Origin of the sequence: Nocardioides dubius (assembly GCF_039528155.1) — a bacterium.
Classification (GTDB): Bacteria; Actinomycetota; Actinomycetes; order Propionibacteriales; family Nocardioidaceae; genus Nocardioides; species Nocardioides dubius.
In genome coordinates this window covers 19,591-76,325 of sequence record NZ_BAAALG010000014.1, presented here as the reverse complement: position 1 = coordinate 76,325, position 56,735 = coordinate 19,591, and the positions used below count along the sequence as shown (strand labels likewise).

Below are 56,735 nucleotides of genomic sequence, written 5' to 3'. Positions count from 1 at the left end.
TCGAAGCGCGCGGTGGCCGAGGCGTGGCCGGCGCCGGCGATCTCACCGGTCTCGATCTCCAGGTTCGGGACCGAGTCGCACAGGGTGCCGTCGGTGAGGATCAGGTTGCGGTTCTCCTCGTACGTCTCGATGCCCTCGGCGACCTTGCGGATCAGCACGTTGCCGATCCAGACCGCGTGCGCACCGTCGCCCTGCAGCGCACCCTTGTAGACCACGTTGCTGGTGGTCCTGGGCGCGTTGTGGTCGACGAAGAGCCGGTGCTCGATGTGCTGGCCCTCGTCGGCGAAGTAGAGACCGAGCGCCTCGACGCCACCGCCGGGACCGGAGTACTCGGTGCTGGTGTCGGAGCGGACGACGTCGCCACCGAAGGTGACCGCCACGTGCTTGAGCTGGGCGTCACGGCCGATCCGAGCGTGCTGGCTGACCAGGTGCACCGCGTCGTCGTCCCAGTCCTGGACGGTGACGAAGGTGAGCTGGGCGCCGTCCTCGAGGACGAGCTCGATGTTCTCGGCCCAGACCGCGGAGCCTTTGTAGGCGACCACGACGGTGGCGTTGGAGAACTTGCCGGCGCGGATCAGCAGGTGGCCGGCACCGGCGGGCCCGACGCCCTGGCCGGTGATCGTGATGATCGAGGCACCCGCGACCACGGCCTCGTCGGCGATGGTCACCTCGTAGACGCTCGAGGCCGCCTCCCAGGCGCGGGCCGCGACCCGGTCGGTGGGCACGGCACCCGAGATGCCGCGGGCGGAGTCGGCCACCGGCACCGCGGTGCCGGTGACGCCCTCGGCCAGGGACACGTCGATGGTGAGGTCGGCACCGGAGAGCGGGGCGTCGTCGTGCAGGCCCCGCAGCCGCTTGAGCGGCGTGAAGCGCCAGATCTCCTCGCGCCCGGTGGGCACCGGGTGGTCGGCTACGTCGAAGGAGCCTTCCGGGTGCAGGTGGGACTCCACCTTGTCGACCTCGAGCGCGGTCGCGACGCTCTCGGCAGCGTTGTCAGTAACAGTCACTTCGTCTTCTCTGTCTTCTCTGTCTGTCCGGGCGGTGGCGATCAGCCGACCGCGCCTTCCATCTGCAGCTCGATCAGGCGGTTGAGCTCGAGGGCGTACTCCATCGGGAGCTCCTTGGCGATCGGCTCGACGAAGCCACGCACGATCATCGCCATCGCCTCGTCCTCCTCCATGCCTCGGCTCATCAGGTAGAAGAGCTGGTCGTCCGAGACCTTGGAGACCGAGGCCTCGTGACCCATCGAGACGTCGTCCTCGCGGATGTCGACGTACGGGTAGGTGTCGGAGCGGCTGATCTGGTCGACCAGCAGCGCGTCACAGAGGACGTTGGACTTCGAGCCGTGCGCGCCCTCGTTGACCTGGATCAGGCCGCGGTAGGAGGTGCGACCGCCACCGCGGGCGACCGACTTGCTCAGGATCGAGGAAGAGGTGTTCGGGGCGGCGTGCACCATCTTGGCGCCGGCGTCCTGGTGCTGGCCCTCGCCCGCGAACGCGATGGAGAGGGTCTCGCCCTTGGCGTGCTCGCCCATCAGGTAGACGGCCGGGTACTTCATGGTCACCTTGGAGCCGATGTTGCCGTCGACCCACTCCATGGTCGCGCCGGCCTCGCAGACGGCGCGCTTGGTGACCAGGTTGTACACGTTGTTCGACCAGTTCTGGATCGTCGTGTAGCGGCAGCGACCGCCCTTCTTCACGATGATCTCGACGACCGCGCTGTGCAGCGAGTCGGAGCTGTAGATCGGCGCGGTGCAGCCCTCGACGTAGTGCACGTAGGCGTCCTCGTCGACGATGATCAGGGTGCGCTCGAACTGACCCATGTTCTCGGTGTTGATCCGGAAGTAGGCCTGCAGCGGGATGTCCACGTGGACGCCCTTGGGCACGTAGATGAACGAGCCGCCGGACCAGACCGCGGTGTTCAGCGCGGAGAACTTGTTGTCACCGGTCGGGATGACGGTGCCGAAGTACTCCTGGAACAGCTCCGGCTGCTCCTTGAGCGCGGTGTCGGTGTCGAGGAAGAGCACGCCCTGCTGCTCGAGGTCCTCACGGATCGAGTGGTAGACGACCTCGGACTCGTACTGCGCCGCGACGCCGGCAACGAGGCGCTGCTTCTCCGCCTCCGGGATGCCGAGCTTGTCGTAGGTGTTCTTGATGTCCTCGGGAAGGTCTTCCCAGCTCTGCGCCTGCTTCTCGCTGGAGCGGACGAAGTACTTGATGTTGTCGAAGTCGATGCCGTCGAGGTCGGAGCCCCAGGTCGGCATCGGCTTGCGGCCGAAGAGCTTCAGGCCCTTGAGGCGCATGTCGAGCATCCACTGGGGTTCGCTCTTCTTCGCGGAGATGTCACGCACCACGGCTTCGTTGAGGCCACGCGTCGCGTCGGCACCGGCAACGTCAGCGTCGGCCCAGCCGAACTCGTAACGTCCGATGCCCTTGAGCTCGGGGTTCAGCTCTTCGATCGGGTTGACAGTCATGACTTCAACTCATCCGTTCTGCTTGTTGATGGTCTCGGGAAGTGCGGGGATGCTGGTGGTGCAGACGCCATCGCCGTGGGCGATGGTGGCCAGGCGTTGGACGTGCCGGCCGAGCACCCGGCCGATCGCCTCCGTCTCGGCCTCGCACAGCTGAGGGAACTCAGCCGCCACGTGCGAGACCGGGCAGTGCTGCTGGCAGAGCTGGTCGGCCATCGGCAGCTGCCGCACGCCGGCGGTGTAGCCACCGGCGGTGAGCACGTCGGCCAGCACCTGAGCCGGGCTCAGGTCGGGGCGCTTCGCGGCGAGCTCGGCGAAGCCGGTCTCCAGGAAGGCGACCCGGCGCCGGGCGAACGCGACGACGGCCTCCTCCCCCTGCGTCTCGGCGAGGAAGCGGAGCACGTCGGCGGCCAGCGTGTCGTACTGGTGCTCGAGGGTCTCGCGACCGGTCTCGGTGAGCGCGAAGACCCGGGCCGGCCGTCCGCGACGACGCGAGCCGTAGACCCGCTCCTCGCGGGACTCGACGACGCCCTCCTCCAGGAGGTGGTCGAGGTGACGGCGGACGGCGGCCGGGGTGAGCTCCAGCAGATCGGCCAGTGCAGCGGCCGTGGACGGGCCGCTCTCGAGGATGGCCTGCACGACCCGAGCACGGGTAGGAGCGTCCCCTTCCGGGGGCGCAACGCTCGCTCGGGCCATTTCCACAACATCAGTGTGACGTTATTGGTCGGCCGCCTTCAAGGAAGGGTGACCTAAGCCCGAGCGTGACCAGGAAGCCCGCTGTGGCGAACCTCACGCCCAGCGGACTAGTCCTGGGTGCGGCGCTTGAAGCTGCGCAGCGCCAAGGGCGCGACCACGGCGGTGATCCCGACCGTCCAGAGCACGGTCATCAGCACCGGATGCTGCAGCGGCCAGGCCGCGGAGTCGGGGGCAGGCGGCGTGTTCCCCCACAGCTCCCGCATCGCCTGGACCAGGGACGAGATCGGGTTCCACTCCGCGATCGTGCGCAACCAGCTCGGCATCGGCTCGGTCGGCGCGAAGGTGTTGGCCAGGAAGGTGATCGGGAACATCGTGGTGAACATGACCCCGTTCACCGCCTCCACCGAGCGCATCGCGGAGCCGACCCAGATCCCGATCCAGATCATCGCGAAGCCCCACAGCAGCACCAGCGCGTAGCCGAGCACCGCGTCGAGGACGCTGCCCCGGATCCGCCAGCCGATGAAGAGGCCGGTGATCGACATCACCACGATGCCGATGCTGGAGTGCAGCATGCTGGACAGGCTGCGCCCGACCAGGACCGACGCCGGCGGGATCGGCAGCGAGCGCATCCTGTCGACCACGCCCTTGTCGATGTCGGCGGTGAGCCCGACGGCGACGATGAACGAGGCGAAGGCGATGGTCTGGCCCATGATCCCGGGCAGCAGCCACTCGCGGTAGCCGGCCGGGGACGCGGCGTCGATCGAGGCACCGAAGACGTAGGCGAAGAGCAGCACGAACATCACCGGCTGGATGGTGACGTCCATCAGCATCTCCGGCATCCGCCGGATGTGGATCAGGTTTCGCCGCATGATCGTCAGGGAGGCACGGGCCAGCCCGGCGGGACGGATCTCCGGGCGGGCAAGGGTGGGGGCGCTCATGCGCTGATCTCCTCGTCTTCGGGGGCGGCCTGCTCGGCGCGGTGCCCGGTGAGGTGCAGGAAGACGTCATCGAGGCTCGGCCGCTTGAGGCCGAGGTCGTCGAGCTCGATGCCGGTGTCGTCGAAGGCGTTGGCCACCTTCGTCATGTCGCCCAGCCCGCTGGCCGGTGCGGTCAGCTGGCGGGCGGCGGTGTCCACGTGCGCCTCGCCGGTCACGCCACGCAGCAGGGCCTCGGCGCGGGGCAGGTCCTCGGCGTTGGAGACGGTGACCACCACCGCCGCGCGGCCGGAGGCGTCCTTGAGCTCGAGCGCCGTGCCCTCGGCGATCACCGAGCCCTTGTCGATCACCACGATCCGGTCGGCGAGCTGGTCGGCCTCCTCGAGGTACTGCGTGGTCAGCAGCAGCGTGGTGCCGTCGTCGACGAGCTCGCGCAGCACGTCCCACAGCTCGACCCGGCTGCGCGGGTCGAGACCGGTGGTCGGCTCGTCGAGGAAGAGCACCGGCGGGGTGGCGATCAGGCTGACCGCGAGGTCGAGCCGGCGCCGCATGCCGCCGGAGTACTGCTTGACCACCCGGTTGCCGGCGTCGGTCAGCGAGAAGCGCTCGAGGAGGTCGTCGCTGGCGCGCCGGATGTAGGAGCCCGGCAGCCCGTAGAGGGCGCCGATCAGGCGCAGGTTCTCCCGACCGGTGAGCAGCTCGTCCACGGTCGCCGCCTGGCCGGTGAGGCCCATGCTGCGGCGTACCCCGGCCGGGTCGGCGACGACGTCGTGCCCGGCCACGCGAGCGGTTCCCGACGTCGGCTTGGTGAGGGTGGTCATCATCCGGACGGTGGTGGTCTTGCCGGCACCGTTGGGGCCGAGCAGCCCCAGCACCGTGCCGGCCGGGACGGAGAAGCTGACGCCGTCCACGGCCACCGTGTCTCCGAATCGCTTGACCAGGTTGTCGGCGAGGATCGCGGGCTCGAGGCTCATGGCACCAACCTAGGACCAACCGCCGACAGCGGCGACTGATTTCCGGCGCCTCGCGGCGGTGCTGGTCGGGCTCGGTGGACGACGGCGGATCTCGGCATCTGGGTGACGCATTGCGTGCTCATAGCCGAATGGACCAGCCGGAGCCCGCCAACTCATCGATCCCCGATGCCCGGGCCTGGCGAGCGCTCCCTAGACTTGACCGGTGCCTGCGACCGATCCTGCCGTGCTCATCGACGGTCTGACGATGAAGTACGGCGACAAGATCGCCGTCGACGACCTCTCCCTGAGCGTCGAGCGCGGCACGATCACCGCGGTGCTCGGCCCCAACGGCGCTGGCAAGACCACCACGCTGGAGACCTGCGAGGGCTACCGGCGACCTCAGGGCGGGCGGGTCCGGGTGCTCGGCCTCGATCCCTACGCCGAGCGCAAGGACCTGCTGCCGAGGATCGGCGTGATGCTCCAGGACGGCGGCGCCTGGTCCGGGGTGCGCGCCGTCGAGATGCTGCGGCACATCGCCGCCCTGCATGCGAACCCGCTGCCGGTCGACCTGCTGGTCGAGCGGCTCGGCCTCGGCGAGTGCGGCCGGACCCCGTACCGGCGGCTCTCCGGCGGCCAGCAGCAGCGACTCGGACTGGCGATGGCGGTGGTCGGCCGTCCCGAGCTCTGCTTCGTCGACGAGCCCACCGCCGGCATGGACCCGGCCGCGCGGCGCAGCACCTGGGAGCTGCTCGAGGAGATGCGCGCCGACGGCGTCACGGTCGTGCTCACCACGCACTACATGGACGAGGCCGAGCGCCTCGCCGACCAGGTCCACATCATCGACCGCGGCTCGCTGATCGCCTCCGGGACGCCGTTCGAGCTGACCCGCTCCAGCGGTCACGCGACCATCCGCCTGGTGGTCACCGAGCCGTTCCCGCCGAGCGCTCCTGCGTCGTTGCAGCGGGCCCTGGGCGACCGGACCGAGGTCACCGAGATCAACAACCAGAGCCTGCTGATCACCGGCCCGGCCGATGCCGACACCTTGGCGAAGGTCTCCGCGTGGTGTCAGCAGCACAACGTGCTGCCGGAGTCGCTGACCCTGGGCCAGCGCACGTTGGAGGACGTCTTCTTGCAGATCACCGGACGGGAGCTGCGCGCATGAGCGGCACCTTCACCCCCGCCCCCGGGGCCGCGCCCTTCCACCGCCAGGTGCTCACCCAGGCCTCCATGGAGACCCGGCTGATCCTGCGCAACGGGGAGCACCTGCTGCTCGCGGTGGTGATCCCGATGATCGCGCTGATCGGCGGCACCCTGGCTGCCCGCCGCCTCGACCTGGACTTCGCCAACCGTCCGATCGACGTGCTGACCCCGGGCGTGCTGGCCCTGGCGGTGATGTCGACCTCCTTCACGTCGCTGGCCATCGCAACCGGCTTCGAGCGCCGCTACGGACTGCTCAAGCGACTGGGTGCCTCTCCCCTGCCCCGGACCGGGCTGCTGCTCGGCAAGGTGCTCGCCCTGCTGCTCGTGCAGGTCTTCCAGGTCGTGGTGATCGGCGTGGTCGGACTCGCACTCGGCTGGGACCCGGACCCCGGCGCGGCAGGAATCCTGTACGCCGTGCTGGCCGCGCTGCTGGGCACCTGCGCCTTCGCCGGCCTCGGGCTCACCATCGCCGGCACGCTCCGGGCCGAGGCGACGCTGGCGGGTGCCAACCTGATCTACCTGTTGCTGTTGGCCGGCGGCGCCGTCGTCATGCCACGCGACAGCTACGGGTCGGCGGAGCCGCTGCTGCAGGTGCTGCCCTCGGCAGCGCTCGGCGATGCGCTGCGCGCGGCCTTCCTCGACGGTTCACTGGACGGCGGCGCGCTCGTCGTCCTCGCCCTCTGGGCGGCGGGCGGTGCCTTGCTGGCCGGCCGGTTCTTCAAGTGGGAGTAGACAACGCCATGGATCTCAAGCAGCGCCTCGCCTCCTGGCTGTGGCCCCTCGCCGTCGCGAACCTGCTCGCGAACATCGGCATCGTGGTCACCGGCGCCGCGGTCCGGCTGACCGGATCCGGCCTCGGCTGCCCGACCTGGCCCAAGTGCACCGACGAGTCGTACACGACGCATCCCTCGATGGGCATCCACGGGGCGATCGAGTTCGGCAACCGGATGCTCACCTTCGTGCTGGCCGCGGTCGCGATCGCCTGCTTCTTCGCGGCCCTGTGGGCCAAGGACCGCATCTCCACCCGGTACTCGCTGATCGTCGCGCTCGGCATCCCGCTGCAGGCCGTGATCGGCGGGATCACCGTGCTCACCGACCTCAACCCGTGGGTGGTCTCACTGCACTTCCTGGCCTCGATGCTGATGGTGATGCTCTGCCTGGCGATGCTCGACCATCTGCGCAGCCCCACGCGTTCGGCAGCGCCGGCCCCGATGCGGCTCACCGCCCTGGCGATCATGGTGGTCGGCTGGGTGACGCTCTACCTGGGCACGATCGTCACCGGTGCCGGACCCCACGCCGGTGACGAGGAGGCCAAGCGCAACGGCATCGACCCCGCGCTGATCTCGCAGATCCACGCCGCGTCGGTGTACGTCCTGGTGGCCCTGACCGTGCTGCTGCTGGTGCTGGCCGCCCGCGCGAAGAACCGCTGGCTCACCGTGGTGACGGCGGCGCTGCTGGGCCTGGAGCTGCTGCAGGGCGTGATCGGCTGGAGCCAGTACGTGTTGGACCTTCCGGTGCTGCTGGTCGCCCTGCACATGCTGGGCGCCGGTCTGTTGGCGGCAGGGTTCGCCCGGATCTTCCTCGCTGTTCGCCCGCACACCGCGACGCACAGCCACCACGGCCGGCTGTTGGCCTGGACCAGCGGTCAGGACTCCCCCACCACCTGAGGCCCTCGTCAGGGGCCCTCCGCAGCGCTGTCAGCGCCCGGTGCGCCCTCGGTGGACCCGGCGTCCGCCTCGGCCGCGTCCGCGGCCTGCTCCGCCTCCGCGCCATCGCGGAGGTCGCTGTACGGATCGATCGCCCCGCACTTGACGCACAGCAGCTCGTCCGAGGTGCAGCCCAGGATCATCGCCAGACGGACCACATCGCGCAGCTGAGGCGTCCCGCGACCCATCTCGAGGTACCGGAGCCATTCCGGGCTGTGGCCCATCGTGATGGCCACCGCATGGCGCGACAGGCCCAACGCCTCGCGCCGTTGCTGAACGTGGTTCCCGAGTACCTGGTTCAGATTGAGCATGCGCCAAGGGTGCATGCTCGACCGCGCCACGTCAGGGTCCGACCGGAGACTGCCGCATCTTTTCTGCTGTTTTTGTCACCTGCGTGAGTACGTTCGACAACGAGCCCGTCGGTACTTGTCATCCCCAAAAGAGGGTAGGCGAACCTGAACGATGGTCAGGCCGTAGCCCGTCGAGGCCCTCCGGGACCGTGTTCGCGACCGGCCTTCGACTCGACCCATGGAAATGACGAAAGCCGGATCTTCGCAGATCCGGCTCTCGTTCTTGTGGGCGATACTGGGTTTGAACCAGTGACCTCTTCCGTGTCAGGGAAGCGCGCTACCGCTGCGCCAATCGCCCGTGCTATTTAGTTGTCGTGCTCTGGAGGGTTGTCCAGATTACTGCATTTTCTTGCTTCGAGGTGGGTACGGGATTTGAACCCGTGTACACGGATTTGCAGTCCGTTGCCTCGCCTCTCGGCCAACCCACCGTGGAGGCGTGTAACCTCTCAGAGCGGACGACGAGGCTCGAACTCGCGACCTCAACCTTGGCAAGGTTGCGCTCTACCAACTGAGCTACGTCCGCTTGTCTTCCGTTCGGGCTTTCGCCGTACCGGGCAACGACGAGAACATTAGCCGAACCGGTTCGACGTGCAAAATCGGGGGTCCATTCCGCGTGTTTCGACCGCGCTACGGTTCATCCATGCGCGCATGGATGAACGGGGATCTGCTGTCCGACCCGACCGCTGCGGCGATCACCATCGCCGACCACGGCTTCACCGTCGGCGATGGCGTCTTCGAGGCGATCAAGGTCGTCGACGGGCAGGCCTTCGCACTGACCCGCCACCTCGACCGACTCGCGCGAAGCGCAGCCGGCCTGGGCCTGCCACCGGTCGACCTCGCCGAGGTCCGCGCCGGGGTGGACGCCGTTCTGGCCGGCCAGCCGCTCCCCCTCGGCCGGATCCGGATCACCTACACCGGCGGCCCGGCGCCGATGGGCTCGGGCAGGGTCGACGCCGCGCCGACCCTCGTCGTCGCCGTCAGCGCGATGGCGCCGTATCCGCCGACCGCGGCGACCTGCCTGGTCCCGTGGCCCCGCAACGAGCGGGGCGCGCTGGCGGGCCTCAAGACGACCTCCTACGGCGAGAACGTCGTCGCCCTCGCGCGCGCCCAGCAGGCCGGCGCCTCCGAGGCGCTCTTCGCCAACCTCGCCGGCAACCTGTGCGAGGGAACCGGGTCGAACGTCTTCTACGTGCTCGACGGCGAGCTGCGCACGCCCACCCTGGCCAGCGGATGCCTGGCCGGGGTGACCCGCGCCCTGCTGGTGGAGTGGACCGGTGCGCGCGAGATCGACGAGCCGGCCGAGGTGCTGACGGAGGCCAGCGAGGTCTTCCTCGCCTCCACCACCCGCGACGTGCAGGGCGTGCACGCCCACGACGGCCGCCTGCTCACCGCGCCGGGCCCCCTCACCCAGGAGGCTGCGCGGGCGTTCGCGGTCCGCTCAGCGGCCGACATCGACCCCTGAGCGGACCACGTGCGACGTCAGGTGCGGGCGCTCATACCGCCAGCAGCTGATCGATCAGCTCGTCGACGTCGAGGTGCGCCGACTCCTCGCCGGCCGGGACCAGCCGCAGGGTCTGGTTGACGAAGGCGGTGATGCCGCGGCTCGGGGTCTCGACCAGCAGCTCGCCGTCCGGCGAGCGGAACTCGATGCGCACCATGGCGGCACCGGTGAAGCCGACCGCCGGCCAGACCTCGACATCGCCGTCGCCGACGGGACGGGTCAGGCCGCGGAGCAGAAGATCGCGGGCGAAGGTCCACACCACCTCGCCGTACTCGGTCTGGAACGACGCGGTGACGGCGAACGGGTCGGCAGCGCTGTAGCCCAGGTCGACATCGAGGGCAGCCGCCACGCCGACGTCGACACAGTGCATGGTCACCGACTGCCGAAACGTTGCGCCGGTTCCCTCGGTGCGCTTGAACATCCTCGTCCTCCCAGATCTGTGCTGCCGCTGTGGAAGGAACGCGTTACCCGTAAGGACATGACGCGAAATGCGAAGGAAATCTGCGTCACAGGGGGTCGATTACTCACCCAGCCCCCGCATGGGCTAATGTTCCCCACGACGCGGGCGATTGGCGCAGTGGTAGCGCGCTTCGTTCACACCGAAGAGGTCACTGGTTCGAACCCAGTATCGCCCACCCGCAGAGTTCGGCCCCGACTGCTCAGGCAGCCGGGGCCGTTCGCATTTCCCACCGCTCATGCCGAGAGCCGCGCCAGGAAGTCGGCGATCACCTCATCTAGGATCTGCGCCGAGCGCTGGGGACCGGGCTCGACCCGCACCAACGTCCCGTTCTCGGTGGCGCTCAGGTGCACCTGCAGGCTCTGCTCGACCCCGCTGGGGTGTGCGGCGATCACCCGGACATGGATCAGGCTCGACGTCGCCCGCACCAGCTGGAACCGGCGTGGACGGGCCGCCAGGACCGCCGCCAGCACTTCTCGGGGCGACGCCGGGTACTCACGCTCCACGCTGCTCTTCTCCTCGCTGCGACGCCCACCTCCGGGGCCCGCAGGAGCAACCGTAGGGAGCGGTCGCCGCCCCGGAGGGCAAAAGGGACGGGAGATGACCGTACGTCCCGCCAGAATGGCCCGTTCGGACCACCCGCGGGCTGGCCGAACGTCCTGTCAGTCCTCGTCGGCGAGCGTCTCGTTGTGCGTGCCGGGACGCGGTGCCCACGGCTTCTCGCGGGACGGACGGACCACGATCAGCCGGTCCCCACGCGCGAGCAGGGTGACGACCGGGTCGAAGTAGCGGTAGACCTTCTCGTCGCGCACGACGGCGATCACCTGGTCCGGCAGCGTCTGCGGCTGCTTGCCGACCTCGCTGACCAGCAGATCGCGCTCGGCGACCTCGAGACCGGCGCCGTAGGTCATCAGGTCCTCCATCACCGAGCCCAGGGTCGGCGACAGCGAGGAGAGCCCCAGCAGGCGGCCGACGGCCTCCGAGGAGGTGACCACCGAGTCGGCGCCGCTCTGGCGCAGCAGCGGGACGTTGTCGTGCTCGCGGACCGCGGCGACGATGTAGGCCTTGGCGTTGCGCTGACGCACGGTCAGCACCGCCATCATCGTGGTGGCGTCGTGGTCGGTGGTGACGATCACCTGACTGGCGTTGTCGACGCCGGCCCGGCGCAGGACCTCGCGCCGGGTGCCGTCGCCGCCGATCACGGCCAGGCCGTCCGAGCTGGCCTCCTCGCGCGCCGTCGGGCGCGGATCGACCACCACGAACGAGTCACGGTCGATTCCGTTGCGGACCAGGGTGTCGATGGCACTGCGCCCCTTGGTGCCGTAGCCGATCACCACGACGTGGTCGTTCATGCTTCTCCTCCACCGGGCGACCCGGAACATCTCGCGGCCCTGGTTGGCGAGAACCTCCAGGGTGGTGCCGATCAACAGGACCAGGAAGCCGATGCGGGCCGGCGTGATCACGAAGGCGTTGATCAGGCGGGCACGCTCGGAGACCGGCGTGATGTCGCCGTATCCGGTCGTGCTCAGGGTGACGGTCGTGTAGTACAGCGAGTCGACGAAGTCGACCTCGTTGGTGGGGTCTCCCCCGTCGCGGTACCCGTGCCGGTCGAACCAGACCAGCAGCACGGTGCCGACCAGGATCGACAGAGCGAACAGCAGACGCCGGCCGAGCTCCCACCACGGGGACCGCTTCCGGTCCGGGAGCACGACGTCGCCGAAGGCGCTCGAACCCTCCACGCGTGGCGGAGGTGGCAGATCGCTGTTACCCACGTGCCGCAGTCTGACACGTCCGGCGTCTAGGAGTCGTCGGCACGCTCGTGTGACGTGCCACGTTCACTGCTCCTCGCCGGCAGCACCCCCGAGAGCCGGCGGATCAGCTCCCGCCGCGCGCGGGCCGTGGCGTCCTGCGGGAAGACCTGGTCGACGGCGGCATTGACCGCGGCGCCGATCAACACCGCGATGGAGACCAGGTAGAGCCACAGCAGGACGGCGATCGGCGCGGCCAGCGGCCCGAAGACCGAGCGGGAGTCGGCCGCCGTCACGGTCAGGAACCACCGCAGCACGAACGACCCGGCGATCCAGCAGAACAAGGAGAAGGTGGCGCCGGGCAGGTTGTAGCGCCACAGCGTCCGCACCGGCACCGACAGGTGGTAGAGCGTTGCCAGGAAGCAGATGCAGGTCAGCAGGACCAGCGGCCAGTAGAGATCGCCGAGGAAGGCCAGCTCGTCGGGCACCCACCGGCGCACCAGGGTCGGGCCGATCAGGATCAGCGGCAGGGTGACCGCGCCGGAGACCAGACCCAGCACGTAGAGCAGGAAGGAGAGCGCCCGGGTCTTGACGATCCCCCGGTGCCCGCCCAGCCCGTGCATGATCGTGATCGTGTCGACGAAGACGTTGAGCGCTCGCGAGCCGGACCACAGCGCCAGGATGAAGCCGAGCGAGACCACGTCGAAGCGTCCGCCGGCGAGCACCGAGTCGATGGTCGGCTCGATCACCTTGTTGACCGCACTGTCGGTCATCACCCGATGCGCGATGTTGAGCACCGAGGTGCGCAGCTCGTCGACCTGCGCGTCCGCGAAGGTGGCGCCGAGGTAGCCGATCGAGCCGGCCAGGGCGAAGACCAGGGGCGGGATCGAGAGCAGCGCGAAGAAGGCTGCCTCCGCCGCCAGCCCCGAGACCCGGTACCGGATGCAGGAGCCGACGATGGTGACCACCAGGCGCCAAAGCAAACGGCCGGTCCGAGTGATCAGACCGGCCGGTTCGCTAGCGGACATGCGCTCCAAGCTAGGCGAGCTCGAGACCCGGGTACAGCGGGTGCTTGTCGAGCATCTCGGCCGAGGCCGCGCGGGTGTTGTCGGCGACGCCGTCACCCAGCTCGTAGGAGGCCTTGGACGGGCCGCCGGCCTTGGTGGTGCCGGGCTTGGTGTTGCTGAGCACGTTCACGACCAGCTCGGCGACCTTGTCGAACTCGTCGTGGCCGAAGCCGCGGGTGGTCAGCGCCGGGGTGCCGAAGCGGATCCCGGAGGTGTACCACGCGCCGTTCGGGTCCGACGGGATCGAGTTGCGGTTGGTGACCACGCCGGCGTCCAGCAGCGCGGACTCGGCCTGGCGACCGGTCAGCCCGAAGGAGGTGACGTCGAGCAGCACGATGTGGTTGTCGGTGCCGCCGGTGACCAGGCGGGCGTCGCGCTTGAGGAAGCCCTCGGCGAGCGACTGCGCGTTGTCGGCGACCTTCTGCGCGTAGCTCTGGAACGCGGGCTGACGGGCCTCGGCCAGGGCGACGGCCTTGGCGGCCATCACGTGGCTGAGCGGACCGCCGAGGACCATCGGGCAGCCGCGGTCGACGTCGGCGGCGAACTCCTTGGTGGCCAGCACCATGCCGCCGCGCGGCCCGCGCAGCGACTTGTGCGTGGTGGTGGTGACGATGTCGGCGTGCGGCACCGGGTTCTCGTCACCGGTGAAGACCTTGCCGGCGACCAGGCCCGCGAAGTGCGCCATGTCGACCATGAGCACGGCGCCGACCTCGTCGGCGATCTCGCGCATCTTGGCGAAGTTCACCCGGCGCGGGTAGGCGGAGTAGCCGGCGACCAGGACCAGCGGCTTGAACTCCTTCGCCTTCGCACGCACGGCGTCGTAGTCGAGCAGGCCGGTCTCGGGGTCGGTGCCGTACTGCTGCTGGTGGAACATCTTGCCGGAGATGTTCGGGCGGAAGCCGTGGGTGAGGTGACCGCCGGCGTCCAGGGACATGCCCAACAGGCGCTGGTTGCCGAGCTCGGCGCGCAGCGACTCCCAGTCGGCCTCGGTCAGCTCGCTGACGTTCTTGGCGCCGAGCTTCTCCAGCGCCGGCGACTCGACCCGGTTGGCCAGGATCGACCAGTAGGCGACCAGGTTCGCGTCGATGCCCGAGTGCGGCTGGACATAGGCGTACTCGGCACCGAACAGCTCGCGCGCGTGCTCGGCAGCCAACGACTCGACCGTGTCGACGTTCTGGCAGGCCGCGTAGAAGCGGTGACCGACGGTGCCCTCGGCGTACTTGTCGCTGAACCAGGTGCCCATGGTCATCAGCACGGCGGGCGAGGCGTAGTTCTCGCTCGCGATCAACTTCAGCGACGCGCGCTGGTCGGCCAGCTCTTGGCGGGTCGCCTCCGCGATCCGCGGCTCCACCGAGGCGATCACCTCGAGGGCCTGCGAATAGGCGGAACTGGTCAGGGAGGACAGGTCGCTCATGAGGGCAAGCCTAATGGCCCGCCAGGGCGCCCCGATCCACGACCGGAGTGTGACGCGCGCCTCCCTGTAAGGTCGCCCCGCGCGGGGACGGCGGACACTACTCGACAGTACATCTCACATCGTGGACTTGCGTCTCACGTCATGAGATTTCGTCTTGTCGGTGGGGTGTCCGCCACGTGAGACTGGGTCCGTGATCAGTGCTGCAACCCATGCCTACCTCGTGGTTCGACGCCACGTGGACTTCGGGCGTACCCGCAGCATGATGTGTTGGCCCCGCTGACCCACGCCCGTTCTTCGACTCCACAAGTCCTGGGCGCACGGTCGTAGGCCGACACCGCCGCAACGAAGCAGCGTAGGTCGCCCCGCGTCGCGCGTCTCCTGCTGAGAAGGATCCCGCATCACATGAATGACCAGGCTCCGGCACGCAAGGCTCGCCCCCGTCCCAAGCGCGGCGAAGGACAGTGGGCGCTGGGCTACCTCGAGCCCCTCAACAAGAACGAGCAGTCCAAGAAGGACGACAACCCGCTCAACGTGGAGGCCCGGATCCGCGGCATCTACTCCAAGCGCGGCTTCGACTCCATCGACCCGGCCGACCTGCGCGGCCGGTTCCGCTGGATGGGTCTGTACACCCAGCGCGCCGAGGGCTTCGACGGCGGCAAGACCGCGACCGTGCCCGAGGAGGAGCTGGACGCCCGCTACTTCATGATGCGGGTCCGCTCCGACGGCGTCGTGCTCGACCCGGCCGCGCTGCGCGCGCTGGGCAGCGTCTCGGTCGACTACGCCCGCGGCACCGCCGACATCACCGACCGCTGCAACATCCAGTACCACTGGATCGAGATCGAGGACGTGCCGGCGATCTGGGAGCGCCTCGGCGCCGCCGGGCTGACCACCCTCGAGGCGTGCGGCGACTCGCCCCGTCCCTTCCTCGGCTCGCCGGTCGCCGGCGTCGCCAAGGACGAGATCATCGACGGCACCGAGGCGCTGGCCGAGATCAAGCGCCGGTTCATCGGCAACCCGGACTTCTCGAACTTCCCGCGCAAGTTCAAGACCGCGCTGACCGGCCACCCCAGCCACGACGTGGCTCCCGAGGCCAACGACGTCTCCTTCGTCGGCACCGTCCACCCCGAGCACGGACCGGGCTTCGACCTGTGGGTCGGTGGCGGCCTGTCCACCAACCCGCACCTCGCGGTCAAGCTCGGCGTGTGGATCCCGCTCGACGAGGTGGCCGACGCCTGGGAGGGCGTCGCCTCGATCTTCCGCGACTACGGCTACCGCCGTCTGCGCTCGCGTGCCCGGCTCAAGTTCCTGGTCGCGGACTGGGGCGTGGAGAAGTTCCGCGAGGTCCTCGAGAAGGAGTACCTCAAGCGCGAGCTCGTCGACAACCCGTCCCCGCAGGCCCCGATCGCCCAGGGCGACCACATCGGCGTCCACGAGCAGAAGGACGGCAACTTCTACGTCGGCGCCGCGCCGGTCGTCGGCCGGATCAACGGTCAGACGCTGCTCGACCTCGCCGACGTCGTCGAGCGCCACGGTGCCGCTGGTGCCCGCCTGACCGCCTACCAGAAGCTGGTCGTGCTCGGCGTTCCGCCGCAGGCCGTCGACGCCTTCGTCGCCGACCTCTCCGCGATCGGGCTCGAGGCCAAGCCGTCGAACTGGCGCCGCAACACGATGGCCTGCACCGGCATCGAGTTCTGCAAGCTCGCCATCGTCGACACCAAGGAGCGCGCCCGTCAGCTGGTCAGCTCCCTCGAGCAGCGCTTCCCCGACCTGGACACCCCGATCACCGTCAACGTGAACGGCTGCCCGAACTCCTGCGCCCGCACCCAGGTGGCCGACATCGGCCTCAAGGGCCAGCTGGTGCTCGATGACGACGGCAACCAGGTCGAGGGCTTCCAGGTGCACCTGGGCGGCGCGCTCGGGCTGGAGGCCAGCTTCGGCCGCAAGCTGCGTGCCCACAAGGTCACCAGCGCCGGTCTCGACGACTACATCACCAATGTGGTGCACGCCTACCTCCTCGAGCGTGAGGAAGGCGAGCGCTTCGCGACCTGGGTCGCCCGCGCCGACGATGCAGTGCTGCGCGGCGAGTCCGACCCCCGTACCGAGCTGGCCGGGGTCTGAGCGATGAGTGAGCGCGCAGTGCCCTACCTGTGCCCCTTCTGCGGCAACGAGGATCTCCGTCCTCACGAGGCCGTGGACGCCGACGGCGAGGTCACCTCGCCGCGCGGCACCTGGGAGTGCCGGGCCTGCCTGCGCGCCTTCTCGCTCAAGATGCTCGGAATGCTCCGCCGACCGGAGACGCTGAAGAAGCCATGACCGCATCCACCACCGCAGCAGCTGCCGCCTACCGCGGCAGCCACACCGCCGACCGGTCTCCCGAGGAACTGCGCGAGATCGTGTCCCACATGGGAGCCGAGCTCGAGCTCGCCCCGGCCGAGCACATCATCGAGTGGGCCGTCGCCACCTTCGGCGAGCGGTTCTGCATCACCTCCTCGATGGGCGACGCCGTGCTGGCGCACCTCGCCTCCAAGGTGTCCCCCGGGATCGACGTCGTCTTCCTGGACACCGGCTACCACTTCGCCGAGACGATCGGCACCGCCGACGCCGTCAAGCACACGCTGCCGGTCAACCTGATCACGATCACCCCCACCCAGAGCGTGGCCGATCAGGACGCCGAGTACGGCCCCGAGCTGTACAAGCGCGATCCCGACCTGTGCTGCAAGCTGCGCAAGGTGCAGCCGCTGGCCACCAGCCTGGACGGCTATGACGCCTGGGCGACCGGCCTGCGTCGCGCCGAGACCCACAACCGGGTGATCGCGCCCGTCGTGGGCTGGGATGCCCGCAAGGGCAAGGTCAAGGTCTCCCCCATCGCTCGCTGGAGCGACGAGCAGGTCGAGAAGTACATCGAGGACAACGGCGTCCTGGTGAACCCTCTCGTCTACGACGGCTACCCGTCGATCGGTTGCTGGCCCTGCACCTCCCGGGTGGCCCCGGGCGACGACCCGCGCAGCGGGCGCTGGGCAGGCCAGAACAAGACCGAGTGCGGCATCCACATCTGATTGCACCCCACCTCGACAACGGCGTCGAACCCCATGAGTACTTGCGAAGGGAGGCCGTGGACATGACAGCTCCTGCCATGGTGTGTCTGGCTCACGGAAGCCGCGATCCACGATCGCTCGAGACGATCAACGCGCTGGTCGCCCAGGTCCGGGGCATGCGCCCGGACCTGCGGATCGAGACGGCGTTCCTCGACCATGCCAAGCCGAGCTTCGCGACCGCGGTCAAGAAGCTCGTGCGTGCCGGGTTCGAGGAGATCGTGGTGGTGCCGCTGCTGCTGACCGAGGCGTACCACGCCAAGGTCGACGTGCCGGCTGCCGTCGCCGAGCAGTCCGCCGTGCACGAGGGCGTCCAGATCCGGGCGACCAAGGTGCTCGGGTTGGAGACTGCCTTCCTCGAGGTGCTCGACGTGCGGCTGCGCGACGCGCTCAAGCAGGCCCGCGTCCGCGAGCTCGACGCCCTGGTGCTGGCAGCCGCCGGCTCCAGCGACCAGCTCGCCAACCGCTCGGTGGCACGGCTCGCCCGGCTCTGGGGCGCGCACCACAAGCTGCCGGTCAAGGCCGCCTTCGCCTCCACCGCTCCCCCGGCCACCGGTGAGGCCGTGCGTGCCTTCCGCGGTGAGGGACGCCGTCACATCGCCGTCGCCTCGCTGTTCCTGGCACCGGGCTTCCTGCCCGACCGGGCCGCCGAGCTGGCGATCGAGGCCGGCGCGGTCGCCGTCTCCGAGCCGCTGGGCGCGCACCCCGAGCTAGCCCGCGTGATCCTGGCCCGCTACGCCGTCGGGGCTGTGGAACTGGTCCCCGTCTAGCCGTCACTTCGGGATAGTCCCTGACGTTTTCGTGGTTTTCGACGCTGAAAACCACGAAAACGTCAGGGACTATCTCCACTTGGCTGTGGATAGCGGAGGGGGACGGCGTCAGCGGACGAGGCGGTCCATCAGGCGCTCGAGCTCGGCGGCGGGGTCGGTGGTGAGGCCGCTGTGCACGGGGCTCGGCTGGAGGACGGTGCTGCGGGGTGCCTTCACGAAGCCGAAGCGGGTGCCCATCGGCTGCTGGCCGGCGGTGCCGACGCTCGCGTCGCCGGCACAGACCCTCTCGATGAAGCTGAGACCGTCGCAGATCGAGCGCGGGTCGACGTCGGGCGCGAATGCCGCGATCCGTGGCTCGTCGCAGTGCCAGGCGAAGCCGAGGAAGTCGGCGCGCTGGCTGTAGAGCGCGACACCGACGTTGACGAACTCCTCCCGCTCCACTCGGGGCACACAGCGGATCACCACGTACTGGTAGGCGAGCTCGCTCATGCCGCACCGCCGGGCAGCCACTGCCGGGTGCCGAGGCGGGCGAGCAGGAACTCGACATAGGAGGCTCGCAGGAAGAGCGGGTTGTCCGCGCCCGGAACCGGCTCCAGCCACTCGTCCGGCACGAGCTCGAGGATGTCCTCGAAGACATCGCGGCTCAACAGCTTGCTGATCTCCGCATCGGCGTCGGCGAGCCCTGCCACGTGATCGCGCAGCACGTGGTCGCTGACGTCCCAGGGCTGGTTGGCGAAGCGGTTCGGATCGGTCACCCCACCGGCCCAGCCGTGGTGGAAGTAGAGGCTCGCCCCGTGGTCGATCACCCAGAGGTTGCGGTGCCACAGCAGCAGGTTGGGGTTGCGCCAGGAGCGGTCCACATTGGCGCAGAAGGCGTCCAGCCAGAGGACCTTGGCGGCGTCGGTGTCGTCCTCGGGGAGCTCGCCGTCGAAGCCGAACGAGCCCGGCAGGAAGTCGACGCCCAGGTTGAGCCCGAGGCTCGCGGTGAGGAGGTCCTGGACCTCCTCGTCCGCCTCGTAGCGGGCGATGTCGGCAGTCAGCTCGAGCGCGACCAGGCGCGGCGTCCGCAGGCCGATGGCGCGAGCGAGCTCGCCCACGATCACCTCCGCGACCAGGACCTTGAGGCCCTGACCCGCTCCGCGGAACTTGCACACGTAGGTGCCCAGATCATCGGCCTCGACGATGCCGGGCAGCGACCCTCCTTCGCGCAACGGGGTGACGTACCGGGTGACCAGTGCGCGTGGGATCACGAGATGGGGTCCTCCTCCAGCAGCCGACGGCGCTGCTCAACGGGATCGAAGTCGGCCGGCGGCCATTCGAGTTCGAACGATTCCAGCGCCTCGAGAAGCAGCTGGGCTACGGCAAGGTTACGCAGCCACTTGCGGTCGCTCGGCACGACGTACCAGGGAGCGGTCGCGGTGCTGGTCCGTTCCAGCGCCACCTGGTACGCGCTGCGGTACTCGGCCCACAGCGCACGCTCGTCGATGTCAGCGGGATTGAACTTCCAATGCTTGGCCGGATCGTCGAGACGAGCGAGCAGGCGCTCCTTCTGGGTCTCTGCCGAGATGTGCAGCATGCACTTGACGATCCGCACCCCGGACGCCGCCAGCTCACCCTCGAAGTCGGCGATCGCGGCGTACCTGCGCTCGATCTCCTCGGCGTCGGCCAGGCCGCGCACCCGCCCGATCAGCACGTCCTCGTAGTGCGAGCGGTCGAAGACGCCCAGGTAGCCGGGCTCCGGGACCGCCTTGCGCACCCGCCAGAGGAAGTCGTGCTCCAACTCCTCCGCGGTGGGCGCCTTGAAGGAGGTGATCCGCACACCCTGCGGGTTGACCAGACCCACCGCCTTCTCGATGACGCCACCCTTGCCGGAGGTGTCCATGCCCTGCAGGACCAGCAGCACCCGGGGCGCGGCGGCATCGCCGCGGTGTGCGAAGAGCCGCTCCTGGGCGTCCGCCAGCCGCACGCCGAGCCCGGCGAGCGCCTCCTCCGCGGAGCCCTTGTCGCCGTCGTAGCCGAGGCTGTCGCGTGGGTCGAGCCGATTGAGGTCCACCGCGCCGGGAGCCAGGCGCAAGGACGAGAGCAACTCCGAAGGGAACGGCATGGCTCCATGCTAGGCGGCGACCCCCATCCTGCCGCTAGGATCGGCCGACCCTTCAGCGCTCTGCCCCGCACCATGAAAGGCCACCATGCGTCTGCTGTCTGCTCTCGTCGTGCTTCTGGCGCTCCTCGCCGGTTGTTCGGAGGACGAGGAGCCGAGCGCTCCGGTCGCCGCGCCGTCGAAGACGCCGGAGATCACGGTCGAGGAGAGCAGGCCCGCAGGACCGGCGGTGTGCCGCACCGCGACGATGCGCACCGCGCGCGCCAGCGGGGACGTCTTCGCAACCTGCGTGACTGCGGCACTCGCCAAGCACCGCACGGTCCGGCTCGAGGGCGAGCAGACCGCGGGCGAGAAGGTGATCGGCGCGGTCGCCGGCACGCTCCGGTTCGCGCCCACCCATGCCGTGGACATGACGATCTTCAACGGTGCCGCGACCCTGTTGATGATCGGCGACCGTGCCTGGATGAAGGACGACAAGGGGTGGGTCGTCGCCGGCGAGTCGAGCACCCGGGCCCAGACCGCACAGACCCAGGCCACTCTGTGGCGGGCCTCGAGCACCCTCAAGGCACTGCGGGAGTTCTACAGCACGACCAGCTGGCGGCCGAGCGGAAAGGTGGAGGACGTCAACGGCATCCGGTTGCGCGAGTACGTCGGCGCTCCGCACGGCCCGGGCTCGGCCGGCGTCCCGACCGAGATCTGGCTCAGCCGGGCCAACCTGCCGGTGCGGATGGTCAGCCACGCCCAGTCCGACGACGGCGACACGACGAACACGGTGACCCTCACCGACTTCGGCCAGGAGTTCGAGTACGTCAAGCCCCGGATCCGGCGCGACCGCAAGCGGTAGGGCTACCGGGCCTGAGGCAGGCTCAGCGAGCAGCCGACGACGGTCGAGCCGTCGGGGTCGTCGAACCAGGTGCCCTCGACGAAGCCGGCCTTGGCGAGCATCCGCAACGAGGCCCGGTTGCGGTGGTCCGGCGCCGCGAAGGCGGAGGGCGCCTGCGGGAAGCGCCGCCGGCACTCGGCGACCCACGCCCACAGCGCCATCACGCCGAAGCCGCGCCCCGTCCACTCGGCCTGGCCGATCGCATAGTCGAGGCCGATCGCGTCCGGCTCCGGCGTGAGCAGCGCGTACTCCGGATAGGCGGCGAGCGGGTAGTCCTGCAGGAAGCCGATCGACCGGCCGTTGACCTCGATGATCGACAAGGTGGTGGGCGTGCCGCCCTCGATCTCCGGCAGGTACTGGGCGTGCACCCGCTCAGCCGTCGGCTCGCCGTCCGCGTGCCACCAACGGGCGACATGCGGTTGCTGACGCCAACGGACCAGATCGCCGAGGTCTCCGGTGGTGGCCCGGCGCAGCTGGACCCGCCAGTCGGGGCAGACCGCGAACCGGCGATCCGGGCCGGAGAGATCGACCGGTTGCAACAAGGGCGCCTGGTCACCTGCCAGGCGGGCGGCGGCGGCAGCCCAGGACTCCCCCGGCAGGCAGTCCGTGCGCAGCTCGCCGTCCGGTCCGGCCACCAGCACCGTGGTCATAGGTCGTCCGGGACCTCGAGGTCGAGCGCGGCGAGCTCGCTGCGGACCACTGAGAACGCCACCCCCGGCGGATAGCCCTTGCGGGCGAGCATCCCCGCCAGGCGCCGGGTGGCGACCTGCGGCTCCAGCCCTCGCATGCTGCGCAGCTTGCGCTGCACCAGCTGTCGGGCCGCTGCCTCCTCATCGGCGGGATCGATCTCGTCGAGCGCCTCCTTGGCGACCTCGTCGGCGACTCCCTTGCGGCGCAGCTCCTGTTGCAGAGCGCGCCGCGCCAGCCCCTTCCCAGGCTGGCGGGAGCCGACCCACAGTCGCGCGAAGGCGGCGTCGTCGACGAGCCCGACCTCCTCGAAGCGGTCGAGCAGCCGGGCGGCAAGCTCATCGGGCACGCCGCGCTTGGCCAGCTTGTCGGCGAGCTCCTTGCGCGAGCGCGCCTGACCCGTCAGCTGGTCGAGCAGGATCTTGCGCGCGACCGCCTCCTGGTCGGCCTCCGGCTGCTGCGCCAGATCCGGCGGGGGCGGCTTGGGCTGCCGTTGGCGCGGCCGCTTGGCACCGCCGCCGCGCCGCGAACGCGGCCGCTCGGACGAGTCAGCCGGCTCGGCCCGATCGGCCCCCCGATCGGCCCGCGGCGCTACCGCGCCCTGTCCACCGGTCCAGGCGGCGACGCCCAACGAGACGTCGCCGACCCAGCTCGGAGGGGGCCCGGCCTGATCCTTCTCCGGCCATGCCGAAGTGGCCATCGGATCAGAAGTCGACGTTCGTCGGCTCAGCCGGCTCATCGACGCTCGGCACCACGCCGAGCTTCTCGAGGATCCGCTTCTCCAGCTCGTTCGCGAGGTCGGGGTTGTCACGCAGGAAGTTCCGCGCGTTCTCCTTGCCCTGGCCGAGCTGGTCACCCTCGTAGGTGTACCAAGCGCCGGCCTTGCGGACCAGGCCTGCCTCCACGCCGACGTCGATCAGGCCGCCCTCGCGGCTGATCCCCTTGCCGTACATGATGTCGAACTCGGCCTGCTTGAAGGGCGGGGCGACCTTGTTCTTGACGACCTTGACCCTGGTCCGGTTGCCGACCATGTCGGTGCCGTCCTTGAGGGTCTCGATCCGGCGCACGTCGAGCCGCACCGAGGAGTAGAACTTGAGCGCCCGACCACCGGTGGTGGTCTCCGGGGAGCCGAACATCACGCCGATCTTCTCGCGCAGCTGGTTGATGAAGATCGCGGTGGTGTTGGAGTTGTTGAGCGCACCCGTCATCTTGCGCAGCGCCTGGCTCATCAGGCGGGCCTGCAGACCGACGTGGCTGTCACCCATCTCGCCCTCGATCTCGGCCCGCGGCACCAGCGCGGCCACCGAGTCGATGACGATCAGCGAGAGCGCACCGGAGCGGACCAGCATGTCCGCGATCTCCAGCGCCTGCTCACCGGAGTCGGGCTGGGAGACCAGCAGCGCATCGGTGTCGACGCCGAGCGCCTTGGCGTACTCCGGGTCGAGGGCGTGCTCGGCGTCGATGAAGGCGACGATGCCGCCGGCACGCTGGGCGCTGGCCACCGCGTGCAGCGCGACCGTCGTCTTGCCGGAGGACTCCGGACCGTAGATCTCCACCACGCGGCCGCGGGGCAGACCGCCCAGGCCCAGGGCGACGTCGAGGGCGATCGACCCGGTGGGGATCACCTCGAGCGGTGCCCGGCTCTCATCGCCCAGGCGCATGATCGAGCCCTTGCCGAACTGCTTCTCGATACCGGCGAGCGCTACGTCCAGCGCCTTCTCACGCGGGTCTCCAGCCATCGTCTGCTTCCTCTTCTCTCGTCGTTGTCCAGGCACATCTGCGACGGTAGAGCCCACCTCCGACACTCCCTGATCAGGAGTGCCCCACCTGTGGAGAGAGGTGAGCTGCGTCGTGCCTGTGAGAACACCTTAACCGAACAGATGTTCGATGCGCCTCAAGAAGTCGCGGCGTGTCGGCGGCGCGCGCCGGCGGCATAGGCCGCACACCCGGCGACCCCGAGCGCGAGCAACGCCGCGAAGACGTTGAGCCAGCCGTAGCCGCCGGCCCCGACCAGGACGCCGGCCAGCGCGCCGGCCGCCGCAGCCGTCACGCCCATCAGCAGATCAGCCGCGCCCTGGACGTCGGGGCGCGCCCGCAGCGGGGTCAGCTCGGTGAGCAGGGTGGCAGCGGCCACGGTCGCCATCGACCAGCCCACCCCCAGCATGAAGAGGCCGAAGAAGATCTGCCACGACGTTCCCTCGGGCGAGAGGCCGGCGAAGAGCATCGAGCAGATCAGCACCACCGCGCCCGCGCCGAGCAACGGCGCCCGGCCGAACCGGTCGGCGGCCCAGCCCATGATCGGCGAGAACGCATACATGCCGAGCACGTGCAGGCTCACCACCAGTCCGATCACCCGGAGCTCGGCACCTCCGTGCTGCATGTGCAGCGGCGTCATGATCATCACCGCCACCATGGCCGCATGGGCCAGTGCCATGCCGAGCGCCGCCGCTCCCACCTCCGGCCGGTCGCGGACAGCGTCGAGGGCCGTGCGCCACGACGTCCCGCGCACCGTCGAGGCCGGCTCGTCGGCCAGCTCCCGGGCCAGCAGCAACGGGTCCGGGCGCAGGGTGGCCCACATCAGCACGGCTGCGGCGATCATCGCCAGGCTGCCCAGTGCGAACGGTCCGGCCAGCTCCGGCACCCGCAGGGCGCGGGCCAGATCCTGGGACGGGCCGGTCAGGTTGGGACCGGCCACCGCACCGATCGTCGTCGCCCAGACCACCACCGAGAGCGCCCGGGCCCGGGTGGCGTCGTCGGCCAGATCCGTTGCTGCGTAACGGGCCCCGGAGTTCGCGGCCGATGTCGCGCCCAGCAGCACCGCCCCGCCCAGCAGCAGCGCCATCGAGTCCACCTTGGCAGCCAGCACGCACAACGCGCCTCCTGCCGAGCCGACCAGATAGCCGACCAGCAGTCCGATCCGCCGTCCCCGCATCGCCATCAGCCGGGCCAGCAGCCAGGAGGCCACCGCTGCTCCGAGCACCTGGGCGGTCTGGGCGAGGCCCGCCTGGCTCTCGGAGCCGGAGATCTCCTCGGCCAGCAGGGAGGCGGTGGCGATCCCGATGGTGATGCCGACCGCACCGACCGCCTGCGTCGATGCCAGCGAGCGCACCGCGCGTCGCTGGGCCTGCTCCCGGATCACTTGTCCCGTAGCGGCAGGCCGAGGTTCTCCCAGACCGCCTCCCAGACGACCTTGGGCGCGGTCCCGGCGTCGAGCGCCTCCAACGCGGTCCGCGAGCCGAGCTCGGTCAGCGTGTGCTGCTCGGCCCAGGTCCGGGCGTAGCCGTGGCCGAGCGCGGCATCCATCCGGCTCCAGAACTCGGTGTGCCTCATCCCCGGACGTCCCACAGGTGGTGCACGACGTCGTGCAGGTGGTAACGGCCGAGCGAGGCCACGGTGAACGCGCTGCCGTTCGAGCGCAGGCCACGACGCTCCCACTGCGCATCGCCGACCGCGGCGTAGCGTCCGGCCACCTCGCCGGCCGCCTCGATCAGCGCGAGCTCGACCTCGATCGGGTCCTGCTCGCCATAGCGCTCCGCGATCGCGGTCTCGTCCTGGTCCCAGTTGGCGAAGGTCGGCGTCTCCTGCTCGACCATCAACCGCACGCGCTCGTTGAAGATCCGGTGCACGTCGCGAATATGGGCGCCGTACTCCAGCGGCGACCAGACGTCGGCCGACGGGCGCTCGGCGACGTCGTCACGGCGCAGCACCTCACTCCACCGCTCAGTGGTGCTGCGCAGCAGCTCCGGGAGCTGGTCGGCCGGCACCCGGTCGGCTTCGAATCCGCAGTCGGCGCATGGCTGCTGGAGCACCCAGGTCCAGTCTTTGGTGTCTGGTTCGATCGGCACTGACTCATCCTGTCATCCGGCCCGGAGCCCCCTCAACGCAGTTCACGGCCAGGCCCCGCCGATCTCCGGCCATCCGCGGCTAGGCTGCCTGGCATGTCCGCCACGTTGCTGTTGCGCGAGGTCCGCCTGGTGCCGCTCGCCGCCCAGGACGTCGCGCCTGGGCACCCGATCGACGTGCTGGTGCGCGACGGCCGGGTCAGCGACGTCGCGCCGTCCGGGTCGGGACTCGACGCCGACGCCTCCGACGCCGAGACGGAGATCGTGGAGGCCGAGGGCCGCTGGCTGATCCCCGGGCTGTGGGACCAGCACGTGCACCTGGGTCAGTGGGCCGCGGCCCGGCAGCGGGTCGACGTCGCGGCCGTCGACTCGCCGGAGCAGCTGCTCGCCCTGGTGGCACGCCAGGTCGGCGCGCAGCCGGGGCGGCCGTTCGTCACCTGGGGGCACCGTGCCGGTGCCTGGCGTGCGCTCACCGTCGCCGAGCTCGACGCGGTCAGCGGCAGCACCCCGGTCGGCCTGATCGCCGGCGACGGGCATCAGGCCTGGTTGAACTCCTCGGCCCTGGCTGCGGTCGGCCTCGCCGCGCGCGACGACGTGGTCCGCGAGGCGGAGTGGTTCGACTCCTTCGAGCGCTTCCAGCAGGCGATGCGCGCCAGCGCCACCCCTGCCGACCTGACGGCGGCACAGCGGGAGGCAGCCGCCCGCGGCGTCGTCGGTGTGGTCGACTTCGAGTTCGCCGGCGGGCCGCTCTCCTGGCCGGCCTGGCACGAGAGCGGGGCGACCCTGCTCCGCGTGCGGGCCAGCACCTACGCCGACGGGCTGGACGCGGTGATCGCCGCAGGCCTGGGCACCGGGGACCCGATCGCCGGCACCGGTGGCCTGGTCAGCATGGGGCCGTTGAAGGTGATCGGCGACGGCTCGCTCAACACCCGCACGGCGTGGTGCCACCACTCCTATGCCGGACAGCCGCACCTCGGCGGCGCCACCCACGGTGCGCCGAACCTCAGCGCCGACGATCTCCAGTCCCTGTTGGGCCGAGCCCACGCGCACCGTCTGCATGCCGCGGTGCACGCGATCGGCGACCAGGCACTGAGCGCGACACTCGATGCCTTCGCCGTCACCGGATGCCAGGGCAGCATCGAGCACGTGCAGTTGGCGCGGGCCGCGGACCTGGCCCGGATGGCCGCGCTGGGGATCGCGGCGAGCGTGCAGCCCGCGCACCTGCTCGACGACCGTGATCTCACCGAGTCCCTGTGGCCGGAGCGTGGCGCGGACTGCTTCGCCTTCGCCAGCATGGATCGGCTCGGCCTGGAGCTGCGCTTCGGCTCGGACGCCCCGGTCGCGCCGCTCGACCCCTGGCTCGCGATCGCCGCTGCCGTGCACCGCAGCGCGGATGCCCGCGAGCCCTGGCACGGCGAGCAGGCGCTGACCGTGCGCCGCTCGCTGGCCGCCTCCACCAACGGCTGGGGCATGGTCGCCCCCGGACACCCCGGCGACCTCACCCTGCTCGACGCCGACCCGCTCGCCGTCGAGGCGACCGCCGCCGCAGGCGGCACCCGGGAGGCGGCACGCACGCTCCGCAACACCGTCGTCGCCGGCACCTGGGTGGCAGGCAGGGCCTGTCACCACGACAACGGCCTCGTCGTCTGCTGAACGGTGTCGCGTCGTCGGCTGGCAGGTCCCGCCGTCCACGACCGGGCGGGAGCGACGTCCGCGCTGGTCTAGACTCTGGGGCCATGTCGGCTCGTCCTCGCGTGTTCATCCACATCGGCCTGCAGAAGACGGGAACGTCCTACTTGCAGGCCCTCCTCTGGGACCAGCAGGAGCGGCTCGCGGCCGACGGCGTCGCGCTGGTGCCCGGCGATCGCGACGACAACGACCAGTTGATGCTGTGGATCTCGCAGCGCTACCTGGCCGGTCGTGACCCGGAGTCCGTGGAGACCTCGTTGCAGCGCTTCCGCGACGAGATGGAGGCGACCACGGCGGACCAGATCATCTACAGCAACGAGTCGCTGGCCGACTCCCCCGACGTGCAGATCGCCGCGCTCATGGAGGCGTGCGGGGACCGGGAGCTGCACGTCGTGATCACGGCTCGCGACCTCGGCCGGCTGATCCCGTCGGCATGGCAGCAGCTGATCAAGTCCGGCAGCGTCACGACCTACGAGAGCTTCCTGACCGAGCTGAGCAACGTCCCCGAGAACCCGGCCGGCACCCGTTGGTCGAACCGGCACCTGCCGCACCTGGTCCACCGGTGGGGCAGGTTCGTCGGCAACGAGAACGTGCACCTGGTGACCGTGCCACCGTCGGGCTCGGCGCCCGAGGTGCTGCTGGAGCGGTTCTGCAAGGCCATCGACATCGACCCGGCTCCGTTGCGTGCGCTCGAGGCACCGGTCGCGAACCCGGGTCTGGGCAACGTCTCCACCGAGGTCCTGCGCCAGGTGAACGCCGCGCTGCCGACCGAGCTCCGCAAGACCCGGCGCACCTATGGCTCGGTGGTCAAGCGGTACTTCGCCAACGAGGTGCTGGCCGGCTTCGGCGAGCAGGGCGGTCCCCGGCTGAAGATCCCGACCGCGCACGAGGGCTGGGTCCGCGAGGTCAGTGCGGAGCACATCGCGGCACTGGCCGCCAGCGGATGCCGGGTGATCGGCGACCTCGACGACCTGGTGCCGGCCGCCGCCGCCTTCGCCGACCAGGAGCCCCCGCGGCCCGAGCAGGTGAGCGAGCTCGCGGCCGCCGCGATCGCCGAGCTGTTGACGTCGCGGATGAAGACCCGCCGTGCCCGGGCCCGCGCTGCCAAGCAGGCCGTGGCCCCCGCGCCCGAGGCCATCCCCGGCGCGCAACCGGCCGGGCCCCGCGACGCCGCAGCGGCCGGCCCCCTCGGTCGGCTGCGCCGCCGCTTGCAGCGCTCCTGATCGGCGGGCTCGACCACCGGGCCCAAGCCGACGTTCGGCCCGGCCGGGCTACGACATCCGCCGACTCGCTTCCTGTGTCGGAGCGATGAGGGAGGATGGAGCGGTGCTCGATCCCCTGGCCAGCTTCAGCGCCTCCACGCGTGCGTGGTTCGGTGCGGCCTTCGCCGAGCCCACGGCCGCCCAGCGTGGCGCCTGGACGGCGATCGCCGGCGGCAAGCACGCCCTGGTGGTGGCGCCGACCGGCTCCGGCAAGACCCTCTCCGCCTTCCTGTGGTCCCTCGATCGGCTCACCTCCGTGGCGCCTCCGGAGGATCGCAACCGACGCTGCCGGGTCCTCTACGTCTCACCGTTGAAGGCGCTCGCCGTCGACGTGGAGCGCAATCTGCGTGCCCCGCTCGCCGGGATCCGGCACACCGCCGAGCGGCTCGGCGAGCAGGTGCACGAGGTCCGGGTCGGCATCCGCTCGGGCGACACCCCGGCCGCCGAACGACGCCGGCTCACCACCCGGCCGCCGGACATCCTGATCACCACGCCCGAGTCGCTCTTCCTGATGCTCACCTCGCAGGCCCGCGAGAGCCTGCGCGGCATCGACACGGTGATCATCGACGAGGTCCACGCCGTCGCCGGCAGCAAGCGCGGCGCCCACCTCGCGCTCTCCCTGGAGCGGCTCGACGCGCTGCTCCCCCGCCCGGCCCAGCGGATCGGCCTCTCGGCCACCGTGCGCCCGCTCGACGAGGTGGCCCGGTTCCTCGGCGGCAACGCCCCGGTCGAGATCGTCGCCCCCGCCTCCGAGAAGCGGTGGGATCTCACCGTCGTGGTCCCGGTCGAGGACATGACCGAGCTCGGGCAGCAGGTCGAGGAGGTCGCCGAGGGCCCGACCGCCGGAGCCGGCAACCGGGCCTCGATCTGGCCGCATGTCGAGGAGCGGGTCGCCGACCTGATCGGCGCACACCGCTCGACGATCGTCTTCGCCAACTCCCGTCGCCTCGCCGAGCGGCTGACCGCCCGGCTCAACGAGATCGCCGCCGAGCGCGCCGGGCTCGAGGTCGCGCCCGGGCTGCCCGCCCAGGTGATGGCGCAGTCCGGCAGCACCAGCACGCTCACCGCAGAACCACGCCCGATTCCGGTGATCGCCCGCGCCCACCACGGCTCGGTCAGCAAGGAGCAGCGGGCGCTGATCGAGGACGACCTCAAGGCCGGTCGGCTGCCCTGCGTGGTGGCCACCAGCAGCCTCGAGCTGGGCATCGACATGGGCGCGGTCGAGCTGGTGATCCAGATCGAGTCGCCCCCGAGCGTGGCCAGCGCCCTGCAACGCGTGGGCCGGGCCGGTCACCAGGTCGGCGAGGTCTCGGTCGGGGTGCTCTTCCCCAAGCACCGCGGCGACCTGGCGCAGACGGCAGTCGCCGTCGAGCGGATGCGCAGCGGCGCCATCGAGTCGCTTCGGGTGCCGGCCAACCCTCTCGACGTGCTCGCCCAACAGGTGGTCGCGGCGACGTCGATGGACGCCTGGAGCGTCGACGAGCTCTTCGACCTGGTCCGGCGCAGTGCCCCGTTCGCCTCGCTGCCGCACTCGGCCTACCTCGCCACCCTGGACCTGCTCAGCGGACGCTACCCCTCCGACGAGTTCGCCGAGCTCCGCCCGCGGATCGTCTGGGACCGCGTCACCGGCATCCTCACCGGGCGTCCGGGCGCCCAACGCCTGGCGGTGACCAGCGGCGGCACCATCCCCGACCGAGGTCTCTTCGGCGTCTACCTGGCCGGCGAGCAGGGCCCGGGCAAGCGGGTCGGCGAGCTCGACGAGGAGATGGTCTACGAGTCCCGCGTCGGCGACGTCTTCGCCCTCGGCGCGACCAGCTGGCGGATCGAGGACATCACCCACGACCGGGTGCTGGTCACGCCGGCGCCGGGCGTGCCGGGCCGGCTGCCGTTCTGGAAGGGCGACACCCTGGGCCGGCCCGCCGAGCTCGGCGAGGCGATCGGCGCCTTCACCCGCGAGCTGGTCGGCCTCAAGCCTGCGGACGCCGAGCGCCGCAGCCGCGACGCCGGCCTCGACGACTGGGCGGTGTCGAACCTGCTCACGTTCCTCGGCGAGCAGGTCGCCGCCACGGCGGTGCTGCCCAGCGACCGCAGCATCGTCGTGGAGCGCTTCCGTGACGAGCTGGGCGACTGGCGCCTGGTCGTGCACTCCCCCTACGGAACGCCCGTGCACGCGCCGTGGGCGCTGGCGATCAACGCGCGGCTTCGGGAGCGCTACGGGGTCGAGGCCTCGGCCCTGGCCTCCGACGACGGCGTCGTGCTGCGGATCCCGGACACCGACGCCGAGCCGCCCGGCGGCGAGATCGTCGTCTTCGAGCCGGACGAGATCGAGGCCCTGGTCACCGGCGAGGTCGGCGGCTCCGCCCTGTTCGCCAGTCGCTTCCGCGAATGCGCCGCCCGCGCGCTGCTGTTGCCGCGCCGCGATCCGGGGCGTCGCTCGCCGCTGTGGCAGCAACGCCAGCGTTCCGCGCAGCTGCTCGAGGTGGCCGCCAAGTACCCGTCGTTCCCGATCGTGCTGGAGGCCGTGCGCGAGGTCCTCCAGGACGTCTACGACCTGCCTGGGCTCATCCGCCTACTGCAGCGCATCGAGCGGCGCGAGGTGCAGGTGCTCGACGTCGCCAGCGACCGGCCCTCCCCCTACGCGGCGAGCATGCTCTTCGGCTACATCGCCCAGTTCGTCTACGAGGGCGACTCCCCGATCGCCGAGCGCCGCGCCGCCGCGCTCAGCCTCGATCAGGGCCTGCTCGCCGAGCTGCTGGGTCGCGCCGAGCTGCGCGAGCTGCTCGACCCGGACGTCCTCGCCGAGGTCGAGCTGGAGCTGCAACGGCTGGTCGAGAGCCACCGGGCCCGTGGCGCGGAGGGCGTCGCGGACCTGCTTCGCCTGCTCGGCCCGCTGAGCACCGCCGAGGTCGCCGAGCGCAGCACCGAGGAGCCTGCACCCTGGCTCGCCGAGCTCGCCGCAGCGCGGCGGATCGTCGAGGTGCGGATGGCCGGCGAGGAGCGCTGGGCGGCGATCGAGGACGTCTCCCGGCTGCGCGACGCGCTCGGCGTTCCGGTGCCACCGGGCACCCCCACCGACTTCACCGAGCCGGTCGCCGATCCCTTGGCCGACCTGATCGCGCGCTACGCACGCACCCACGGCCCGTTCACCGTCGAGCAGGTGGCCGAGCGCCTCGCGCTCGGGCCTGCGGTCGTGCGCCAGACGCTGCGTCGCCTGGCCGGCGCCGGCCGGGTGCTCGAGGGTGAGTTCCGGCCCACCGGCACGGGCGAGGAGTGGTGCGACGCCGAGGTGCTGCGCCGGCTGCGCCGCCGCTCGCTGGCCAAGCTGCGCCACGAGGTCGAGCCGCTGGAGCCCGAGGTGCTGGCCCGGTTCCTGCCGGTCTGGCAGCACGTCGGCGGCCGGCTGCGGGGCGCCGACGGCGTGCTCAGCGTGGTCGAGCAGCTGGCCGGCTGCCAGGTGCCCGCCTCCGCGCTCGAGCCGCTGATCCTCTCTTCCCGCGTTCGCGACTACGAGCCCGCGATGCTCGACGAGCTCACCGCGACCGGTGAGGTGCTCTGGGCGGGGCACGGCTCCCTGCCCGGCAGCGACGGCTGGGTCTCCCTGCACCTCGCCGACCAAGCGCCACTCACCCTTCCCGAGCCCGAGGCCACCGAGCACACCGCCACCGAGCAGGCCCTCCTCGACGCACTCGCGCCCGGCGGAGCCTGGTTCTTCCACCAGCTCGCCGCCCAGGCAAACGCCGCCTTGGAGTCGCCGGTCGGCGAGCGTGAGCTGGCCGAGGCGCTCTGGGCCCTGGTGTGGTCCGGTCACGTCGGCAACGACACGTTGGCGCCGCTGCGGTCGCTGGCCCGCACCGGCACGCCGAGCCATCGCACCCGTCGTCCGCCGCCGCGCACGCGCAGCGCGCTGGCCCGCGGCCGGGTGACCCTGCCGCAGACGGCCGGCCGCTGGGCCCTGCTGCCGGAGCTCGACACCGACCCGACCCGCCGCGCCCATGCCCGCGCCGAGGCGCTGCTGGAGCGACACGGAGTGCTCACCCGGGGAGCCGTCGTCAGCGAGCGGACGCCGGGTGGCTTCGCGGCCGCCTACCGGGTGTTGAGCGCCTTCGAGGAGAGCGGACGCGCCCGCCGCGGCTATTTCGTGGCCGGTCTCGGCGCCGCCCAGTTCGGCACCACCGGCGCGGTGGACCGGATGCGCACCTTCGCCGAGATCGCGGCCGGTGAGAAGCCGCAGTGCCTGGCATTGGCCGCCACCGACCCGGCCAACCCCTACGGGGCCGCCTTGGAGTGGCCCACCCGTGAGGATGCGGCCGGGCACCGCCCTGGGCGCAAGGCAGGTGCCCTGGTGGTGCTCGCCGACGGCGCCCTCACGCTGTATGTGGAGCGAGGTGGGCGCACCCTGCTCACCTTCAGCGACGACGCCGTGGTGCTCACCGCGGCGGCCCGCTCGCTCGCCGACGCCGTCCGCACCGGCGCCTTGGGGAAGCTCACCGTGGAACGCGCCGACGGCAGCCAGCTGCTCGGCCGTACCGACGATCCGGTCCGGCAGGCGTTGCTCGACGCCGGCTTCATCACCACCACGAAGGGGTTGCGAATCCGTGCCTGAAGGAGACACCGTCTGGCGAACAGCGCGAGCACTCGGCACCGCGCTCCTGGGCAGCACCTTGATCCGCACCGACTTCCGGGTGCCGGCGCTGGCCGAGGTCAACCTCACCGGCGAGCAGGTCACCGGGTCGGAGGCCCGCGGCAAGCACCTGCTGCTGCGCATCGGCGAGGAGCGCGTGCTGCACACGCATCTGAAGATGGAGGGTGCCTGGCACCTCTATCGCCCCGAGACCCGGTGGCAGCGTCCCCCTGCCCAGGCCCGGGTGATCCTGCAGACGCCGCGCTGGATCGCGGTCGGCTTCTCGCTCGGCGTCGTCGAGCTCTGGTCCAGCGGCACCGAGGAGCAGCACCTGGCCTACCTCGGCCCCGACCTGCTCGGCCCCGGGTGGGACGTGGACGAGGCGATGACCCGGCTCCTGGCCGCCCCGCGGCGTCCGATCGGCGAGGCCCTGCTCGACCAGCGCAACCTGGCCGGCATCGGCAACCTCTACCGCAGCGAGGTGCTCTTCGTGACCGGCACCAACCCGTGGCTGCCGGTCGGCGAGGTGCCGCAGCTGCGCCGGGTGGTGGAGCGCGCGAAGGCGATGCTGGAGAACAACAAGGAGCGCTCGGTCCAGGTCACCACCGGCAACCTGCGCCCGGGGCACCGGCACTGGGTCTACGACCGGGCGCAGCAACCCTGCCGACGCTGCAAGAACCCGATCAGCAGCGCATCGATGGGCGAGCCTGGGCGTGAGCGCACGGTCTTCTGGTGCGCCGCCTGCCAACCGGAGGACCCGACGCCTCCCCCGTTCAACCCCGAGCGGGCCTAGGCGGCCGGAGCCACCAGAGCGCTCGCCGCAGGAGCGATCGCGGGCACCTCGAGCGCCCGCTCCTCGACGGCGGCTGCTGCGCTGACGGTGCGCAGCAGGTCGGAGAGAGCGACGTCGAGCGCGTTGCAGAGCGAGGCCAGCAGCTCGGAGGAGGCCTCCTTCTGGCCGCGCTCGATCTCGGAGATGTAGCCGAGGCTCACCCGAGCCTCCGCCGACACCTCGCGCAGGGTCAGGCCGCGCTTGATCCGCTCCGCACGGAGCGCGTCACCGAGCAGTCGCCGGAAGAGCGTCATGGCCTGTCCTTTCTTCGCACCTGTGGTGCCCAACGCTACCGGTTGGATGATTCTTCCCACGCGCGGACTCCGAATTCGAGCATCGCCAATGCCTCGCGGGCTGCCAGGTGGCGGACCTGATCGCGGTCTCCGACCAGGGCGAGCTTGCGGGCCTCGACCCCGCCCGGGCCGGCCAGACCGACCCACACCGTCCCCGCCGCGATGCCGCCCTGGGGCCCGGGCCCGGCGACGCCCGTGGTGGAGATCCCCCACCTGGTCCCGAAGCGACTGCGCACGCCTTCGGCCATCGCCTCGGCGCACTCGCGGGAGACCACCCCGATGTCGCGGGTGATCGTGGTCGGCACCCCCAGCACCTCCTCCTTGATCCGGGTGGCGTAGCAGATCACGCCACCTGCGTAGACGTCGGAGGCACCGGGGACGCCGGTGATCATCGCGCCGATCAGGCCGCCGGTGATCGACTCAGCTGTGGCGACGCTGACAGCAGGGAGGAGCGGGTGCACGGCTCCACCCTAGGAGACCGACCCTGATCACGGCCGCCCGTGTCCGCGCTTGCCGTGCTTGTGGTGCTTCGCCGGGTGCACCGTGACGCCCACCAGCGAGGACGTGGATCCGTCGTGGGTGGCGTCGCCGAGGTAGACCGCGCTCAGGTGCAGCCGGCCCGGTGCGGTGAACCGGGGCAGCCGGACGACGGCGACGCCGCCACGCCTCAAGGTGGCCGTGGCGAGAACCGTGCTCCCGTTGCGGATCTCGACCGTGCCACCCGGCCGGGCGCCCTCCTCGGCCCTGACCCGCACGATCGCGGTGGCCGATCGCCCGACCCGCACCCGCGACGGCGCCACCTTGAGCGAGGTCGTGGTCGCGATGGCGCTTGCCTCCCCGCCCAGGTCCAGGCCGACCACGACCGGGTCGTGGTCCGAGGAGCGGTAGGGAGTGTCGGCGTGGAAGTCGGTCGCGTGGTAGTTCCACCGGCTGTACTCGAAGAGGATCGACTCGCCCGCGTTGATGTTCCACACGTCGGACCCGGTGGCCAGCGCTGCCGCAGCCGGGTTCAGCAGGATGTGGTCCAGGGAGCCGGAGAGGCCGTCGAAGACGTAGCTCCACTCGTCTCCCCCGAACTTCTCGGTGGCGTCCACGAAGCCGGCGGCGTAGAGCACCTGCAGCGGGTCCTCCTGGGTGTAGGCGTTGAAGTCGCCGCCGAGCAGGACTGGCCCGACGCCGCTGGCCTGCTGCTGGGTCGCCACCCAGTCCCGCAGCGCCTCGGCCTGCCGGATCCGGTCCGGGTTGGCGTTGCCCTGCCCGGTGCCGTCGTCGACGCCGGAGCCCTTGGACTTGAAGTGGTTGACGACGTAGAGGAACTGCTCTCCGCCGCCGACGGGCTCGAAGACCTGGCCGATCGGCTCGCGGGCGTTGCTGAACGCACCGGTCCCGCTGCTCTGGTCACCCAGCGCCACCGCGTCGCCGACCCGGGTGACGGCGTCCGGGCGGTAGATGATCGCGTTCGTGATCACGTCCTGCTCGGCGACGGGAGGCAGCTGCGCCGAGGAGGGATTGGCCGCCCAGGTCCCCGCGCCGGCGTCGGCGTTGAGCGCTGCCACCAGGCTCTGCGTGGCCTCGTCGGCCTGCTCACCGAGCGCGGCGGAGTTCTCGATCTCCATCAGGCCCACCACGTCGGCGTCCAGGGCGTTGATCGCCTTGACGATCTTCGCCTGCTGCCGGGTGAGGTCGGCCGGGTCCCAGGCACCGCGCTGGGCGCAGCCGTCGTCGACGTTGTTGCCGTCGCCGTCGCGATCCCGGTAGGCCACGCAGCCGCCGTCGCCGATGTTGTCGTCATCGGCGTCGCCCAGGGTGGTGAAGTAGTTGAGCACGTTGAACGAGGCGACCTTGAGTCCGGGCTCGCCGTCCGCTGCGATCCGGGCCTGGTCGGGCCCGCTGCTGCGGACGTTCTCGAAGGTGGCCGGGCTGGCCGCGTTGTCGGGGCCGAGCACCGGGCTGGTGGGCTGGAAGCGGTAGCTCGGGGCGGACGGCGCCCCGCCCTGGGTGAAGATCACCGGCTCGGTGAACTCCACGCGTGCGCCGACGGTGACCGGCTCCTGCTGCGACACGTAGGCCGGGGTCAGGTCCCCCTTGCCGGCGAAGCTCACCGAGGAGCCGTCGTCGAGGACGATCGCGCGGGCCTCGTTGTCGGCGACGACGGCCGCGATCGCCGCCGCGTCCTGGGCGTCGGCGACCTCGGTCGGCTGGATCAGCGGCGTGGTGCCCTGTGCCAGGCCCACCTCGCCGTAGCGGGAGTCGGCCTGCCCGGCCTTCGATCCGTAGTAGGTGTTGTTGACGGTGAAGTCGCCCTGCGGCCGGTACAGCATCCCCTCCAGCGACTCCTTCTGGGCGGCTGTCGCCGGCCAGGCCGAGGTGGCCGCGACCGGAGCCGGCGCCGACCCGGCGAGCGGCACGATGGCGCCGGCCGTCGCGACGGTGAGCTGGGTCGCCCCCGCGTACTCGGAGACCGCGCCGGTCACCTGGACGTGGTCGCCCGGGCGCACGGTCACCGGGCCGGCACCCTGCGCCTGGTAGACGAAGATGCCGCGCGACGCGGTGTGGACGCTGAGGTCCAGCTCACCGCCGCTGCCGGGGACCTGGAGGTAGAACCCGTAGAGGCCGCCGCTCGGATAGGCCGCCGTCACCACGCCGCTGGTGAGGACGGTGGTCCCGACGTGCGGCGAGGTGGCTCCGGTGCCCTGGATCTGCTCGATGCTCAACGGGGTCGGCTCGACCGGCTCCGGCGTGGTGGGGCCGAGCCCGGCGCCCGGGGTCGGCGCGAGTGCGTCGAAGTCGTTCGCGTTGTCGTCGCTGTCGCGGTTGACGACGTCCTCGGCGGTGATCCGCTGATGGCTCGCCGTCACCGAGTTGCCCGACGTCGGCGTGGTCTCGGCCAGGTTGCTGGAGCCCCAACCGACCAGATCGACGACGGCCCCCTGGGCGTCGGCAGGGTCCGGATCGACGGCCGAGGTGGCGTTCGCGAGGAAGAGCGTGCCGCCGCCACCGCCGGGGTTGAGCGAGCTCGTCTGATCCGGGCTCGGCAGGGCGGAACCGTTTGCGCCGTTGCTGTCGCCCTGCAGCACGAAGTAGTCGCCGGGCGCCACAGTCCCGGAGAGCGGCACGACGCCGGTCGCGGCTGCGGTGCCGGTCGGTGACCGGTACTGGAGCGAGTAGCCGGTCAGGTCGATCGCGGCGCTCGTGGGGTTGTAGACCTCGACGAACTTGTTGCTGAACGTCGCGCCGGCCGAGCCGCCGTTGACGTAGGCCTCGCTGATCACGAGGCCGGAGCCGTCCGGGGCGGCGGTGGCGTGGGACAGGGCGAGCCCGGTCAGGGCGCTGCCGGCCACCGCGCACGCGGCGAGGGTGGCGATGCGGTGCTGTGTGGACATGCGTGTTCCTCCGAGTGCGAAACGACTGCTTGCGGTCATCACGGTGACGCTGCCGAACGTTTCGCCCCTGAAATGGTCGACTTCAGGGGCGAAACGTCAGGGACTGCCGGTCAGCGGCGGATGCGGAAGGTGATCCGCTTGGTGGCGGGCTTGAGGTGCGCGTTGCCGGCGTAGCTGATCCGGGCGGTGACCTTGCCGGGCTTCTTGAAGGTCCCGAGCCGCAGGGTCGCCCTGCCGTTGCGCAGGGTCGCGGTGCGGGTCCGGCCTGCGTAGCGCACGGTGACCTTGCCGGTCGCCTGGGACGCGCCGCGGACCTCGACCTTGAGCCGCACCGTGGTCCGCTTGGCGCGGATCTTCTTCGGGGTGACGCTGGCCCGGATGGTGGAGGCCGTCTTGGGTGCGACCGGCACCCAGAAGCGCACCGTAGTTCCGGTGGTGTCACCGGTGAAGGTCACCGGGATCTGCGAGCCGCGCACGGCGGACGCCGGGACCTTGACGGCGAGGGTGGCCTGGCCGACCTCGTCGCCGATCACGTCGTCCGAGGTGGTGGTGATCGCGACGCTGGTCGGAGCGCCGCCGGCCACGCTGAGCGATCCGGTGGCGTCCACCTGGTCGCCGAGTGCGGTGTAGGAGAGCGACGAGAGCGCGACCTGTGCGGTCTCGCCGGGCTGGTAGGCCGCCTTGTTCGGGCTCACGCCGACCGCGTGCTGGGTGAAGTCCGGCGTGAGCGGCTCCGCGCGCCCGTCCAGGTAGTCGACCATCGCCTGCAGGTCGGTGACCCCGGTGTCCTTCTTGTTGGTGCCGGAGGCCAGTGTCGTGAAGTTGTCACCGCCGGAGGCGAGGAAGGAGTTCACCGTCACCGCATACGTCGCGCTCGGCGAGAGCGGCACGTCGTCCAGCCAGATCCGGGTGATCCGCGCGCCCTTGGCCTTCGCCGGGTCATAGGTGTAGGTGAAGCCCTCGGAGACGCCGAGGCGCAGGAACGGACGCGACGCTCCGGCCGGCTGCCACTGCTCCTCCAGCACCGCCTTGATCTGGGCGCCGGTCAGCTCCATCCGGACCAGGGTGTTCGCGAACGGCTGGACGTCGGCTGCCTGGCGGTAGGTGAGCCTGCCTCCGGTGCCGACCATGTCCTTGCGCAGGCCGCCGGGGTTCATGAAGGCGATCTCTGCGCCGCCCAGCGCCGCGGGGGTCTGTGCCCGCTGCACCTCCGCGACCAGGTTGCCCAGGGTCGACTCACGGCCACGGTTGTCCGAGCCGCTGCTGGTGAGCGGACGCCGGAACGGCCCCGCGATGTCGCCGATCTCGACGGCGCCCTTGACGTCGGCCGACGCCTTGGCCGCGTCCACGATCGCCTTGGTCGGCTCATCCACCGGGTAGTTCGGCGGGTAGGTGTCGGGGGCCGGCGGCACGCCGGGGACCTTGGTCGTCAGCGGCAGCAGCGTCGAGGTCACACCGACCAGATCGTCGGTCGCGGTGTCGTAGGAGAACTGCAGCTGGTTCAGGTTGTAGCCGTACTGGCCCGCAGAGACGACCGGCCGGCCGCCGATGGTGTGGTTGTAGGCCAGGTGCGTGTGGCCGGAGATGATCGCGTCCACATCGGTGTCGACCCCGTTGACGATCTTGCCGAAGTCGGAGGCCGGATCCTGGGCGGACTCGATCGCGGTGGTGGCCGCACCCTCGTGCACCAGCAGCACCACGATGTCCACGCCGTCCGCGGTCAAGGCATCGGCCTCGGTGTTGACGGCCGAGACGATGTCGGTCGCCTCGATGTCGGCGATCCCGTCCGGCGCGACCAGCTCGTCGAGGTGCTCGGTGACGGCGCCGATGAAGCCCACCTGGACCTCCTCGGCGGTGCCGGCCCCGAAGGTCTGCACCCACGACGGCTCGAGGCCGTCGGCCTGGGTGCCGTCCGCCTTCTTCTTCACGTTCGCGCCGATGTACTCCCACTCGGCGCCGCCGAACGGGTTGGTGTCGGCGTCGTAGGGTGCCATCACCCGGTTCACCAGGTCGTCGTAGCCCTGGTCGAACTCGTGGTTGCCGACGGCGGAGACATCGAGGCCCGCCTCGTTCAGCGCGTCGATGGTCGGCTTGTCCTGGTTGATGAAGGACTCGAAGGTCGAGGCGCCGATCAGATCGCCGGCGGCGGCGAAGACGGTGTTCGGATTCTCGGCGCGCAACTCCTTGACGGCGCCGGCGATCACCGCCGCACCGGCCTCGGCGGAGCTGGCCGAGATCCGGCCGTGGAAGTCATTGATGCCGAGCACCTGGACGTCGACGACGTCCTCCGGGGCGGCCTGTGCCGGGGCGGTGGCCACTGCGGCCAGGCCTCCGATGGTCAGTGCGACGGCGGCCACCCCGGCCGCCGTCCTACGTTGCGTGACAGACATGTGGACTGATCTCTCCCTACCCGTTCGGGACCGTAGTGGGCCCTGTCGGCGCCGGGTTCAGACCACCTGTCGAAGGTGTGCTGGGGCCGGCCCGAGAGCAACGGGAGGGTGAAGACGACGCTGCCGCATCCGAGGAACGCCGCAAGCGTGCGATGTGCCACGAAAAGGACAACTACCCGAGACCAAGGAACGGCTGACGCCGCCAGGATCTCAGCACGCTAGCCCGATCCGGAACGGGCTCGGAACCCCTAGCGGGTCACGAAGTGGTCTCGGTGCGCTCGCTGAGGCCCGCGCGCTGGCGCCAGGCGTCGCGGAAGAACTCGTAGCCGGACCACAGCGTCATCACCACGGCACCGGCCAGCAGGACCTGGCTGGTGTAGTAGAGGATCTCGCCCGGCAGCTCCATCCAGCCGTCGACCTGCCGGAACGGCAGCACCAGGCCACCGAGCGCCACCGCCTGCAGGGCGGTCTTGATCTTGCCGCTCTGCGCAGCCGCGATCACCACGTTCTTCATGATCGACAGGCGCAGCAGGGTGACGCTCCACTCGCGGGCCAGCACCAGGATCGTCACCCACCACCAGATGTCGCCGGTGATCGAGAGACCGATGAAGGCCATCCCGGTGATCGCCTTGTCGGCGATCGGGTCTGCGATCTTGCCGAAGTTCGTGATCAGCCCACGGGCTCGTGCGATGTCGCCGTCGATCTTGTCGGTGATCATCGCGGTCGCGAAGAGCGCGAACGCGACCAGGCGCCAGGTGACGGAGTCACCGCCGTCCTGCAACAGCGCCCACCCGAAGAAGGGCACCATCACGATGCGCAGCGTGGTCAGCGCATTCGGCAGGTTCCAGTTGCTGACACCGGCGTCGGTCACGGGGCCCCCAGGATCTCGGCGACCAGATCGACGCCCTCGGTGTCGATGACCTCGGCGAGCAGGATGTCTCCGATGGCCGTGCCGGCCGGAACGCTCACCACGGTCGTGGTGCCGTCGACCTCGGGGCCCTGGTGGGCGGCGCGGCCCTCCGCGTCGTCCCCCTCGAGCCGCTCGACGAGCACCTCGACCTGCTCGCCGATCCGCTCCTCCGCGCGCTGCGCGTTGAGCTCCTCGACGAGCGCGGTGACGTGCTCGGTGCGGGCCCTGATCTCGTCGGCGTCGAGCTTGCCCGGCAGGGTCTCGGCCTCGGTGCCGTCCTCGTCGGAGTAGCCGAAGACGCCGGTGACGTCGAGGCGAGCCGCCTCGAGGAAGTCACACAGGGTCTGGAACTCCTCCTCCGTCTCGCCGGGGAACCCGACGATCACGTTGGAGCGCACGCCGGCCTCGGGGCGCAGCGAGCGGATCTGCTCCAGCAGCCCGAGGAAGCTCTCCGGGTCGCCGAAGCGGCGCATCCGGCGCAGCACCGTGGCCGATGCGTGCTGGAACGACAGGTCGAAGTACGGCACCACGCCCGGGGTCTCGGCGATCGCCTTGACCAGGCCGGGCCGGGTCTCGGCGGGCTGCAGGTAGGAGACCCGCACCCGGGCGATGCCGTCGATCGCGGCGAGCTCGGGAAGCATCGTCTCGAGCAGCCGCAGGTCGCCGAGGTCCTTGCCGTAGGAGGTCGAGTTCTCACTGACCAGGAAGAGCTCGCGCGCGCCCTGTTCGGCCAGCCAGTGCGCCTCGGCCAGCACGTCGGAGGGACGGCGGCTGACGAAGGAGCCGCGGAAGCTCGGGATCGCGCAGAAGGAGCAGCGACGGTCGCAGCCGCTGGCCAGCTTCAGCGAGACGGTCGGGCTGGTGTCGAGCCGGCGCCGCACGGTGCGCGGGCCGGTCGCCGGGCCGTGGCTGCCGATCTCCTCGGCGGAGGCGTGGCCGGGCACGCTGATCGCGTCCGCGTTGCGCTCGGTCGGGGTGATCGGCAGCAGCTTGCGCCGGTCGGTCGGCGTGTGCGGGTGCAGCTGCTCCCCGGAGACCACGGCGCGCAGCCGCGCGGCGATCTCGGGGTAGTCGTCGAAGCCGAGCACCGCATCCGCCTCGGGCAGCGACTCGGCCAGATCCTTGCCGTAGCGCTCCGCGAGGCAGCCCACCGCGACCACGGCCTTGGTGCGGCCGCTGTCCTTCAGGTCGGCCGCCTGCAGCAGCGTGTCCACCGAGTCCTTCTTGGCGGCCTCGACGAATCCGCAGGTGTTCACCACCACCGTGTCGGCGTCGGCCGGGTCGTCCACCAGCGCGAAGCCGTCAGCGGCCAAGCGGCCGGCCAGCTCCTCGGAGTCGACTTCGTTGCGGGCACATCCGAGGGTCACCATCGCCACGGACAGCAGTCCGGTGGCGGATTCGGTTTCAGAGGTCGTCATGGCTGTTCTGAATTATGCCGTGTCGACCCCACCGGGGCCGATTCGACGTCGGCTCACCGCGCGGAGCGGTAGATCTTGGTCACCTTCTTGCCGGCGGGACCGACCGTGCCGCGCTCGACGCCGTCCACCATCACCGTGACCGCGGCGCCGTCGCTGACCGTCACCTTGAACGGCGGCGTGACGTCCAGGCGGTGCACGTCACCGGCGAGGACGTCCTCGGCGAAGACGACCCGGCCCTTGGCGTTGACCACCTTGAGCGAGGTCGAGGCGGTGGCGGTGATCTTGGCGGTGACGTTGGCGACGCCGGCCGAGGAGCTGGGCTCCGAGGTCGAGCCGTTGCTCAACGAGGCGGCCGGGTTCTGCACCTCGGTGTCGCGGTCCATCGCCAACCGGGCGATCGACCAGGCGAGGACGACGGCCATCACCGCGGCGACCAGCACCGACCAGTTCGGTCCGCCCCGGGTCGAGCGGATGCCGCCCGAGCCGGTGGCCAGCTCCGCCTCGAAGACCCGGCGGGGGTCGATCGGGGCGTCGGCATAGGTCTCGTCGTAGGCGGCCAGCAGCGGCGTCACGTCGACGCCGAGAACCCGGCTCAGCGTGCGCAGGTGCCCACGGGCGTAGAAGTCTCCACCGCAGGGGTGGAAGTCGTCGACCTCGATCGCCTCGATCACGTGCGGGCGGATCCGGGTGCGCTCGGCGAGCGAGTCGACGCTCAGGCCCAGGCGGGTGCGGGCCGCGGCGAGCTGCGGACCGATGATCGGGTCAGGAGCGGGCTCGGCGAAGTCGTCGATCTGGATCGGCTCCACCGGGGCGGCGATCAGCGGACGGGGTGCCTGCGGCGCCTCGGCGACCAGGCTGACCGAGCCGGGACGGCGCAGCTCGCGACCGTCGGGGACAAGGTCGTCGCCCTCGGGGGCGACGCTGCTGTGCACCTCGGAGCGGCGCGCACTGCGCAGCTCGCGGACCGGTGCCGGCGTCGGAGTGAGGACGATCTCGTCGGTGTCCTCGACGTCGTCGTGCTCGGCGACCGGCTCGGACCAGGCGCTCGGCGTCGCCGCGGCCACCGGCCGGGGGTGCTCGGCGACAGCCGGCTCGAACGACTCGGCCTCGGCGAAGGACTCGGTCTCGACCACGTCGGTCTCGACGACCGGCTCGGGCGCGCGCGCCACGCGGACCTCGGTGACCTGGGTCCGAGCGCCGGCCAGCACCCGCAGGCTGGTGGTGAGGTCCTCGCTCAACGCCGGGACCCGGGTCGCGAGGCTGAGCGGCACCGCAAGCTCGGCGTGGTGCAGGCGCTTGTTCCACCAGACCTGGCGGCGGCCCGCAGCGTCGAGCTCCGCCAGCACCGCGTCGGCGTCACGCGGCACCAGGACCAGGCGCCCATCGCGCCAGAGTCCGGCGCGCGGGGTGTGCTCGACCTCGGCCAGCTCGGTCCAGGGAAGCCCGGTCCAGGCCTTGCCGAGGCGCAGCCGGACGCCCTGATCGTCGGCGACCAGGAGCGGGGTCCGGGCGTCGAAGAACTGGGCCAGCCAGTAGCCGCCCATCGCCGCCGAGGCCGCGAACAGCGCCCAGTCGAGCACCGCACCGGTGTCGCCGGCTCGCCCAAGCCAGGCGATCGCGACCGCGGAGGCCAACGCCCCCACCAGTGCCGCGAGCCCTCCGTTGCGACGGACCGACACCTCGGTGGCGACGTTCTCCGTTGCGCTCACATCTCCCCCTGCAAGGTCGCGATCACACTGTCCAACTCATCCGGCTTGATCAGCACGTCACGGGCCTTGGAGCCCTCGCTCGGGCCGACCACGCCACGGCTCTCCATGATGTCCATCAGGCGCCCGGCCTTCGCGAACCCGACGCGCAGCTTGCGCTGCAGCATCGAGGTCGAGCCGAACTGGGTGGAGACCACCAGCTCGACGGCCTGGACGACCAGGTCGAGGTCGTCGCCGATGTCGTCGTCGAGGTCGCGCTTGGCTGCGGCCGGCGCGGTGACCTCCTCCACGTAGGTCGGCTCGAGCTGCGTCTTGCACATCGCGACCACTGCCGCGATCTCCGCCTCGCCGACCCAGGAGCCCTGCACACGGATCGGCTTGCTCTCGCCCATCGGCAGGAAGAGACCGTCACCCTGGCCGACCAGCTTCTCGGCACCGGGCTGGTCCAGGATGACGCGGCTGTCGCCGAGCGAGGAGGTCGCGAACGCCAGTCGGGACGGCACGTTGGCCTTGATCAGACCGGTGACCACGTCCACCGAGGGGCGCTGCGTGGCCAGCACCAGGTGGATGCCGGCCGCACGGGCCAGCTGGGTGATCCGGACCACGGCGTCCTCGACGTCACGCGGGGCGACCATCATCAGGTCGGCGAGCTCGTCGACGACGACCAGCAGGTACGGGTACGGGGTGAGCACGCGCTCGCTGCCCGGCGGCACCTCGACCTTGCCGGCCCGGACCGCCTTGTTGAAGTCGTCGACGTGGCGGAACCCGAAGTTCGCCAGGTCGTCGTAGCGCATGTCCATCTCGCGCACCACCCAGGCCAGTGCCTCGGCGGCCTTCTTCGGGTTGGTGATGATCGGCGTGATCAGGTGCGGGATGCCCTCGTAGGCGTTCAGCTCCACCCGCTTCGGGTCGACCATGATCATCCGCACCTCGTCGGGCGTGGAGCGCATCAGGATCGAGGTGATCATCGAGTTGATGAAGCTGGACTTTCCGGAGCCGGTGGCACCGGCCACCAGCAGGTGCGGCATCTTCGCCAGGTTCGCGACGACGAAGCCGCCCTCGACGTCCTTGCCCAGGCCGACCACCATCGGGTGGTGGTTGTTGCGCGCGTTGTTGGAGCGCAGCACGTCGCCGAGGGAGACGATCTCCTTGTCGGCGTTGGGGATCTCGACGCCGACCGCGGACTTGCCGGGGATCGGGCTGAGGATCCGGACATCCGCCGACGCCACCGCGTAGGCGATGTTCTTCTGGATGTTGGTGATCTTCTCGACCTTGACGCCGGGGCCGAGCTCGACCTCGTAGCGCGTCACCGTGGGACCGCGGGTGTAGCCGGTGACCTGGGCGTCGATGTTGAACTCGGTGAGCACCTGGGTCAGCCGGTCCACGACGGCGTCGTTGGCCGGCGAGGTGCGCTTGGGCGCGGAGCCGGGCTTGAGCAGGTCGCTGGACGGGAGCGAGTAGGCGATGTCGCCCGACAGCGCGAGCTGCTCCACCCGGGCGGGCAGCTCGGCGTGCGGCGGCGGCGCCAGGTCCGGCTTGGCGGGCGGCACGATCGACGGCGGAGCGACCGGCATCGGCGCCGGCGGCGTGGCCGCCACCGCAGGCGCGGGAGCAGGCAGGTCGGCGTCGTAGTCGAAGGGCGCGTCGTCGACCGGGGTCTCCTCGGCGGCCTTGCCGCGCTTGCGCTTCTTGATCTCGCGATCCTCGACCAGCGCCGAGTCGTAGGCGGGGTCGCCCATGTCGGGGTCGATCTCGACGGGAGCGTCCTCGCCCTTGCGACGCGAGCGCTTCGGCCTCTCCTCGTGCGCCTCGTCGTAGTGGTCGTAGCCCATCACCCGGTCGCGGAGCTCCGCGAGCCGCTCGGGGATCAGGTAGACCGGCGTCGAGGAGATCACCAGGACGCCGAAGAGCGACACCAGGGCGAGCAGCGGCACCACCACGTAGGGCGTGCGCAGCAGGTCGAGCAGGAGGCTGGAGATGACGAACCCGACGGCGCCGCCGGCCTGCTGCAGCTCCTCGGTGTCCCCCATCACCGGGCGCGGGCTGCCGTTGGCGATGTGGACGATGCCCAGGATGCCGAAGCAGAAGGCGGTCCAGCCGATCACCTGACGACCGGCCGGGCCGTTGCGCTCGGGGTCGCGCATGTTGCGCCAGCCCACGTAGACCAGCAGCATCGGCACGAACCAGGCGACCTTGCCCAGGGAGCCGGCGACCGCGGTCCGGGTGGCGTCCATCATCCCGCCGGGCAGGCGCCACCAGACGGCGGCGGCGACCACGACGGCGAGGCCGCACAGGAAGAGCCCGACGCCGTCACGGCGCTGCTCGGGCTCGATGTCGCGGGCGCTGTGCCCGATCGAGCGGGCGACGGCGCCGAGCCCGTGGGCCAGGCCCATCCAGAGGGCGACCAGTCCACGCGCGATCGCGGTGAAGAAGCGCGCGAACGGCCCGGGGCCGTTGCGAACCGCCCGAGGGGCCGGACGGCCCTTCGGGGCGCTCTTGCCTCGGGAGGGGGTGGACTTCTTGGTCGTGGTACTCCGTGATCGGGTGCTCGAACCTGACCCGGAGGCTTTCGCTCGGGACGTGCTCTTGCTCCGCGACCCCGGCGGGGAAGACGTACGGGTCGCCATGCTGGCGACTCTAGGGGAAAGTCACCACAGTCTCAGGGACCACACAAGTGCGTGTCGCTCACTTGCATAGCAAGGCGACCACCTGTGCCTCACAGGTGAACTTCTCGCAACATGCCGTTACCCACTTGTTTCTTCCGGCGCTGGACCGATGCGACGACAAACCCTAATGTGCTGCAGGTCACGCCTTTTGCATGATTCATCTCGGACATCATCTCTCGGAGGGCTCAACATGCGATTCCTCAGGCAGGGCTTCGCCCTGACCCTGGTGGGCGCCGGCCTCGCAGCAGTGCCAGCACTCACCACCGCCACCTCCTCGGCGGCGGCTGACGACTCCACCCTGGTGGAGCAGATGCGCAAGAACGCGGACACCTCCGCGCTCGTTCAGCGCGAGGCCGCCACCGGCGCGGTCGGCTTCATCCGCGCGACCAACGGCGGCGACCTGCTCCCGGGCAACAACGGGACGCCGGCCGCCAAGGCCGATGCCTACCTCGACAAGTACTCCACGGCGTTCGGAGCGCCTCGCGGCCAGCTCCAGCGGGAGTCGGCCACCAAGACCCAGCACGGCACCGTCGTCAACTACACGCAGAGCTACAAGGGCGTGCCGGTCTTCGGCAGCCTGCTGCGCGCCCACGTCGACGACGCCGGCAACCTGACCTCGGTCAACGGCGAGGCGGTTCCGGGCCTGGACCTGGCGGTCACCCCACGCTTCGACAAGGCTGCCGCCTCCGAGCGCGCCGTCGGCATGGTGAAGGCCGACCCCACCGGCGAGAAGTCGGCCAAGGTCAACACCGCGGGCCTGAAGGCCAAGACCACCGAGCTGATGGTCTACCGCACCGGCCTGGTCAAGGGCGAGCGCGGCACCAACGAGCTCGCCTGGCGGGTCGAGGTGACCAACGAGAAGAACATCCGCGACGTCGTCTTCCTCGACGCGATGACCAACAAGCCGCTGAACCGGTACTCGATGATCCACAACGCGCTCGACCGCGCGCTGTACGAGGCCGACGAGGAGCGCAACCTCACCCAGGTCTGGGGCGAGGGCGACGAGTTCCCCGGGGCGCTGAACCAGGACCAGCAGAACCTGGTGCTCTCCGCCGGCGAGGCCTACTGGTTCTTCAAGAACACCTTCAACCGCGACTCCTACGACGGCGAGGGGGCGCGGATGAACACGATCAACAACGATCCCGCCATCCAGTGCCCGAACGCCAACTGGAACGGGTCGACCACCAACTACTGCAACGGCGTCACCTCCGACGACGTGGTGGCGCACGAGTGGGGCCACGCCTACACCGAGTACACGCACGGTCTGATCTACCAGTGGCAGGCCGGCGCGCTGAACGAGTCCTACTCGGACGTGTGGGGCGAGACGATCGACCTGATCAACAAGCGCGAGGACGAGGGCGAGGGCGACCTCTACAAGAAGCGCCCGGTCAACACCTGCTCCACCCACTCCCCCGGCGTCCCGCTGCTCACCATCACCGCACCGGCGTCAATCGCCCGCGACTGCCTGACCGGCGGCGCCTCGTTCGGCAAGCAGCTCGACACCACCGGCATCAGCGGTGAGGTCGTCGCCCCGACCGACGCCGCCGAGGAGGGTGGCACCACGACCGACGGCTGCTCGGCCTACGACCAGGACGTCACCGGCAAGATCGTGATCGTCGACCGCGGCCTGTGCGCCTTCACCGACAAGGCGGTGCGCGCCACCGAGGAGGGCGCGGCAGCGCTGATCATCGGCAACCGCGACAACTCGCCGATCGGCATGTCGGGCGACGACACCACGCTGGTCACCACGGTCTCGATCGGCCTCGACGACCGCGAGGCGATCCGCTCCGCGCTCGCCGGCGGCCAGAAGGTGACCGTCACCATGAAGGACAACGCGGACACCCGCACCGACTCCTACCGCTGGCTGCTCAGCGAGAAGTCGACCGCCTTCGGCGGCGCGATCCGCGACATGTGGAACCCGACCTGCCACGGTGACCCGGGCAAGGTCTCGGACGCCGAGTACAAGTGCAGCACCGACGACAACGGCGGCGTGCACGGCAACTCGGGTGTCGCGAACCACGGCTACGCCCTGCTGGTCGACGGCGGCACCTACAACGGCGTCACCGTGAACGGCATCGGCCTGGACAAGGCGGCGAACATCTACTTCACCGCGATGAACGAGTACCAGACCCCGGTCAGCGGCTTCCCGGACCACGCCGACGCGCTCGACGCGTCGTGCGCCCAGCTGACCGGCAAGCGGATCTACAAGCTCTCCACCAAGCCGAGCGACCGTCAGGCGTTCAACGGCACGATCACCGCCACCGACTGCGCCCAGGTGCGGGCGATGGCCAAGGCCGTGGAGCTGCGCAAGGACCCGGTCCAGTGCAACTTCAAGCCGATCCTCAACCAGCCCGCGGGCTCGCCGTGCGGCTCGGGCTTCAAGAGCCGGGTGGCGTGGAGCGAGGACTTCGAGGACGGCCTCGAGGGCTGGACCCAGAGCGCGGAGTTCCCCGACCCCGCGGAGGACTACAAGACCTTCCCGTGGGAGGCCACCCGCGAGGCGCCTGAGCACGACTCGTGGGCAGCCTACGCTCCGGACCCGGCCAAGTACGGCGACTGCATCCCCGGTAGCGACGACTACTCCAGCGCCGCGTCCCTGGAGAGCCCGGAGATCACCGTTCCGGACGGCGCCAAGCCGCTCTTCTCCTTCGACCACTACGTGGCCACGGAGCTCGGCTTCGACGGCGGCCTGGTCCGCGCCAGCGTCAACGGCGGCGACTTCTCCCCGGTGCCGGAGGCGGCGTACCTGGTCAACGGCCCGAACGACACGATGGCCGCTGCGCCCAACAACACCAGCCCGATCGCCGGTCAGCCCGGGTTCACCGGCACCGACGGCAACGAGCTCAAGGGCAGCTGGGGCACCACCCGCATCGACGTCGCAGCGCTGGGCGCCGAGGCCGGGGACACGGTCCAGTTCTCCTTCGTGATGGGCCGCGACGGCTGCAACGGCTTCGACGGCTGGTACGTCGACAACGCCGAGCTCACGGTCTGTGACGCGCTGCCGCCGCCGGTCGCCTCCAAGGTGAAGGCGGTCGCCAAGCCGACCAAGATCAAGAAGGCCGGCAAGTCCAAGGTCACGGTCACCGTCACCGCCGCCGGCACCACCCCGACCGGCAAGGTCACGGTGATGCTGAAGTCGAAGACGCTGGCCAAGGGCACCCTGTCGAAGGGCAAGGTCGTCCTGACCATCAAGGGCAAGCAGCTCAAGCTGGGCAAGAACAGGCTCACCGTGAAGTATGCGGGCTCGGCCACGGTCAAGCCCGGGAGCACCAAGGTGACGATCACCCGCAAGAGGGGCTAGTCCCTCCCCGAAGGGTCTGCACCGAATGAGCGGCGGGTCGAGGCGAATGCCTCGGCCCGCCGTGCGCTTGTGTGGCCCCGGAGCCGGCGACCCGGCGTCAGACGACGGCGGCCAGCCAGGGCACCACGATGAACGCCGTCGGGATCGAGAGCACCGCGACGGCGGCACCGAGCAGCGCGAACGCCTGCAGCCGGTGCGGGCGGTCGTCGCCCAGCAGCTCGACGCGGGCCAGCAGGTGCGAGCCGCCGACTCCCAGCGCAGCCTGGGGCGCCCGCCCCTCGGCCAGTGCCACCAGGGCCCGGCCCAGGGGCAGCGAGCCGCTCTGCCGGACGGCGGCCCGATCGGCGATCACCTCGACCAGCAGCTGCACCTCGCGCATCGCGGCACCGCTGGAGACCCAGGCCGGGAAGGCCTCGCGCAGCGCGCTGAACGCCTCCAGGACCAGGTCGTGTCGGGCACGCAGATGGGAGCGCTCGTGGGCCAGCACCGCGGCGAACTCGTCGTCGCTCAGCACGCCCTGGGCACCGGCGCTGACCACGATCCGGTTCTGCCCGAAGCCCGGGACGCAGTAGGCGACCGGCAGCTCAGCCTCGATCACCCGCAGGTGTCCGCTGCGCTCGCCGACCAGGTCCAGCTGCTCGCGGTGCCGCCGGCGCAGCGCCCGCAGCGAGGTGCCCACGCGGTGCGCACTGAGCAGCATCCGGCCGGCGACCACCACGGTGAGCAGCAACGCCGCCCCCGCCACCCACCAGCTGACCACGACGTGCTGGGTGAAGAGCGCCAGGCCGGCCCCGAGCGCGGCGAGCACGCCGGCAGCGGCGATCGCCTGCCAGAGCAGCATCGCCGCCAAGGGCGTGCGCCGCAGCCGCGGCACCCGGGCGAGCAGTGCCGGCACCGGCCCCGCCAGGGCGATCGCCAGCACGGCGAGCAGGACAGGGGTCATCTCAGCGTCGCTCGAGCTCCGCGAGCGCCTGACGCAGGGTGGCGAGGTCCTCGGCGGATGCATCGCCCACGAACGCGGCCAGTGCCGTGCGCCGGTCGTGCTCCGCGAACTCGTCGAGGGTGCCGCGCATCAGCTCCGCCGTCATCTCGCCACGGCTGGCGCGGGCCCGGTAGGTGTAGGCGCGTCCTTCGCGCAACTGCTCGACCATCCCCTTGCGGGCCAGGCGATCCATCACGGTCATCACGGTGGTGTAGGCGATGTCGCGCTCGTCGGCCAGCAGTGCGTGCACCTCGCGGACGGTCAGCAGGTCGCCGTCCTTGGCGTCCCAGAGCACGTCCATCACGGCGCGCTCGAGGTCACCGATCTTCTTGCGGGAAGTGAGCATGACCTGATTGTACCTACGAAACCCCACGTACTACTGTTCGTAGTAGTTACTACACTTCGTAGTACTCCCCCTGAGAGGCAGGCTCATGGAAGTCGTCGACATCGCGCGGTGGCAGTTCGGGATCACCACCGTGTACCACTTCCTCTTCGTCCCGGTCACGATCGGACTCTCCCTGATCGTGGCCGTCTTCCAGACGATGTGGTTGCGCAGCAAGAACCCCGATCACCTCCGACTCACCAAGTTCTTCGGCAAGCTGTTCCTGATCAACTTCGCGATCGGCCTGGTCACCGGCATCGTGCAGGAGTTCCAGTTCGGGATGAACTGGTCGGACTACTCGCGCTTCGTCGGCGACGTCTTCGGCGCACCGCTCGCGATCGAGGGCCTGCTGGCCTTCTTCTTGGAGTCGACCTTCCTCGGCCTGTGGATCTTCGGCTGGGACAAGCTGCCCAGGGCGCTGCACGCCTCGTGCATGTGGCTGGTGCACCTGGGCACCCTGTTCTCGTCGTACTTCATCCTCGCCGCCAACTCCTGGATGCAGAACCCGGTCGGGCACACCTACAACCCGGAGACCGGGCGCGCCGAGCTCGTCGACTTCTGGGCGGTGATGTTCAACAAGGTGCAGATGTGGACCTTCCCGCACGTGATCACCGCCGCCTACCTGACCGGTGGCGCCTTCGTCCTGGGCATCTCGGCCTGGCTCTACCTGCGCAAGCGCACCGCTGACGCCGACCGCCCGATGTACCTGACCGGTACCCGGGTAGGTGCCTGGTTCGTGCTGATCGCGGGCCTCGGCGTCGCCATCACCGGCGACCTGCAGGGCAAGATCATGACCGAGGTGCAGCCGATGAAGATGGCGGCCGCCGAGGGCCTGTATGAGACCTCGGACAGCTGTGCCCCGTTCTCGGTCTTCACGATCGGCACCCCGAACGGCGAGGAGGAGAAGTTCGCCGTCACCATCCCCTGCCTGCTCTCGTTCCTGGGCACCGGCACCTTCGACGGCAAGGTCCAGGGCATCAACCCCCTGCGTGAGCAGTACCGCGAGACCTATGGCCAGGACCCGGGCGCGACCTACTACCACCCCGAGGACTACGTGCCGGTCATCCCGGTCACCTACTGGTCGTTCCGGTTCATGATCGGTCTGGGCATGGCCGCAGCCGGTGGCGCCGCGCTGCTGCTCTGGGTCACCCGCAAGGGACGACGTCCGGCCAGCAGGTGGTGGGGAGTGCTGGCGGTCTCGCTGCCGGTGCTGGCGATCTTCGCCAACAGCTTCGGCTGGATCTTCACCGAGATGGGCCGCCAACCCTGGGTCGTCTACGGGCTGATGACGGTCAACAACGCGGTCTCGCCGGGGGTCAGCACGACCGAGGCCTGGATCTCGTTGATCACCCTGACCAGCCTGTACGCGATCCTCGCGGTGATCGAGATCAAGCTGCTCGTCACCTATGCCCGCAAGGGCGCCGACCCCTACGTCGAGCCACCCAACCCGACCCTGCGCGGCGACGACTCGGACGACGACGCTCCGTTGGCCTTCGCCTACTGAGCCACCGGCCAGAAGAAAGAGACAGTCATGGAACTCACCACACTCTGGTTCATCGTGGTCGCCTTCTTGTGGATCGGCTACTTCACCCTGGAGGGCTTCGACTTCGGCGTCGGCATGCTGATGCCGGTGCTGGCCAAGGACAACACCGAGCGCCGCGTCATGATCAACACCATCGGCCCGGTCTGGGACGGCAACGAGGTCTGGGTGCTGGTCGCCGGTGGTGCCACCTTCGCGGCCTTCCCCGAGTGGTACGCCACCTTGTTCAGCGGCTTCTACCTGCCCTTGCTGCTGATCCTGGTCGCCCTGATCGTGCGCAACCTCGCCTTCGAGTACCGGCACAAGCGTGACGACGCCCGCTGGCAGGCCAACTGGGACCGGGCGATCATCTTCGGCTCGCTGATCCCGGCCTTCCTGTGGGGCGTCGCCTTCGCCAACATCGTCGGCGGAGTGCCGATCGACGCCGACTCGGAGTTCACCGGCACCGTCTTCACCCTGCTCAACCCGTTCGGCCTGCTCGGCGGAGTGGTCACCACGCTGCTCTTCGCCACCCACGGCGCGATGTTCGTGGCCCTGAAGACGGTCGGCGACATCCGGCACCGGGCCCGTGCCCTGGCCATCCGGCTCGGGCTGGCCGCCGCGGTGGCGGCCGTGGTCTTCATGGTGTGGACCCAGGTCGACACCGGCGACCTCTCCTCGGCGATCGCCTTCACCGCCGCCGCACTGGCCCTGGTCGCGGCGCTGCTGGCCGCGGTCAAGGGGCGCGAGGGCTGGGCCTTCACCGGCACCTTCGCCACCATCGCGCTCGCCGTCACCGGGCTCTTCCTGGCCCTGTTCCCCGACGTGATGCCGTCGTCGACCGACCCGGCGTACTCGCTGACCGCGACCAGCGCCGCGGCCACCGCCTACACGCTCAAGGTGATGACCTGGGTCGCGGTCTTCTTCACCCCGATCGTGCTCGGCTACCAGGCGTGGAGCTACTGGGTCTTCCGCAAGCGGATCGGCACCCACCACATCCCGACAGCCGAGCTGGAACACGCCCGATGAGGCCGCTCGACCCCCGGGTCCTCCCGCACCTGATGCCCGCGCGCACCGCGTTGGCCGCCGTCCTCGGCGGCAACGTGGTGGCGGGAGTCCTGGTGGTCGCGCAGGCGTTCGCCGGCGCCGCGCTGGTCGCCGGCGTGCTGGCCGACCCGAGCGGGAGCGACTGGCACCCGGCAGCGATCGGCTTCGCCGTCGTCACCGGGCTGCGGGCGTTGGTGGGCTTCGGGGTGGACGCCGCCGCGGCCCGGGCCGCGACCCGGGTCGGCACCCACCTGCGACGTCTGGTGCTGCGCTCGGTGCTGGACACCCCGGCCACCGAGCTCACCACCCGGCGCACCGCCGAGCTGGCCACCCTGGCCACCCGCGGGGTGAGCGCGGTGGAGCCGTACCTGATCCGCTACCTGCCCACCCTGGTCCTGGCCGGCGTGCTGCCGGTGCTGACCATCCTGGCGATCGCCACCCAGGACATCTGGAGTGCGCTGATCGTGATCGCCACGCTCCCCCTGGTGCCGATCTTCGCGATCCTGATCGGGCTGACCACGAAGGAGCAGGCGGACAAGCAGTGGCGTGCCCTGAGCGCCCTGGCCGGCCACTTCCTCGATGTCGTGCGCGGTCTGCCCACCCTGGTCGCCCACCGCAGGGCACAGGCCCAGGTGCCGCAGATCAACGCGGTCACCCAGCGCTATCGCAAGGCGAACACCGAGACCCTCAAGCTGGCCTTCGCCTCCTCCGCAGCACTCGAGCTCATCGCCACCATCTCGGTGGCGCTGGTCGCAGTCGTGGTCGGTCTGCGCCTGGCCGCGGGCGGGCTCGACCTGCAGACCGCACTCACCGTGCTGCTGCTGGCGCCTGAGGCCTACTGGCCGCTGCGCCGGGTGGGTGCGGAGTTCCACTCAGCCGCCGAGGGCACCGCCACCTTCGAGCAGATCCACGACCTGCTCACCCCGGCCGCCGGCGGAGCGGTGCCGGCCTCGATCGACCCCGAGCCGCGCCCGGTCCGGCTCCAGGCTCTGACCCTCACCTGGCCGGGGCGCGACGAGCCCGTGCTGACCGGGCTCGACGCCACCATCCCAGCGCGCGGCATCACCGCGATCGTCGGGCCCTCGGGCAGCGGCAAGAGCACGCTGCTGCAGGCGTTGCTGGGCGAGCTGCCGATCACCGCTGGATCGCTCGACCGGGGAGGCCTCGACGACGACCAGTGGCAGCGCAGCGTGGCGCACGTTCCGCAGCGTCCGTGGATCGCGCCGGACACCATCGCCGCGAACCTGCGCATCGCCCAGCCCGACGCCGACGAGGCCGCGCTGTGGGACGTGCTCGCCGCCGTCGACCTCGCCGGGCTGGTCGCCGCCCTCCCCGAGCGTCTGGAGACGCCGCTGGGCGAGGACGGTCTCGGCCTCTCCGCGGGTCAACGCGCCCGCCTCGCCCTGGCCCGGGTGCTGCTCGCCGATCGGCCCTACGTGGTCCTGGACGAGCCGACCGCCCACCTCGACGAGCAGACCGAGCAGCTGATGGTCGAGATCCTGACCGCGATCGCCGAGACCCGGACGGTGATCGCGGTCGCGCACCGCGACTCGGTCATCGAGGCCGCCGACCACGTGATCCGCATCCACGCCGAGCGCAGCGACACCGACGGCGTCGCTGTCGAGCACCGGCCGACGACCACCGTGGCCCTCCCCCGAGCCGCGGGCGACCGGCCGCAGGGCAGCGAGGAGGAGCAGGCACCCAGCCGGGGCCGCTGGCTGCTCGCCCTGCTGCTCGGCACCCTCGCCTCCGCCTCCGGGGTCGCCCTGACCGCCACGGCCGGCTGGCTGATCGCCCGCAGCGCGGAGCAGCCACCGGTGCTGATGCTGACCGTGGCCATCGTCGGCGTCCGCGCCTTCGGCCTGGCCCGGCCCGCCTTCCGCTACGCGGAGCGGCTGCTGTCGCACGACGTCGCGCTGCGGGTGCTGGCCGAGCGGCGCAGCGCCGTCTACGCCGCCCTGATCCCGCTGGTCCCCGCCCGTCTGGGCCGACGCGGTGACGTGCTGACCGGCATCGTGGACGACGTCGACGCCGAGCTGGACGCCCGGCTGCGGGTCCGCCTGCCGGTGGTCACCTGGCTCGGCGTCTCGGTGCTGGCCGTCCTGGCCGCGCTGATAATCCTGCCGATGGCCGCGCTGCCGATCGCGGTGGTCAGCCTCGGCGGCGGCGCGCTGGCCTGGACCGCCGGGCGGCTCGGCGCCCAGCGGCGCGAGGAGCGCTTCGTCGCCGCCCGGGACGAGATCGGCCGGCGCTGCACCGACCTGATCGCCGCGGCCCGGCAGCTGGTGCTGTGGCAGGCCGACGAGCGGGCCCTCGACCAGATCGAGGCGACCAGCGGGCGGCTCGCCGCGGCCGGCACCGGATCGGCGCGCAGCACGGCCGCAGGCCGGGCCCTGGCGCTGGCGGTGGCCGGACTCGGCGTGGTCGCGGTGGCCGTGCTCGGCTCCCCCGCCCTCGCCGCC

Annotated in this window: 47 protein-coding genes and 4 tRNA genes (1 of these 51 running past the window's edge); 18 read left to right on the top strand and 33 right to left on the bottom strand. The window is 70.7% G+C overall.

Going from position 1 to position 56,735, the window contains the following annotated elements; genetic code table 11:
• From sufD to ABD151_RS19510, 5 genes are all read right to left on the bottom strand, one after another.
• Positions 1 to 1,007: the 5' portion of a Fe-S cluster assembly protein SufD gene (sufD, locus tag ABD151_RS19530; protein ID WP_343996520.1), read on the bottom strand. It extends 178 nt beyond the left edge of the window; 1,007 of the gene's 1,185 nt are visible here — the first part of the coding sequence; it begins with the start codon at positions 1,005 to 1,007; its stop codon lies beyond the left edge, outside the window.
• Positions 1,008 to 1,048: 41 nt separating this feature from the next.
• Positions 1,049 to 2,473, bottom strand: a complete 1,425-nt coding sequence (gene sufB / locus ABD151_RS19525) for a Fe-S cluster assembly protein SufB (protein WP_343996519.1) — start codon at positions 2,471 to 2,473, stop codon at positions 1,049 to 1,051.
• Between the two features lie 9 nt (positions 2,474 to 2,482).
• A complete protein-coding gene (locus tag ABD151_RS19520) occupies positions 2,483 to 3,166 on the bottom strand; it encodes a helix-turn-helix transcriptional regulator (RefSeq protein WP_343996518.1) in 684 nt (227 codons plus the stop codon).
• A 107-nt stretch (positions 3,167 to 3,273) separates the two neighbouring features.
• The gene (locus tag ABD151_RS19515; RefSeq protein WP_343996517.1) at positions 3,274 to 4,104 is read right to left on the bottom strand and encodes an ABC transporter permease; all 831 of its coding nucleotides are present in this window, start codon (positions 4,102 to 4,104) and stop codon (positions 3,274 to 3,276) included.
• Entirely contained in the window at positions 4,101 to 5,075 is a 975-nt protein-coding gene (locus ABD151_RS19510) for an ATP-binding cassette domain-containing protein (protein ID WP_343996516.1), read from the bottom strand. Before ABD151_RS19510 ends, ABD151_RS19515 begins: the two co-directional genes overlap by 4 nt.
• 202 nt (positions 5,076 to 5,277) lie before the next feature.
• Here ABD151_RS19510 and ABD151_RS19505 point away from each other — a divergent pair, with 202 nt between their 5' ends.
• The 3 genes from ABD151_RS19505 to ABD151_RS19495 are packed head-to-tail and all read left to right on the top strand — an operon-like array spanning position 5,278 to position 7,921.
• Positions 5,278 to 6,216, top strand: coding sequence for an ABC transporter ATP-binding protein (locus tag ABD151_RS19505; RefSeq protein WP_343996515.1), 939 nt, complete (start codon positions 5,278 to 5,280; stop codon positions 6,214 to 6,216).
• Positions 6,213 to 6,986, top strand: a complete 774-nt coding sequence (locus ABD151_RS19500; RefSeq protein ID WP_343996514.1) for an ABC transporter permease — start codon at positions 6,213 to 6,215, stop codon at positions 6,984 to 6,986. Before ABD151_RS19505 ends, ABD151_RS19500 begins: the two co-directional genes overlap by 4 nt.
• Before the next feature lie 8 nt (positions 6,987 to 6,994).
• On the top strand, positions 6,995 to 7,921 hold the full coding sequence (locus ABD151_RS19495) for a COX15/CtaA family protein (protein ID WP_343996513.1): 927 nt from the start codon (positions 6,995 to 6,997) through the stop codon (positions 7,919 to 7,921).
• Positions 7,922 to 7,929: 8 nt separating this feature from the next.
• Here the strand turns inward: ABD151_RS19495 and ABD151_RS19490 are convergent, their stop codons facing one another.
• The 4 genes from ABD151_RS19490 to ABD151_RS19475 all read right to left on the bottom strand — a co-directional run bounded on the left by ABD151_RS19490 (position 7,930) and on the right by ABD151_RS19475 (position 8,833).
• The gene (locus tag ABD151_RS19490) at positions 7,930 to 8,271 is read right to left on the bottom strand and encodes a helix-turn-helix domain-containing protein (protein ID WP_343996512.1); all 342 of its coding nucleotides are present in this window, start codon (positions 8,269 to 8,271) and stop codon (positions 7,930 to 7,932) included.
• Between the two features lie 265 nt (positions 8,272 to 8,536).
• Positions 8,537 to 8,608, bottom strand: a tRNA-Val gene (locus ABD151_RS19485).
• A gap of 59 nt (positions 8,609 to 8,667) precedes the next feature.
• Positions 8,668 to 8,738 (bottom strand) — tRNA-Cys (locus tag ABD151_RS19480).
• Positions 8,739 to 8,760: 22 nt separating this feature from the next.
• Positions 8,761 to 8,833: transfer RNA gene (locus tag ABD151_RS19475), tRNA-Gly, on the bottom strand.
• 117 nt (positions 8,834 to 8,950) lie between these two features.
• Here ABD151_RS19475 and ABD151_RS19470 point away from each other — a divergent pair.
• Positions 8,951 to 9,772: an aminotransferase class IV gene (locus ABD151_RS19470; protein WP_343996511.1), complete on the top strand. Its 822-nt coding sequence runs from the start codon at positions 8,951 to 8,953 to the stop codon at positions 9,770 to 9,772.
• Positions 9,773 to 9,803: 31 nt separating this feature from the next.
• On the opposite strand, the gene ABD151_RS19465 is transcribed toward ABD151_RS19470, so the two are convergent.
• Complete coding sequence (locus ABD151_RS19465) at positions 9,804 to 10,232, bottom strand: SsgA family sporulation/cell division regulator (RefSeq protein ID WP_343996510.1); 429 nt, start codon at positions 10,230 to 10,232, stop codon at positions 9,804 to 9,806.
• Between the two features lie 142 nt (positions 10,233 to 10,374).
• On the opposite strand from ABD151_RS19465, the gene ABD151_RS19460 reads away from it, so the two are divergent.
• Positions 10,375 to 10,446, top strand: a tRNA-Val gene (locus ABD151_RS19460).
• Between the two features lie 58 nt (positions 10,447 to 10,504).
• Here ABD151_RS19460 and ABD151_RS19455 read toward each other — a convergent pair.
• From ABD151_RS19455 to ABD151_RS19440, 4 genes are all read right to left on the bottom strand, one after another.
• Positions 10,505 to 10,774 (bottom strand): hypothetical protein, encoded by a 270-nt coding sequence (locus tag ABD151_RS19455; protein ID WP_343996509.1) that lies wholly within the window; start codon positions 10,772 to 10,774, stop codon positions 10,505 to 10,507.
• A 156-nt stretch (positions 10,775 to 10,930) separates the two neighbouring features.
• Positions 10,931 to 12,040: a potassium channel family protein gene (locus tag ABD151_RS19450; RefSeq protein ID WP_343996508.1), complete on the bottom strand. Its 1,110-nt coding sequence runs from the start codon at positions 12,038 to 12,040 to the stop codon at positions 10,931 to 10,933.
• Between the two features lie 26 nt (positions 12,041 to 12,066).
• Positions 12,067 to 13,044 carry a YihY/virulence factor BrkB family protein gene (locus ABD151_RS19445; RefSeq protein ID WP_343996507.1) on the bottom strand — a complete coding sequence of 326 codons (978 nt, stop codon included), beginning with the start codon at positions 13,042 to 13,044 and terminating at the stop codon, positions 12,067 to 12,069.
• Between the two features lie 10 nt (positions 13,045 to 13,054).
• Positions 13,055 to 14,497 carry a glycine hydroxymethyltransferase gene (locus ABD151_RS19440; protein ID WP_343996506.1) on the bottom strand — a complete coding sequence of 481 codons (1,443 nt, stop codon included), beginning with the start codon at positions 14,495 to 14,497 and terminating at the stop codon, positions 13,055 to 13,057.
• Positions 14,498 to 14,899: 402 nt separating this feature from the next.
• Between ABD151_RS19440 and ABD151_RS19435 the strand changes: the two genes are divergently transcribed.
• The 4 genes from ABD151_RS19435 to ABD151_RS19420 all read left to right on the top strand — a co-directional run bounded on the left by ABD151_RS19435 (position 14,900) and on the right by ABD151_RS19420 (position 18,359).
• A complete protein-coding gene (locus ABD151_RS19435) occupies positions 14,900 to 16,615 on the top strand; it encodes a nitrite/sulfite reductase (RefSeq protein ID WP_343996505.1) in 1,716 nt (571 codons plus the stop codon).
• 3 nt (positions 16,616 to 16,618) lie between these two features.
• Complete coding sequence (locus ABD151_RS19430) at positions 16,619 to 16,810, top strand: hypothetical protein (RefSeq protein ID WP_343996504.1); 192 nt, start codon at positions 16,619 to 16,621, stop codon at positions 16,808 to 16,810.
• Entirely contained in the window at positions 16,807 to 17,553 is a 747-nt protein-coding gene (locus ABD151_RS19425; RefSeq protein WP_343996503.1) for a phosphoadenylyl-sulfate reductase, read from the top strand. The genes ABD151_RS19430 and ABD151_RS19425 overlap by 4 nt, the downstream gene beginning before the upstream one ends.
• A 77-nt stretch (positions 17,554 to 17,630) precedes the next feature.
• Positions 17,631 to 18,359: a sirohydrochlorin chelatase gene (locus ABD151_RS19420; RefSeq protein WP_343996502.1), complete on the top strand. Its 729-nt coding sequence runs from the start codon at positions 17,631 to 17,633 to the stop codon at positions 18,357 to 18,359.
• 108 nt (positions 18,360 to 18,467) lie between these two features.
• On the opposite strand, the gene ABD151_RS19415 is transcribed toward ABD151_RS19420, so the two are convergent.
• Genes ABD151_RS19415 through ABD151_RS19405 form a run of 3 tightly spaced genes read right to left on the bottom strand, consistent with a single transcriptional unit; the run spans position 18,468 to position 20,463 of the window.
• Positions 18,468 to 18,848: a DUF3037 domain-containing protein gene (locus tag ABD151_RS19415; RefSeq protein ID WP_343996501.1), complete on the bottom strand. Its 381-nt coding sequence runs from the start codon at positions 18,846 to 18,848 to the stop codon at positions 18,468 to 18,470.
• On the bottom strand, positions 18,845 to 19,609 hold the full coding sequence (locus tag ABD151_RS19410) for a HipA family kinase (protein ID WP_343996500.1): 765 nt from the start codon (positions 19,607 to 19,609) through the stop codon (positions 18,845 to 18,847). Before ABD151_RS19410 ends, ABD151_RS19415 begins: the two co-directional genes overlap by 4 nt.
• Positions 19,606 to 20,463 carry a PPK2 family polyphosphate kinase gene (locus ABD151_RS19405; RefSeq protein ID WP_343996499.1) on the bottom strand — a complete coding sequence of 286 codons (858 nt, stop codon included), beginning with the start codon at positions 20,461 to 20,463 and terminating at the stop codon, positions 19,606 to 19,608. Before ABD151_RS19405 ends, ABD151_RS19410 begins: the two co-directional genes overlap by 4 nt.
• A 109-nt stretch (positions 20,464 to 20,572) precedes the next feature.
• On the opposite strand from ABD151_RS19405, the gene ABD151_RS19400 reads away from it, so the two are divergent.
• Positions 20,573 to 21,304 carry a hypothetical protein gene (locus ABD151_RS19400; RefSeq protein ID WP_343996498.1) on the top strand — a complete coding sequence of 244 codons (732 nt, stop codon included), beginning with the start codon at positions 20,573 to 20,575 and terminating at the stop codon, positions 21,302 to 21,304.
• A 2-nt stretch (positions 21,305 to 21,306) separates the two neighbouring features.
• Here ABD151_RS19400 and ABD151_RS19395 read toward each other — a convergent pair whose 3' ends face one another.
• The 6 genes from ABD151_RS19395 to ABD151_RS19370 all read right to left on the bottom strand — a co-directional run bounded on the left by ABD151_RS19395 (position 21,307) and on the right by ABD151_RS19370 (position 25,875).
• Positions 21,307 to 21,993, bottom strand: a complete 687-nt coding sequence (locus ABD151_RS19395; protein WP_343996497.1) for a GNAT family N-acetyltransferase — start codon at positions 21,991 to 21,993, stop codon at positions 21,307 to 21,309.
• Positions 21,990 to 22,730 carry a regulatory protein RecX gene (locus ABD151_RS19390; RefSeq protein ID WP_343996496.1) on the bottom strand — a complete coding sequence of 247 codons (741 nt, stop codon included), beginning with the start codon at positions 22,728 to 22,730 and terminating at the stop codon, positions 21,990 to 21,992. The genes ABD151_RS19395 and ABD151_RS19390 overlap by 4 nt, the downstream gene beginning before the upstream one ends.
• Positions 22,731 to 22,734: 4 nt before the next feature.
• A complete protein-coding gene (recA, locus tag ABD151_RS19385) occupies positions 22,735 to 23,769 on the bottom strand; it encodes a recombinase RecA (protein WP_343996495.1) in 1,035 nt (344 codons plus the stop codon).
• Positions 23,770 to 23,924: 155 nt separating this feature from the next.
• The gene (locus tag ABD151_RS19380; protein ID WP_343996494.1) at positions 23,925 to 25,169 is read right to left on the bottom strand and encodes an MFS transporter; all 1,245 of its coding nucleotides are present in this window, start codon (positions 25,167 to 25,169) and stop codon (positions 23,925 to 23,927) included.
• Complete coding sequence (locus ABD151_RS19375) at positions 25,166 to 25,360, bottom strand: DUF3046 domain-containing protein (protein ID WP_343996493.1); 195 nt, start codon at positions 25,358 to 25,360, stop codon at positions 25,166 to 25,168. Before ABD151_RS19375 ends, ABD151_RS19380 begins: the two co-directional genes overlap by 4 nt.
• Entirely contained in the window at positions 25,357 to 25,875 is a 519-nt protein-coding gene (locus ABD151_RS19370) for a DinB family protein (protein ID WP_343996492.1), read from the bottom strand. The genes ABD151_RS19375 and ABD151_RS19370 overlap by 4 nt, the downstream gene beginning before the upstream one ends.
• 93 nt (positions 25,876 to 25,968) lie before the next feature.
• Between ABD151_RS19370 and ABD151_RS19365 the strand changes: the two genes are divergently transcribed.
• From ABD151_RS19365 to ABD151_RS19350, 4 genes are all read left to right on the top strand, one after another.
• Entirely contained in the window at positions 25,969 to 27,525 is a 1,557-nt protein-coding gene (locus ABD151_RS19365) for an amidohydrolase (RefSeq protein ID WP_343996491.1), read from the top strand.
• 83 nt (positions 27,526 to 27,608) lie between these two features.
• Complete coding sequence (locus ABD151_RS19360) at positions 27,609 to 28,784, top strand: hypothetical protein (RefSeq protein WP_343996489.1); 1,176 nt, start codon at positions 27,609 to 27,611, stop codon at positions 28,782 to 28,784.
• A gap of 85 nt (positions 28,785 to 28,869) precedes the next feature.
• Positions 28,870 to 33,426 carry an ATP-dependent helicase gene (locus ABD151_RS19355; RefSeq protein ID WP_343996488.1) on the top strand — a complete coding sequence of 1,519 codons (4,557 nt, stop codon included), beginning with the start codon at positions 28,870 to 28,872 and terminating at the stop codon, positions 33,424 to 33,426.
• Positions 33,419 to 34,237 (top strand): DNA-formamidopyrimidine glycosylase family protein, encoded by an 819-nt coding sequence (locus tag ABD151_RS19350; RefSeq protein ID WP_343996486.1) that lies wholly within the window; start codon positions 33,419 to 33,421, stop codon positions 34,235 to 34,237. Before ABD151_RS19355 ends, ABD151_RS19350 begins: the two co-directional genes overlap by 8 nt.
• Here the strand turns inward: ABD151_RS19350 and ABD151_RS19345 are convergent.
• The 8 genes from ABD151_RS19345 to ABD151_RS19310 form a co-directional block, all read right to left on the bottom strand.
• Entirely contained in the window at positions 34,234 to 34,530 is a 297-nt protein-coding gene (locus ABD151_RS19345; RefSeq protein ID WP_343996485.1) for a helix-turn-helix domain-containing protein, read from the bottom strand. The genes ABD151_RS19350 and ABD151_RS19345 overlap by 4 nt on opposite strands.
• Positions 34,531 to 34,565: 35 nt before the next feature.
• Positions 34,566 to 35,030, bottom strand: coding sequence for a CinA family protein (locus tag ABD151_RS19340; protein ID WP_343996484.1), 465 nt, complete (start codon positions 35,028 to 35,030; stop codon positions 34,566 to 34,568).
• A gap of 27 nt (positions 35,031 to 35,057) precedes the next feature.
• Positions 35,058 to 37,952, bottom strand: coding sequence for an ExeM/NucH family extracellular endonuclease (locus ABD151_RS19335; protein WP_343996483.1), 2,895 nt, complete (start codon positions 37,950 to 37,952; stop codon positions 35,058 to 35,060).
• Positions 37,953 to 38,062: 110 nt separating this feature from the next.
• Positions 38,063 to 40,342 carry a bifunctional metallophosphatase/5'-nucleotidase gene (locus tag ABD151_RS19330; protein ID WP_343996482.1) on the bottom strand — a complete coding sequence of 760 codons (2,280 nt, stop codon included), beginning with the start codon at positions 40,340 to 40,342 and terminating at the stop codon, positions 38,063 to 38,065.
• A gap of 256 nt (positions 40,343 to 40,598) precedes the next feature.
• A complete protein-coding gene (gene pgsA / locus ABD151_RS19325) occupies positions 40,599 to 41,213 on the bottom strand; it encodes a CDP-diacylglycerol--glycerol-3-phosphate 3-phosphatidyltransferase (protein ID WP_343996481.1) in 615 nt (204 codons plus the stop codon).
• Entirely contained in the window at positions 41,210 to 42,670 is a 1,461-nt protein-coding gene (rimO, locus tag ABD151_RS19320; RefSeq protein ID WP_343996480.1) for a 30S ribosomal protein S12 methylthiotransferase RimO, read from the bottom strand. Before rimO ends, pgsA begins: the two co-directional genes overlap by 4 nt.
• Positions 42,671 to 42,723: 53 nt before the next feature.
• Positions 42,724 to 44,379, bottom strand: coding sequence for a helix-turn-helix domain-containing protein (locus ABD151_RS19315; RefSeq protein ID WP_343996479.1), 1,656 nt, complete (start codon positions 44,377 to 44,379; stop codon positions 42,724 to 42,726).
• Positions 44,376 to 47,003, bottom strand: a complete 2,628-nt coding sequence (locus ABD151_RS19310) for an FtsK/SpoIIIE family DNA translocase (protein ID WP_343996478.1) — start codon at positions 47,001 to 47,003, stop codon at positions 44,376 to 44,378. The genes ABD151_RS19315 and ABD151_RS19310 overlap by 4 nt, the downstream gene beginning before the upstream one ends.
• 229 nt (positions 47,004 to 47,232) lie before the next feature.
• Between ABD151_RS19310 and ABD151_RS19305 the strand changes: the two genes are divergently transcribed.
• On the top strand, positions 47,233 to 50,343 hold the full coding sequence (locus tag ABD151_RS19305; protein ID WP_343996477.1) for a M4 family metallopeptidase: 3,111 nt from the start codon (positions 47,233 to 47,235) through the stop codon (positions 50,341 to 50,343).
• A 97-nt stretch (positions 50,344 to 50,440) separates the two neighbouring features.
• On the opposite strand, the gene ABD151_RS19300 is transcribed toward ABD151_RS19305, so the two are convergent.
• Positions 50,441 to 51,286 (bottom strand): M56 family metallopeptidase, encoded by an 846-nt coding sequence (locus tag ABD151_RS19300; protein WP_343996476.1) that lies wholly within the window; start codon positions 51,284 to 51,286, stop codon positions 50,441 to 50,443.
• 1 nt (position 51,287) lies between these two features.
• Complete coding sequence (locus tag ABD151_RS19295) at positions 51,288 to 51,671, bottom strand: BlaI/MecI/CopY family transcriptional regulator (protein WP_343996475.1); 384 nt, start codon at positions 51,669 to 51,671, stop codon at positions 51,288 to 51,290.
• Positions 51,672 to 51,756: 85 nt separating this feature from the next.
• On the opposite strand from ABD151_RS19295, the gene ABD151_RS19290 reads away from it, so the two are divergent.
• From ABD151_RS19290 to cydD, 3 genes are all read left to right on the top strand, one after another.
• Positions 51,757 to 53,211: a cytochrome ubiquinol oxidase subunit I gene (locus ABD151_RS19290; RefSeq protein ID WP_343996474.1), complete on the top strand. Its 1,455-nt coding sequence runs from the start codon at positions 51,757 to 51,759 to the stop codon at positions 53,209 to 53,211.
• A gap of 27 nt (positions 53,212 to 53,238) precedes the next feature.
• Complete coding sequence (gene cydB / locus ABD151_RS19285; RefSeq protein ID WP_343996472.1) at positions 53,239 to 54,255, top strand: cytochrome d ubiquinol oxidase subunit II; 1,017 nt, start codon at positions 53,239 to 53,241, stop codon at positions 54,253 to 54,255.
• Positions 54,252 to 56,735 (top strand): thiol reductant ABC exporter subunit CydD (gene cydD / locus ABD151_RS19280; protein ID WP_343996471.1); only part of this gene is annotated, 2,484 nt, incomplete at its 3' end. The genes cydB and cydD, both read left to right, overlap by 4 nt.

Excerpts from the sequence above, each read along its gene's own strand:
- sufB (WP_343996519.1), bottom strand. The coding sequence starts at position 2,473 with ATGACTGTCAACCCGATCGAAGAGCTGAACCCCGAGCTCAAGGGCATC.
- ABD151_RS19520 (WP_343996518.1), bottom strand. The coding sequence starts at position 3,166 with ATGGCCCGAGCGAGCGTTGCGCCCCCGGAAGGGGACGCTCCTACCCGT.
- ABD151_RS19515 (WP_343996517.1), bottom strand. The coding sequence starts at position 4,104 with ATGAGCGCCCCCACCCTTGCCCGCCCGGAGATCCGTCCCGCCGGGCTG.
- ABD151_RS19510 (WP_343996516.1), bottom strand. The coding sequence starts at position 5,075 with ATGAGCCTCGAGCCCGCGATCCTCGCCGACAACCTGGTCAAGCGATTC.
- ABD151_RS19500 (WP_343996514.1), top strand. The coding sequence starts at position 6,213 with ATGAGCGGCACCTTCACCCCCGCCCCCGGGGCCGCGCCCTTCCACCGC.
- ABD151_RS19495 (WP_343996513.1), top strand. The coding sequence starts at position 6,995 with ATGGATCTCAAGCAGCGCCTCGCCTCCTGGCTGTGGCCCCTCGCCGTC.
- ABD151_RS19490 (WP_343996512.1), bottom strand. The coding sequence starts at position 8,271 with ATGCTCAATCTGAACCAGGTACTCGGGAACCACGTTCAGCAACGGCGC.
- ABD151_RS19470 (WP_343996511.1), top strand. The coding sequence starts at position 8,951 with ATGCGCGCATGGATGAACGGGGATCTGCTGTCCGACCCGACCGCTGCG.
- ABD151_RS19465 (WP_343996510.1), bottom strand. The coding sequence starts at position 10,232 with ATGTTCAAGCGCACCGAGGGAACCGGCGCAACGTTTCGGCAGTCGGTG.
- ABD151_RS19445 (WP_343996507.1), bottom strand. The coding sequence starts at position 13,044 with ATGTCCGCTAGCGAACCGGCCGGTCTGATCACTCGGACCGGCCGTTTG.
- ABD151_RS19440 (WP_343996506.1), bottom strand. The coding sequence starts at position 14,497 with ATGAGCGACCTGTCCTCCCTGACCAGTTCCGCCTATTCGCAGGCCCTC.
- ABD151_RS19435 (WP_343996505.1), top strand. The coding sequence starts at position 14,900 with ATGAATGACCAGGCTCCGGCACGCAAGGCTCGCCCCCGTCCCAAGCGC.
- ABD151_RS19430 (WP_343996504.1), top strand. The coding sequence starts at position 16,619 with ATGAGTGAGCGCGCAGTGCCCTACCTGTGCCCCTTCTGCGGCAACGAG.
- ABD151_RS19425 (WP_343996503.1), top strand. The coding sequence starts at position 16,807 with ATGACCGCATCCACCACCGCAGCAGCTGCCGCCTACCGCGGCAGCCAC.
- ABD151_RS19420 (WP_343996502.1), top strand. The coding sequence starts at position 17,631 with ATGGTGTGTCTGGCTCACGGAAGCCGCGATCCACGATCGCTCGAGACG.
- ABD151_RS19415 (WP_343996501.1), bottom strand. The coding sequence starts at position 18,848 with ATGAGCGAGCTCGCCTACCAGTACGTGGTGATCCGCTGTGTGCCCCGA.
- ABD151_RS19405 (WP_343996499.1), bottom strand. The coding sequence starts at position 20,463 with ATGCCGTTCCCTTCGGAGTTGCTCTCGTCCTTGCGCCTGGCTCCCGGC.
- ABD151_RS19395 (WP_343996497.1), bottom strand. The coding sequence starts at position 21,993 with ATGACCACGGTGCTGGTGGCCGGACCGGACGGCGAGCTGCGCACGGAC.
- ABD151_RS19390 (WP_343996496.1), bottom strand. The coding sequence starts at position 22,730 with ATGGCCACTTCGGCATGGCCGGAGAAGGATCAGGCCGGGCCCCCTCCG.
- recA (WP_343996495.1), bottom strand. The coding sequence starts at position 23,769 with ATGGCTGGAGACCCGCGTGAGAAGGCGCTGGACGTAGCGCTCGCCGGT.
- ABD151_RS19375 (WP_343996493.1), bottom strand. The coding sequence starts at position 25,360 with ATGAGGCACACCGAGTTCTGGAGCCGGATGGATGCCGCGCTCGGCCAC.
- ABD151_RS19365 (WP_343996491.1), top strand. The coding sequence starts at position 25,969 with ATGTCCGCCACGTTGCTGTTGCGCGAGGTCCGCCTGGTGCCGCTCGCC.
- ABD151_RS19360 (WP_343996489.1), top strand. The coding sequence starts at position 27,609 with ATGTCGGCTCGTCCTCGCGTGTTCATCCACATCGGCCTGCAGAAGACG.
- ABD151_RS19355 (WP_343996488.1), top strand. The coding sequence starts at position 28,870 with ATGAGGGAGGATGGAGCGGTGCTCGATCCCCTGGCCAGCTTCAGCGCC.
- ABD151_RS19345 (WP_343996485.1), bottom strand. The coding sequence starts at position 34,530 with ATGACGCTCTTCCGGCGACTGCTCGGTGACGCGCTCCGTGCGGAGCGG.
- ABD151_RS19335 (WP_343996483.1), bottom strand. The coding sequence starts at position 37,952 with ATGTCCACACAGCACCGCATCGCCACCCTCGCCGCGTGCGCGGTGGCC.
- ABD151_RS19330 (WP_343996482.1), bottom strand. The coding sequence starts at position 40,342 with ATGTCTGTCACGCAACGTAGGACGGCGGCCGGGGTGGCCGCCGTCGCA.
- rimO (WP_343996480.1), bottom strand. The coding sequence starts at position 42,670 with ATGACGACCTCTGAAACCGAATCCGCCACCGGACTGCTGTCCGTGGCG.
- ABD151_RS19310 (WP_343996478.1), bottom strand. The coding sequence starts at position 47,003 with ATGGCGACCCGTACGTCTTCCCCGCCGGGGTCGCGGAGCAAGAGCACG.
- ABD151_RS19305 (WP_343996477.1), top strand. The coding sequence starts at position 47,233 with ATGCGATTCCTCAGGCAGGGCTTCGCCCTGACCCTGGTGGGCGCCGGC.
- ABD151_RS19300 (WP_343996476.1), bottom strand. The coding sequence starts at position 51,286 with ATGACCCCTGTCCTGCTCGCCGTGCTGGCGATCGCCCTGGCGGGGCCG.
- ABD151_RS19295 (WP_343996475.1), bottom strand. The coding sequence starts at position 51,671 with ATGCTCACTTCCCGCAAGAAGATCGGTGACCTCGAGCGCGCCGTGATG.
- ABD151_RS19290 (WP_343996474.1), top strand. The coding sequence starts at position 51,757 with ATGGAAGTCGTCGACATCGCGCGGTGGCAGTTCGGGATCACCACCGTG.
- cydB (WP_343996472.1), top strand. The coding sequence starts at position 53,239 with ATGGAACTCACCACACTCTGGTTCATCGTGGTCGCCTTCTTGTGGATC.